The organism is Streptomyces sp. NPDC089799, from assembly GCF_040684755.1.
GTDB lineage: Bacteria > Actinomycetota > Actinomycetes > Streptomycetales > Streptomycetaceae > Streptomyces.
The window spans coordinates 1-57,089 of sequence record NZ_JBFBGR010000017.1; the positions used below are offsets into that span (position 1 = coordinate 1).

At 72.1% G+C, this 57,089-nt stretch carries 48 protein-coding genes, 5 tRNA genes and 2 pseudogenes (1 of these 55 running past the window's edge); 41 read left to right on the top strand and 14 right to left on the bottom strand.

Going from position 1 to position 57,089, the window contains the following annotated elements:
* The 4 genes and pseudogenes from AB0O36_RS19765 to AB0O36_RS19780 all read right to left on the bottom strand — a co-directional run.
* Window positions 1-140 (bottom strand): annotated as a pseudogene (locus AB0O36_RS19765) (ATP-binding protein); the annotation flags it as partial.
* Entirely contained in the window at window positions 121-516 is a 396-nt protein-coding gene (locus AB0O36_RS19770) for a DUF742 domain-containing protein (RefSeq protein ID WP_219668829.1), read from the bottom strand. The gene AB0O36_RS19770 and the pseudogene AB0O36_RS19765, both read right to left, overlap by 20 nt.
* 157 nt (window positions 517-673) lie before the next feature.
* Window positions 674-1,087, bottom strand: coding sequence for a roadblock/LC7 domain-containing protein (locus AB0O36_RS19775; RefSeq protein WP_365112203.1), 414 nt, complete (start codon window positions 1,085-1,087; stop codon window positions 674-676).
* Window positions 1,088-1,096: 9 nt separating this feature from the next.
* Window positions 1,097-4,921, bottom strand: coding sequence for a nitrate- and nitrite sensing domain-containing protein (locus tag AB0O36_RS19780; RefSeq protein ID WP_365111838.1), 3,825 nt, complete (start codon window positions 4,919-4,921; stop codon window positions 1,097-1,099).
* Between the two features lie 538 nt (window positions 4,922-5,459).
* On the opposite strand from AB0O36_RS19780, the gene AB0O36_RS19785 reads away from it, so the two are divergent.
* The 9 genes from AB0O36_RS19785 (at window position 5,460) to AB0O36_RS19825 (ending at window position 9,404) form a co-directional block, all read left to right on the top strand.
* Window positions 5,460-5,645 carry a hypothetical protein gene (locus AB0O36_RS19785; RefSeq protein ID WP_365111841.1) on the top strand — a complete coding sequence of 62 codons (186 nt, stop codon included), beginning with the start codon at window positions 5,460-5,462 and terminating at the stop codon, window positions 5,643-5,645.
* An 85-nt stretch (window positions 5,646-5,730) separates the two neighbouring features.
* Window positions 5,731-6,507, top strand: a complete 777-nt coding sequence (locus AB0O36_RS19790; protein WP_365111844.1) for a fumarylacetoacetate hydrolase family protein — start codon at window positions 5,731-5,733, stop codon at window positions 6,505-6,507.
* Entirely contained in the window at window positions 6,500-7,975 is a 1,476-nt protein-coding gene (gene gltX, locus AB0O36_RS19795) for a glutamate--tRNA ligase (RefSeq protein ID WP_365111847.1), read from the top strand. Before AB0O36_RS19790 ends, gltX begins: the two co-directional genes overlap by 8 nt.
* 94 nt (window positions 7,976-8,069) lie before the next feature.
* Window positions 8,070-8,798, top strand: coding sequence for an HAD family hydrolase (locus tag AB0O36_RS19800; protein WP_365111850.1), 729 nt, complete (start codon window positions 8,070-8,072; stop codon window positions 8,796-8,798).
* Window positions 8,799-8,891: 93 nt separating this feature from the next.
* Window positions 8,892-8,963 (top strand) — tRNA-Gln (locus AB0O36_RS19805).
* Between the two features lie 21 nt (window positions 8,964-8,984).
* A tRNA-Glu gene (locus AB0O36_RS19810) sits at window positions 8,985-9,057 on the top strand.
* A gap of 61 nt (window positions 9,058-9,118) precedes the next feature.
* Window positions 9,119-9,194: transfer RNA gene (locus AB0O36_RS19815), tRNA-Glu, on the top strand.
* Between the two features lie 18 nt (window positions 9,195-9,212).
* Window positions 9,213-9,284 (top strand) — tRNA-Gln (locus AB0O36_RS19820).
* Window positions 9,285-9,331: 47 nt separating this feature from the next.
* Window positions 9,332-9,404 (top strand) — tRNA-Glu (locus AB0O36_RS19825).
* 183 nt (window positions 9,405-9,587) lie between these two features.
* On the opposite strand, the gene ndgR is transcribed toward AB0O36_RS19825, so the two are convergent.
* Complete coding sequence (gene ndgR, locus AB0O36_RS19830) at window positions 9,588-10,304, bottom strand: IclR family transcriptional regulator NdgR (protein WP_114054338.1); 717 nt, start codon at window positions 10,302-10,304, stop codon at window positions 9,588-9,590.
* 141 nt (window positions 10,305-10,445) lie between these two features.
* On the opposite strand from ndgR, the gene leuC reads away from it, so the two are divergent.
* The 4 genes from leuC to AB0O36_RS19850 all read left to right on the top strand — a co-directional run bounded on the left by leuC (window position 10,446) and on the right by AB0O36_RS19850 (window position 13,670).
* Entirely contained in the window at window positions 10,446-11,879 is a 1,434-nt protein-coding gene (gene leuC, locus AB0O36_RS19835; protein ID WP_365111853.1) for a 3-isopropylmalate dehydratase large subunit, read from the top strand.
* A gap of 6 nt (window positions 11,880-11,885) precedes the next feature.
* Window positions 11,886-12,479, top strand: coding sequence for a 3-isopropylmalate dehydratase small subunit (gene leuD / locus AB0O36_RS19840; protein WP_365111856.1), 594 nt, complete (start codon window positions 11,886-11,888; stop codon window positions 12,477-12,479).
* 136 nt (window positions 12,480-12,615) lie between these two features.
* Complete coding sequence (locus tag AB0O36_RS19845) at window positions 12,616-12,843, top strand: hypothetical protein (protein WP_365111859.1); 228 nt, start codon at window positions 12,616-12,618, stop codon at window positions 12,841-12,843.
* A 155-nt stretch (window positions 12,844-12,998) separates the two neighbouring features.
* Complete coding sequence (locus tag AB0O36_RS19850; protein WP_365111862.1) at window positions 12,999-13,670, top strand: HU family DNA-binding protein; 672 nt, start codon at window positions 12,999-13,001, stop codon at window positions 13,668-13,670.
* Between the two features lie 324 nt (window positions 13,671-13,994).
* Here the strand turns inward: AB0O36_RS19850 and cofC are convergent.
* Window positions 13,995-14,609, bottom strand: a pseudogene (gene cofC, locus AB0O36_RS19855) (2-phospho-L-lactate guanylyltransferase); the annotation flags it as partial.
* 184 nt (window positions 14,610-14,793) lie between these two features.
* Between cofC and AB0O36_RS19860 the strand changes: the two are divergent.
* The 3 genes from AB0O36_RS19860 to AB0O36_RS19870 are packed head-to-tail and all read left to right on the top strand — an operon-like array spanning window position 14,794 to window position 17,792.
* Window positions 14,794-15,546 carry a lysophospholipid acyltransferase family protein gene (locus AB0O36_RS19860; protein ID WP_365111864.1) on the top strand — a complete coding sequence of 251 codons (753 nt, stop codon included), beginning with the start codon at window positions 14,794-14,796 and terminating at the stop codon, window positions 15,544-15,546.
* Complete coding sequence (locus AB0O36_RS19865) at window positions 15,543-16,595, top strand: NAD(P)H-dependent glycerol-3-phosphate dehydrogenase (RefSeq protein ID WP_365111867.1); 1,053 nt, start codon at window positions 15,543-15,545, stop codon at window positions 16,593-16,595. Before AB0O36_RS19860 ends, AB0O36_RS19865 begins: the two co-directional genes overlap by 4 nt.
* A gap of 39 nt (window positions 16,596-16,634) precedes the next feature.
* A complete protein-coding gene (locus AB0O36_RS19870) occupies window positions 16,635-17,792 on the top strand; it encodes a D-alanine--D-alanine ligase family protein (protein ID WP_365111870.1) in 1,158 nt (385 codons plus the stop codon).
* 112 nt (window positions 17,793-17,904) lie between these two features.
* Here the strand turns inward: AB0O36_RS19870 and AB0O36_RS19875 are convergent, their stop codons facing one another.
* The gene (locus AB0O36_RS19875) at window positions 17,905-18,396 is read right to left on the bottom strand and encodes a DUF3515 domain-containing protein (protein WP_365111873.1); all 492 of its coding nucleotides are present in this window, start codon (window positions 18,394-18,396) and stop codon (window positions 17,905-17,907) included.
* Between the two features lie 23 nt (window positions 18,397-18,419).
* Complete coding sequence (locus AB0O36_RS19880) at window positions 18,420-18,653, bottom strand: Lrp/AsnC ligand binding domain-containing protein (protein ID WP_365111876.1); 234 nt, start codon at window positions 18,651-18,653, stop codon at window positions 18,420-18,422.
* A 244-nt stretch (window positions 18,654-18,897) separates the two neighbouring features.
* On the opposite strand from AB0O36_RS19880, the gene AB0O36_RS19885 reads away from it, so the two are divergent.
* Both AB0O36_RS19885 and thiD read left to right on the top strand, forming a co-directional pair.
* Window positions 18,898-19,878 carry a thiamine-phosphate kinase gene (locus AB0O36_RS19885; protein ID WP_365111879.1) on the top strand — a complete coding sequence of 327 codons (981 nt, stop codon included), beginning with the start codon at window positions 18,898-18,900 and terminating at the stop codon, window positions 19,876-19,878.
* On the top strand, window positions 19,875-20,672 hold the full coding sequence (gene thiD / locus AB0O36_RS19890; RefSeq protein WP_365111882.1) for a bifunctional hydroxymethylpyrimidine kinase/phosphomethylpyrimidine kinase: 798 nt from the start codon (window positions 19,875-19,877) through the stop codon (window positions 20,670-20,672). The genes AB0O36_RS19885 and thiD overlap by 4 nt, the downstream gene beginning before the upstream one ends.
* Before the next feature lie 139 nt (window positions 20,673-20,811).
* Here thiD and rpmB read toward each other — a convergent pair whose 3' ends face one another.
* Window positions 20,812-20,997, bottom strand: a complete 186-nt coding sequence (rpmB, locus tag AB0O36_RS19895; protein WP_030195073.1) for a 50S ribosomal protein L28 — start codon at window positions 20,995-20,997, stop codon at window positions 20,812-20,814.
* Window positions 20,998-21,186: 189 nt separating this feature from the next.
* On the opposite strand from rpmB, the gene AB0O36_RS19900 reads away from it, so the two are divergent.
* From AB0O36_RS19900 to mutM, 9 genes are all read left to right on the top strand, one after another.
* Window positions 21,187-22,863: a DAK2 domain-containing protein gene (locus AB0O36_RS19900; protein WP_365111885.1), complete on the top strand. Its 1,677-nt coding sequence runs from the start codon at window positions 21,187-21,189 to the stop codon at window positions 22,861-22,863.
* A 227-nt stretch (window positions 22,864-23,090) separates the two neighbouring features.
* Window positions 23,091-26,342, top strand: coding sequence for a helicase-related protein (locus AB0O36_RS19905; RefSeq protein WP_365111888.1), 3,252 nt, complete (start codon window positions 23,091-23,093; stop codon window positions 26,340-26,342).
* Between the two features lie 74 nt (window positions 26,343-26,416).
* Window positions 26,417-26,995: a 16S rRNA (guanine(966)-N(2))-methyltransferase RsmD gene (gene rsmD, locus AB0O36_RS19910; RefSeq protein WP_365111891.1), complete on the top strand. Its 579-nt coding sequence runs from the start codon at window positions 26,417-26,419 to the stop codon at window positions 26,993-26,995.
* Window positions 26,996-27,009: 14 nt separating this feature from the next.
* On the top strand, window positions 27,010-27,489 hold the full coding sequence (gene coaD / locus AB0O36_RS19915) for a pantetheine-phosphate adenylyltransferase (protein ID WP_365112206.1): 480 nt from the start codon (window positions 27,010-27,012) through the stop codon (window positions 27,487-27,489).
* A 115-nt stretch (window positions 27,490-27,604) separates the two neighbouring features.
* Window positions 27,605-28,645, top strand: a complete 1,041-nt coding sequence (locus tag AB0O36_RS19920; RefSeq protein WP_365111894.1) for an ATP synthase F0 subunit B — start codon at window positions 27,605-27,607, stop codon at window positions 28,643-28,645.
* A 130-nt stretch (window positions 28,646-28,775) separates the two neighbouring features.
* The gene (locus AB0O36_RS19925) at window positions 28,776-29,429 is read left to right on the top strand and encodes a YceD family protein (protein WP_365112209.1); all 654 of its coding nucleotides are present in this window, start codon (window positions 28,776-28,778) and stop codon (window positions 29,427-29,429) included.
* Between the two features lie 2 nt (window positions 29,430-29,431).
* Complete coding sequence (rpmF, locus tag AB0O36_RS19930) at window positions 29,432-29,605, top strand: 50S ribosomal protein L32 (RefSeq protein WP_030676011.1); 174 nt, start codon at window positions 29,432-29,434, stop codon at window positions 29,603-29,605.
* Between the two features lie 19 nt (window positions 29,606-29,624).
* Window positions 29,625-30,458: a ribonuclease III gene (gene rnc, locus AB0O36_RS19935; RefSeq protein ID WP_365111897.1), complete on the top strand. Its 834-nt coding sequence runs from the start codon at window positions 29,625-29,627 to the stop codon at window positions 30,456-30,458.
* A gap of 284 nt (window positions 30,459-30,742) precedes the next feature.
* Window positions 30,743-31,642, top strand: a complete 900-nt coding sequence (mutM, locus tag AB0O36_RS19940) for a bifunctional DNA-formamidopyrimidine glycosylase/DNA-(apurinic or apyrimidinic site) lyase (protein WP_365111900.1) — start codon at window positions 30,743-30,745, stop codon at window positions 31,640-31,642.
* On the opposite strand, the gene AB0O36_RS19945 is transcribed toward mutM, so the two are convergent.
* Window positions 31,615-32,022: a helix-turn-helix domain-containing protein gene (locus tag AB0O36_RS19945; protein WP_365111903.1), complete on the bottom strand. Its 408-nt coding sequence runs from the start codon at window positions 32,020-32,022 to the stop codon at window positions 31,615-31,617. The genes mutM and AB0O36_RS19945 overlap by 28 nt on opposite strands.
* A gap of 130 nt (window positions 32,023-32,152) precedes the next feature.
* Between AB0O36_RS19945 and AB0O36_RS19950 the strand changes: the two genes are divergently transcribed.
* Both AB0O36_RS19950 and AB0O36_RS19955 read left to right on the top strand, forming a co-directional pair.
* Entirely contained in the window at window positions 32,153-32,749 is a 597-nt protein-coding gene (locus tag AB0O36_RS19950; RefSeq protein ID WP_365111905.1) for a flavodoxin family protein, read from the top strand.
* Window positions 32,750-32,918: 169 nt separating this feature from the next.
* Entirely contained in the window at window positions 32,919-33,134 is a 216-nt protein-coding gene (locus tag AB0O36_RS19955; RefSeq protein ID WP_365111908.1) for a hypothetical protein, read from the top strand.
* A 28-nt stretch (window positions 33,135-33,162) separates the two neighbouring features.
* On the opposite strand, the gene AB0O36_RS19960 is transcribed toward AB0O36_RS19955, so the two are convergent.
* Window positions 33,163-34,095: a CAP domain-containing protein gene (locus AB0O36_RS19960; protein ID WP_365111911.1), complete on the bottom strand. Its 933-nt coding sequence runs from the start codon at window positions 34,093-34,095 to the stop codon at window positions 33,163-33,165.
* Between the two features lie 124 nt (window positions 34,096-34,219).
* Here AB0O36_RS19960 and AB0O36_RS19965 point away from each other — a divergent pair, with 124 nt between their 5' ends.
* The 4 genes from AB0O36_RS19965 to AB0O36_RS19980 all read left to right on the top strand — a co-directional run bounded on the left by AB0O36_RS19965 (window position 34,220) and on the right by AB0O36_RS19980 (window position 40,747).
* Window positions 34,220-34,501, top strand: coding sequence for an acylphosphatase (locus AB0O36_RS19965; protein WP_365111912.1), 282 nt, complete (start codon window positions 34,220-34,222; stop codon window positions 34,499-34,501).
* A gap of 303 nt (window positions 34,502-34,804) precedes the next feature.
* Complete coding sequence (locus AB0O36_RS19970) at window positions 34,805-35,017, top strand: hypothetical protein (RefSeq protein WP_365111914.1); 213 nt, start codon at window positions 34,805-34,807, stop codon at window positions 35,015-35,017.
* A gap of 171 nt (window positions 35,018-35,188) precedes the next feature.
* On the top strand, window positions 35,189-39,127 hold the full coding sequence (locus tag AB0O36_RS19975; RefSeq protein WP_365111917.1) for an AAA family ATPase: 3,939 nt from the start codon (window positions 35,189-35,191) through the stop codon (window positions 39,125-39,127).
* 195 nt (window positions 39,128-39,322) lie between these two features.
* Window positions 39,323-40,747: a sugar porter family MFS transporter gene (locus AB0O36_RS19980; RefSeq protein ID WP_365111920.1), complete on the top strand. Its 1,425-nt coding sequence runs from the start codon at window positions 39,323-39,325 to the stop codon at window positions 40,745-40,747.
* A 54-nt stretch (window positions 40,748-40,801) separates the two neighbouring features.
* Here the strand turns inward: AB0O36_RS19980 and AB0O36_RS19985 are convergent, their stop codons facing one another.
* Window positions 40,802-41,782: an LLM class flavin-dependent oxidoreductase gene (locus AB0O36_RS19985; RefSeq protein ID WP_365111923.1), complete on the bottom strand. Its 981-nt coding sequence runs from the start codon at window positions 41,780-41,782 to the stop codon at window positions 40,802-40,804.
* 163 nt (window positions 41,783-41,945) lie between these two features.
* On the opposite strand from AB0O36_RS19985, the gene ftsY reads away from it, so the two are divergent.
* The gene (gene ftsY / locus AB0O36_RS19990) at window positions 41,946-43,169 is read left to right on the top strand and encodes a signal recognition particle-docking protein FtsY (RefSeq protein ID WP_365111925.1); all 1,224 of its coding nucleotides are present in this window, start codon (window positions 41,946-41,948) and stop codon (window positions 43,167-43,169) included.
* A 294-nt stretch (window positions 43,170-43,463) separates the two neighbouring features.
* Here ftsY and AB0O36_RS19995 read toward each other — a convergent pair whose 3' ends face one another.
* Window positions 43,464-44,132 (bottom strand): bifunctional DNA primase/polymerase, encoded by a 669-nt coding sequence (locus AB0O36_RS19995; protein WP_365111928.1) that lies wholly within the window; start codon window positions 44,130-44,132, stop codon window positions 43,464-43,466.
* A gap of 339 nt (window positions 44,133-44,471) precedes the next feature.
* Between AB0O36_RS19995 and AB0O36_RS20000 the strand changes: the two genes are divergently transcribed.
* From AB0O36_RS20000 to ftsH, 6 genes are all read left to right on the top strand, one after another.
* Window positions 44,472-45,956 (top strand): hypothetical protein, encoded by a 1,485-nt coding sequence (locus tag AB0O36_RS20000; RefSeq protein WP_365111931.1) that lies wholly within the window; start codon window positions 44,472-44,474, stop codon window positions 45,954-45,956.
* A 273-nt stretch (window positions 45,957-46,229) separates the two neighbouring features.
* Window positions 46,230-47,576 (top strand): ammonium transporter, encoded by a 1,347-nt coding sequence (locus AB0O36_RS20005; protein ID WP_365111934.1) that lies wholly within the window; start codon window positions 46,230-46,232, stop codon window positions 47,574-47,576.
* Complete coding sequence (locus AB0O36_RS20010; protein ID WP_365111936.1) at window positions 47,573-47,911, top strand: P-II family nitrogen regulator; 339 nt, start codon at window positions 47,573-47,575, stop codon at window positions 47,909-47,911. Before AB0O36_RS20005 ends, AB0O36_RS20010 begins: the two co-directional genes overlap by 4 nt.
* 19 nt (window positions 47,912-47,930) lie before the next feature.
* Window positions 47,931-50,420: a [protein-PII] uridylyltransferase gene (locus AB0O36_RS20015; RefSeq protein WP_365111939.1), complete on the top strand. Its 2,490-nt coding sequence runs from the start codon at window positions 47,931-47,933 to the stop codon at window positions 50,418-50,420.
* 519 nt (window positions 50,421-50,939) lie between these two features.
* Window positions 50,940-52,505, top strand: coding sequence for a signal recognition particle protein (ffh, locus tag AB0O36_RS20020; protein WP_365111942.1), 1,566 nt, complete (start codon window positions 50,940-50,942; stop codon window positions 52,503-52,505).
* 221 nt (window positions 52,506-52,726) lie between these two features.
* The gene (ftsH, locus tag AB0O36_RS20025; RefSeq protein ID WP_365111944.1) at window positions 52,727-54,655 is read left to right on the top strand and encodes an ATP-dependent zinc metalloprotease FtsH; all 1,929 of its coding nucleotides are present in this window, start codon (window positions 52,727-52,729) and stop codon (window positions 54,653-54,655) included.
* Between the two features lie 95 nt (window positions 54,656-54,750).
* Here ftsH and AB0O36_RS20030 read toward each other — a convergent pair whose 3' ends face one another.
* A complete protein-coding gene (locus AB0O36_RS20030; protein ID WP_365111947.1) occupies window positions 54,751-55,416 on the bottom strand; it encodes a methyltransferase type 11 in 666 nt (221 codons plus the stop codon).
* A 281-nt stretch (window positions 55,417-55,697) separates the two neighbouring features.
* On the opposite strand from AB0O36_RS20030, the gene proS reads away from it, so the two are divergent.
* Window positions 55,698-57,089: the 5' portion of a proline--tRNA ligase gene (proS, locus tag AB0O36_RS20035; protein ID WP_365111949.1), read on the top strand. 21 nt of this gene lie beyond the right edge of the window; the window shows 1,392 of its 1,413 coding nt (coding positions 1-1,392); the start codon lies at window positions 55,698-55,700; its stop codon lies off the right edge, out of view.

Consider the following 57,089-nt stretch of genomic DNA (forward strand, 5'->3'; position numbering starts at 1 on the left):
CGCAGGGGGTTGATCTCGGAGACCGCGCCGACGAACGTGGTCTTGCCCACGCCGAAGCCGCCCGCCACCACGATCTTCGCGGAGGTGGTGGAGCGGACCGCCCCACCGTGCGTACCTCCGTTAGAGCTTGCGAAGTCCACTGAGCACCCTCTCCAGCAGCGTCACGTCCGGCGTGCCGCCGGCCTCTCCATTGCCCGGCTGGTGGATGGCCACCATGCCTGCCTCGGCCAGGTCGGCGACCAGGATCCGGGCCACACCCAGCGGCATCGACAGCAGTGCCGACACCTCGGCGACCGACTTGACCTCGCGGCACAGCGTGCAGATGCGCTGGTGCTCGGGCAGCAGGCCGGACAGGTGCATCGGATCGGCCGTGGTGCTGACCAGGGCCTCGATGGCGAGCTGGTAGCGCGGCCTGGTCCGGCCGCCGGTCATCGCATAGGGGCGTACCAGCGGCTGGTCGCCTTCCGCGTACGACGAGTCGCCGTACGAATCGGAATAGGCGGGGGGCGGGGTCATGAATCCTCCGGGCTGCGACAGCAGTTGGTCAGCGTGCCGTCTGACGGTGGCCGGTGGGGGGACGGGATGACGGCCGGACGGTGGTACTGGGTCCCGGGGCCAGGGAAGGGACCCCGGTCTCCCGGCCGGCAGTACCGTCCGGCCGGGAGATGGGTGTTCAGCTGAGCAGGCTTCCCTGGAGCTCCGCGCGCAGGTCCGGGGTGAGGACGTTGCCGGCGCGGTCCACCAGGAGGGCCATCTCGTAGCCCACGAGGCCGATGTCGCACTCCGGGTGCGCGAGTACGGCCAGCGAGGAACCGTCGGAGATGGACATCAGGAACAGGAATCCCCGGTCCATCTCGACCACGGTCTGGTTGACGGAGCCGCCCTCGAAGATGCGAGAGGCTCCGGCGGTCAGGGAGGTCAGTCCGGAGGCCACGGCCGCGAGCTGGTCGGCCCGGTCGCGCGGGAATCCTTCGGACATGGCCAGCAGGAGACCGTCGGCGGAGACCACCACGGTGTGGGACACCCCGGGGGTGTTGTCCACGAAGTTGGTGATCAACCAGTTCAGGTTCTGTGCCGCCTGGCTCATCGAACTCAACTATCGCTCCTGCTGGTAAGTGGGGTCGATCTGGTAACTGCCGGTCTCCGGGCCGCCGGTGCCGGCCTGGCGGCCCTGCTGGATACCGCGTCGGAGGTTGGTCAGGCGGCCGCGCACGTCATCGGGCGCACGCGAGACCTGCGGGCCGGCCTGGGTGTCGTTGGCCTGCTGGGCGGTGCCCGCGACCAGGTTCGCACGCGGCACCCGGCGGGGCAGACCCGAGGTGGTCACTCCGCCGGCCGCGGGCTGACGCACCCGTTCGGCCTGTCGCATCAGCTCGTCGTTCGGGGACGACTTCCAGCTCACCTGCGGGGTGGGGCCCGTGGTGGCGGCCGGGGTCGGCTCCGGGGCGAGCTCCTGACCGCGCTGCGGGAGCGGCTGCTCCCTCAGCGGGGCCTGAGCGGTCTGCTGCGAACCCTGGGGCTGCTGGGGAACGCCCTGTCCCCGGTCGGGAGCCTGCGGCATGCCGCCGGCGCCGTCCTGCGGGTACCAGTTCGACTCCAGCGTGTCGAAGATCGGGCTGCGGGGCTCCGCCGCCGGGGGACCGCCGGCCGGCGGCAGGGCCTCCGGCTGCGGGGCCTGCGGGAGCCGCGGCGCCTCGGTGCGCGGTGCCGGCGGGGCCGCCTGGTGCTGCGGCATGCCCTGCCGGCCCTGGTCGCCGTACCCGCCGACCCCGGGGCCGCCGGGCCGCGCGAACTGGCCGGTGGCGGACGGGTCGACCGGACCGCGTACGTCGGGGCGCTCGAACTGGCCGGTGGACCCGTCCTGGGGCATGCCCCAGCCGCCGTTGTCCTGGGGGAGCGGAGCGTTGAAGTCCGGGCGGGGGAACTCCGCCGTGGAGCCGGGACCGGACAGCTCGTCGTGGCCGCGCGGTACGTCCGGGCCGCCGCGGTGGCCCTGGTCGGCCCCCCAGCTGGCCTGGTTGCCGGGCAGTTCGGCGCGCGGGGCACCGCCGCGGGCGGGCAGCTGCGGGCGCGGACCGCGCGACGGGGCCTGCGGGGCGGCCGGCGCCTGGGGGGCACCGGGACCCTGCGGACCACCGAGGCCCTGCGGACCACCGAAGCCCTGGGGAGCACCGGGACCCTGCGGGGCACCCGGGCCGCCGGCCGGCGGCTGCGGCCGCTCGAAGGCGTTGCCCTGCGGGAAGCCGGCCTGACCGGGGCCCTGCGGGGCCGCGGCCGGACGGCCCTGCGGACCGCCCGCGGCGCCACGGCCGGGCAGCGGGGAGTTCCCGCCGCCGAAGGCGTTCTGACCCTGTGCGGGACCCTGGCCGAGACCACCCTGGGGGTGCTGGCCCAGACCGCCCTGGGGGTTCTGGCCGAGACCACCCTGGGGGTTCTGGCCGAGACCGCCCTGCGGGTTCTGGCCGGCCGCACCGCGGCCCGCCGCCGAGGCGTGTCCGAAGGCACCCGCGAGACCGCCACCGCCCTGCGGCTGGCCGCCCTCGCGGCCGGGCAGCGCGGCACGCTGCGGACTACCGGACATCTGGCCGCGCTGCGGGGCGCCGCCCACCTGCTGGCGTCCGGGAGCGCCGGCCACCGGGGCACCGCCCTGCTGGCCGGCCGGGCCGCCCTGGCCGCCGGGCGCACCCGGAGTGCCCGGGCCGCCGGGCTTGCGCCCGCCCTGGGCGACGTCCACGGGGAGCATGACGAGGGCCGTCGTACCGCCGGAGTCGGAGGGACGCAGCTGGATGCGGATGCCGTGTCGCAGGGACAGGCGGCCGACCACGAACAGACCCATGCGGCGGGAGACCGAGACGTCCACGGTCGGCGGTGCGGCGAGCCGCTCGTTGATCGCGGCCAGGTCCTCGGGGGACAGGCCGATGCCGGTGTCGTGGATCTCGACCAGCACGCGGCCGTCGGGCAGTGCGTGACCGGTGACCTTGACCTTGGTCTGCGGGGAGGAGAACGAGGTCGCGTTCTCCAGCAGCTCGGCGAGGAGGTGCACGAGGTCGTTGACGACGCGGCCGGCGACCTCGGTGCCGGGCACCGAGGCGAGTTCGATGCGCTCGTACTGCTCCACCTCGGACGCGGCGGCGCGGAGGACGTCGACCAGGGGGACCGGGCGGGTCCACCGGCGGCCCGGCTCCTCGCCCGCGAGGACGAGGAGGTTTTCGCCGTTACGGCGCATGCGGGTCGCGAGGTGGTCGAGCTTGAAGAGGGAGGACAGCTGGTCCGGGTCGGCCTCGCGGGACTCCAGCTCGGAGATCAGCGAGAGCTGGCGCTGGATGAGACCCTGCGAACGGCGCGAGAGGTTGGTGAACATCGCGTTGACGTTGCCCCGGAGGAGGGCCTGCTCGGCGGCGAGGCGGACCGCCTCGCGGTGCACGTCGTCGAAGGCCGCGGCCACCTGGCCGATCTCGTCGCGGGAGTGCACACCGACCGACTCGACGTGGGTGTCCACGTCCTGCGGGTCGGACTCGGAGAGCTGCTTGACGAGCTCGGGCAGGCGTTCCTGGGCGACCTTGGTCGCGGTGTCCTGCAGCCGCCGCAGCGAGCGGATCATGGAGCGGGACACGACGAAGGCGCCGGCGAGCGAGACGCCGAGGACGAGGAGGATCAGCGCACCGTTGATGATGGCGTCGCGCTGCGACTCGTTCTTGAGTTCGCGGGCCTTCTGCTCCATGTCCCCGAGGAGCTGGAGCTCGATCCGCTTCATCGCCACGATCTTGTTGTCGTAGGCGTCGTACCAGTCCAGCCAGGTGCGGGGGGTCTCCTTGCCGAACTGGCCCGGGTTCTTCAGCACGCGGCCGGCGTAGCTGTCCGCGGAGGAGATCTCGGAGTTGCCGGAGCCCAGCGGGGCCAGCAGTTCCTCGGACTTGCCCTGGTAGACCAGTTCGAAGGTGACCTTGGCCTGGTCGTAGTTCCGGTACGCCGAGTAGGCGTAGAGCCGGTCGTTCTCCTCGAAGGTCTTCGGCTGGGTGGGGGTCGCGGGGAGGGCCGCCGCGATCATCGCGCGCTGGATGGACGCGTATTCCTTGGCGGAGGAGAACGCGGCCAGCGCACGGGTGCGCTTGATCATCTCAGGGCTGGAGGTCGCCTGCGCCATGTCCTGGGAGAGCGAGAGCAGCGAGACGATCAGGGCGTTGTACTGCGAGACGGTCTGCTGCGATCCGTGCACGTAGGCGTTCTGGCGGATCTCGTCGAGCGAGGCGATCTGCCGGCTGATCTGCGTGACGTTGCTGCGGATCGACTTGAGCGTCTCGTCCTTGTCCTCCTGGTCGTCGATGCTCTGCGTGGCATCGGCGAAGGACAGGGCGGCCGCGTTGGTGGAGTTCCTGACGGACTCGACCGTGGAGTCGGCCTTGCCGTTGCTCATCGGACCGGCCGACCGGTCGCGCTCCTCCTGGAGCGCGGAGGCCAGGTTGGTGGCCTGCCGGGTCAGCGTGGTCAGCAGCTGCATGTGCTCCAGCTGCTGGATCTCGTTGAGCGAGTCGTTGATTCGTACGGCACCCAGCGTGGTGGCCGCGACGACGGGCAGGGTCAGCAGCGACAGCAGTCGCGTACTGATGCGCCAGTTCTGGAGGGCGAGACGGGAACCGGGCCCACTGGGGGCCTTCGGTATCGCCTGGCCCAGCTCGACGGGCTCGGTCGTGGCGCCGGCCTGGGCGGCCTTGCGGCCCTTGCCCTTGGCGCTGTTCTTGGCGGCCTTGGCCTTGCCCTTGCCCTTGCCGGGCGGCTGAGCGGCTCCGGCCTGGCCGGCGGCGGCACCTTCGGCGCCCGGCCCGCGGTTCTGCGCGTGCTGGGGCGAGGAGCCACGGTCGGTCCCGCCGCGGGGCTCCTGCTCCGCCGCAGCGCTGCCATCCCTCTTGAAACGTCCCTGCACTAGCGTCGCAACCTCTGGACCAGGCGTCCCGCCGGGCGAGCGGAGGGACGGTGTCGAGTCGTGGGGCCCGTCGGGCCCCGTGGTGGTCGTCGTGACCGCGCGTCTTTCGTTGATTTTTCTTGATTCCCGCGCCGGTCCCGCGAATTCCAGCACAGTGGCGGATCTCCAACAAGGTGCGAGACCCCCACCGGAGAGTCGCTCACGAAACGTGACGCGGGCGCTACGGCGAGTGGAGGGCGTTTGGGAAGGAATCGGACTTCCGCGATCGAAACGCCGGGGGGCTCCGGGTGTCCCAGTCGAGATGATCAGCAGCGGAATGGAACATTCAGTGGCGCAATGTCCGTTTCCGTGGCCCCATGTGACCCGTCGGTATGTCCGTAATGCCGGGTGACTCGTGAGCAAACTCACATAGCCATGGCCATTACTTCCCCGTTCTCGCGGGGATTCAGATGTTTAGCCTTTCCCTTTACAGGGATGGCACATCCGACAATCGGCGCCCGCGCGGCGCCCCGCTCACCGACAGGGCCTGAAGACTCCGATGAAGACGACCATGATCTTCCGCAACATAGCCAACCCCCGCCGCACCACCCTGGCGCACCTGAAGGACGCCGAGGACCTGCAGGCGCTGGAGGTTCCGGAGCACTCGGTCGAGCTGCCGACCCAGACGGCCAACCCCCGCCGCACCGTCCTGATGGACGCGCCCGTCGCCGCCGCGCAGCCGTAAACGGCGCCGGTCAGGCCCCTCGGCCGCGTTAGCCTGGACCCGCAGACTCCAGCCAGCGGAAAAACAAGAGGGGCAGGCGCGACCCTTGCGCATCGCCAGATTCTCGATCGACGGAAATGTCGCCTTCGGCGCCGTTGAGGGCACCGCTCCCGACGAACTCGTCATCGACATCATCAAGGGCATCCCGTTCGCGGACTTCGAGCTCTCCGGCACGAAGGTCCCGCTGAGCAAGGTCCGGTTGCTGCCGCCGGTGCTCCCCAACAAGGTCGTGGCCATCGGCCGCAACTACGCGGAGCACGCGGCGGAGCTCGGCAACGAGGTACCCGACGCCCCGATCACCTTCTTCAAGCCCTCCACCTCGGTGGTGGGCCCGGGCGATCCCATCGCCTACCCCTCCTTCTCGCAGGAGCTCCACCACGAGGCGGAGCTGGCCGTGGTCATCGGCCGCATGTGCCGAGAGGTGCCGCGGGAGCGCGTCAAGGACGTGATCCTCGGCTACACCTGCGCCAACGACGTCACCGCGCGCGACGTCCAGCAGCGCGAGAAGCAGTGGGCCAGGGCCAAGGGCTTCGACAGCTCCTGCCCGCTCGGCCCCTGGATCGAGACCGAGCTCGACCCGTCCGACCTCGCCGTGCAGTGCACGGTCAACGGCGAACAGCGGCAGCTCGGCCGCACCAGCGAGATGGTCCGCTCCATCGAGGACCTCATCGTGCACATCACCGAGGCGATGACGCTGCTCCCCGGCGACGTCGTCCTCACGGGGACCCCGGCCGGAGTCGGACCCCTCAACGTCGGCGACGAGGTCGCCGTCACCATCGAAGGCATCGGCACTCTCACCAACAAGGTGATCAAGCGTGGCTAACGGCTCCGTCCGCGTACGTTTCTGTCCCTCTCCGACCGGCAACCCCCATGTGGGCCTGGTCCGCACCGCCCTGTTCAACTGGGCGTTCGCCCGCCACCACGGCGGCACCTTCGTCTTCCGCATCGAGGACACCGACGCGGCGCGCGACAGCGAGGAGTCGTACGACCAGCTCCTCGACTCCCTGCGCTGGCTCGGCTTCACCTGGGACGAGGGCCCCGAGGCCGGCGGCCCGCACGCCCCGTACCGCCAGTCCCAGCGGATGGACATCTACGCGGACGTCGCGAAGAAGCTCATCGACGGCGGCTACGCCTACCACTGCTACTGCACCGCCGAGGAGCTCGACGAGCGCCGCGAGCTCGCCCGCCGCGAGGGCCGCCCGTCCGGCTACGACGGCATGTGCCGCGTGGTCACCGAGGAGCAGAAGGCGGCCTACGAGGCCGAGGGCCGCACCTCGATCGTGCGCTTCCGGATGCCCGACGAGCCCATCACCTTCACCGACCTGGTCCGCGGCGAGCTCACCTTCACCCCGGAGAACGTGCCGGACTACGGCATCCTCCGGGCCAACGGCGCCCCGCTCTACACCCTGGTCAACCCGGTCGACGACGCGCTCATGGAGATCACCCACGTCCTGCGCGGCGAGGACCTGCTCTCCTCCACCCCCCGCCAGATCGCGCTCTACAAGGCGCTGATCGAGCTGGGCGTCGCCAAGGAGATCCCCTCCTTCGGCCACCTGCCGTACGTGATGGGCGAGGGCAACAAGAAGCTCTCCAAGCGCGACCCGCAGGCCTCGCTCAACATCTACCGCGAGCGCGGCTTCCTGCCCGAGGGCCTCCTCAACTACCTCTCCCTCCTCGGCTGGTCGTTCTCCGCCGACCAGGACCTCTTCACCATCGAGGAGATGGTGGCGAAGTTCGACATCGCGGACGTCAACGCCAACCCGGCCCGCTTCGACCTGAAGAAGTGCGAGGCCATCAACGCCGAGCACATCCGCCGGCTGGACCCGAAGGCCTTCGCGGACGCCTGCACCCCGTGGCTGCGCGCCCCGCACGCCCCCTGGGCGCCGGAGGACTTCGACCAGGCCGCCTGGGAGGCGATCGCCCCGCACGCGCAGACCCGCGTCACGGTCCTCTCGGACATCACGGCCAACGTGGACTTCCTGTTCCTCCCCGAGCCGGTCTCCGACGAGGCCTCCTGGGACAAGGCGATGAAGGGCGAGCCGGCGGCGCTGCTCACCACCGCCCGCGCCAACCTGGAGTCCGCCGACTGGTCGGACCCGGAGTCGCTCAAGCAGGCCGTGCTCACCGCCGGCGAGGCCCACGGACTCAAGCTCGGCAAGGCCCAGGCCCCGGTCCGGGTGGCCGTCACCGGCCGCACCGTCGGCCTGCCGCTCTTCGAGTCCCTGGAGATCCTGGGCAAGGACAAGACCCTGGCCCGCATCGACGCGGCCCTGGCGAAGCTCGCCGGCTGAGTCGTTCGTCACGTCCCGTGGGGGCGGTCGTCCGGAAGTGCGTTTTTCGCACTGCCCCGGACGGCCGCCCCCGCGGCGTTGTAGCGTCGGTCACATGCAGATCCGCGCCGTGCTCTGGGACATCGACGACACCCTCTTCGACTACACGGGCGCGGACACCGCCGGTCTGGCGCGGTGGCTCGCCGAACAGGGCCTCGACGGCCTCCACGGGACACCGGAACGGGCGCTGCGGACCTGGCGGGAGGCCACGGAGCGGCACTGGGAGCGCTTCTCCGGCGGGCAGGTGTCCTTCCGGGGGCAGCGCAGGGACCGCGTGCGGGACTTCCTGCAGCGGCCCGGACTGACCGACGAGGAAGCCGAGGTCTGGTTCGGCCGCTACCTGGAGCACTACGAGGCCGCCTGGGCGCTCTTCCCGGACGTGCTGCCGGTGCTGGACGCCCTCACGGACACCCACCGGCACGGGCTGCTGTCCAACTCCAGCGCCCCCGTCCAGGAACGCAAGATGCGCAGCCTGGGCCTGTGGGAGCGGTTCGAGGTGCTGGTGTGCGCCGCCGAACTGGGCGTGAGCAAGCCGGAGGCGGAGGCGTTCCTGGCCGGCTGCGCCGCGCTGGGGCTGGAACCCGCCGAAGTGGCGTACGTGGGGGACAACCGCGAGATCGACGCCCTCGGCGCCCGGGACGCCGGACTGGTCGCCGTATGGCTGGACCGGCGGGGCGACGGAGGCCCGGCACCCGAGGGCACGCACCGGATCGAAGGGCTCGCGGAGCTGCCCGGAGTGCTGGCCGGGCATACCCGTTTTGGAGCACGGTCAGGCATCCGGTAATGTTCTTTCTGCGCCGCCGGGAGCGGGCCGAAAGGCCGGAAACCACGGAGGCGCCACTCAGAACGAAACCCCCCACGGTGGGTTGAGTTTTGGTGGGGTATGGTGTAATTGGCAACACGGCTGATTCTGGTTCAGTTGTTCTAGGTTCGAGTCCTGGTACCCCAGCGCAGTGCGCATGCAGTGCTTGCCCCCGTTGTGTAGCGGCCTAGCACGCCGCCCTCTCAAGGCGGTAGCGCCGGTTCGAATCCGGTCGGGGGTACAGATCCTTCCCGCGAGGTCTCCTGGGTAGCTCCCGGACGTCTCGATGCAGGATCGCTAGGGCCCCCGTTGTGTAGCGGCCTAGCACGCCGCCCTCTCAAGGCGGTAGCGCCGGTTCGAATCCGGTCGGGGGTACCAACTGGTATAAGCCACCAGTGGCCTATGGTGTAATTGGCAGCACGACTGATTCTGGTTCAGTTAGTCTTGGTTCGAGTCCAGGTAGGCCAGCGCAAAGTGACACCATGCGACTACCGTCGCGTATAACTCAAGATCTTGCCCCCGTTGTGTAGCGGCCTAGCACGCCGCCCTCTCAAGGCGGTAGCGCCGGTTCGAATCCGGTCGGGGGTACGTGAGGAAAGGCCCTCCGCGATCATCGCGGAGGGCCTTTCGCATGCCCGGCGCCATGAGCCCGAGGGGGCGGCCCCGGCGCCGTGGACCCAAAAGAAAGCGGGCCCGGAGGCGCGTGGCAGGACGTGTGCGGCGTCGTACGCGCCCCCGGACCCGGGGGGTGTGCAAATAGGGTTGAGCAGGTCAGCCGGCCCGGCGCAGCGCCTCGGTGAGACGTGCGGCCGCGTCGATGACCGCCTGGGCGTGCATCCGGCCGGGGTGCCGGGTCAGCCGCTCGATCGGCCCGGAGACCGATACGGCGGCCACCACGCGGTTCGACGGCCCGCGCACCGGCGCCGAGACGGAAGCCACGCCCGGCTCCCGCTCGCCGATCGACTGGGCCCAGCCGCGGCGACGTACGCCGGAGAGGGCCGTCGCCGTGAAGCGCGCGCCCTGAAGACCCCGGTGCAGCCGCTCGGGCTCCTCCCAGGCCATCAGGATCTGCGCGGCCGAGCCGGCCTTCATCGGGAGCGTGGAGCCGACCGGCACCGTGTCCCGCAGACCGGACAGCCGCTCGGCGGCCGCCACGCAGATGCGCATGTCTCCCTGACGGCGGTAGAGCTGTGCGCTCTCCCCGGTCACGTCGCGGAGGTGGGTGAGTACCGGTCCCGCCGTGGCCAGCAGGCGGTCCTCGCCGGCCGCGGCGGCGAGCTCCGCCAGCCGCGGGCCGAGGATGAACCTGCCCTGCATGTCCCTCGCCACCATCCGGTGGTGTTCCAGTGCCACGGCAAGGCGATGTGCCGTGGGTCGTGCGAGCCCTGTCGCCGCGACCAGCCCGGCGAGGGTGGCCGGACCGGACTCCAGTGCGCTCAAAACCAGAGCTGCCTTGTCGAGAACGCCGACGCCGCTAGAGTTGTCCATGCAACGATATTCACGTCTCACACTGTGAAACGCAAGTTCAAATTTTCCAAGAACCCGCCAGTCTGTATGTACGGGCCCACGAACCACTGGGTTCTGGATCTCTAGGAGTGCCGGGACAACCAGCCGGCCGGAGGGAAAGCGATGGGTAGGACACTCGCGGAGAAGGTCTGGGACGACCACGTCGTCCGGCGCGCCGAGGGCGAGCCCGATCTCCTCTTCATCGATCTGCACCTGCTGCACGAGGTGACCAGCCCGCAGGCCTTCGAGGGGCTGCGCCAGGCCGGCCGCAAGGTCCGGCGCCTCGACCTCACCATCGCGACCGAGGACCACAACACCCCCACGATCGACATCGACAAGCCGATCGCGGACCCGGTCTCCCGGGCCCAGCTGGAGACCCTGCGCAGCAACTGCGCCGAGTTCGGTGTCCGCCTGCACTCGCTGGGCGACGTCGAGCAGGGCGTCGTCCACGTGGTGGGACCGCAGCTGGGACTGACCCAGCCCGGCACCACCGTGGTCTGCGGTGACTCCCACACCTCCACGCACGGCGCCTTCGGCGCGCTGGCCTTCGGCATCGGCACCAGCCAGGTCGAGCACGTGCTGGCCACCCAGACGCTGCCGATGGCCCGCCCCAAGACCATGGCGATCACGGTCACCGGCGAGCTGGCCGAGGGCGTCACCGCCAAGGACCTGATCCTGGCGATCATCGCCAGGATCGGCACCGGCGGCGGCCAGGGCTACGTCCTGGAGTACCGCGGCGAGGCCGTCGAGAAGCTCTCGATGGAAGCCCGGATGACCATCTGCAACATGTCGATCGAGGCCGGCGCCCGGGCGGGCATGATCGCCCCGGACCAGACCACCTTCGACTACCTGCAGGGCCGCGACCACGCCCCGGTCGGCGAGGACTGGGACGCCGCCGTCGCGTACTGGAAGACCCTGCGCACGGACGAGGACGCGGTCTTCGACGCCGAGGTCGTCATCGACGGCGCCGCGCTGACCCCGTTCGTCACCTGGGGCACCAACCCCGGCCAGGGCGCCCCGCTGTCGGCCAACGTCCCCGACCCGGCTTCGTACGAGGACCCTTCGGAGCGCCTCGCGGCCGAAAAGGCCCTGGAGTACATGGGGTTGGAGGCCGGCCAGCCGCTGCGCGACATCAAGGTCGACACCGTCTTCGTAGGTTCCTGCACCAACGGCCGGATCGAGGACCTGCGCGCCGTCGCCGGCATCATCAAGGGCCGCAAAGTCGCCGACGGCGTACGGATGCTGGTCGTCCCCGGCTCCGCCCGGGTCGGTCTGCAGGCCATCGACGAGGGCCTGGACCAGGTCTTCAAGGAGGCCGGCGCCGAATGGCGGCACGCGGGCTGTTCGATGTGCCTGGGCATGAACCCCGACCAGTTGGCTCCCGGTGAGCGCTCGGCGTCCACCTCCAACCGCAACTTCGAGGGCCGGCAGGGCAAGGGCGGACGCACCCACCTGGTCTCCCCGCAGGTGGCCGCGGCCACCGCGGTGCTGGGCCACCTGGCCTCGCCCGCCGACCTGACCGCATCCCCGGCCGTTCCCGCCCCCTCCGGAGTCTGATCACCCATGGAAGCCTTCACCACGCACACCGGCCGGGCCGTCCCGCTGCGCCGCAGCAACGTCGACACCGACCAGATCATCCCGGCCCACTGGCTCAAGAAGATCACCCGCGACGGTTTCGAGGACGGGCTCTTCGAGGCCTGGCGCAAGGACCCCGAGTTCGTCACCAACCGCCCGGAGCGCCAGGGCGCGACCGTGCTCGTGGCGGGCCCCGACTTCGGCACCGGCTCCTCCCGGGAACACGCCGTGTGGGCGCTGCAGAACTACGGTTTCAAGACCGTGATCTCCTCCCGGTTCGCCGACATCTTCCGCGGCAACTCCCTGAAGAACGGTCTGCTGACCGTCGTCCTGCCGCAGGAGACCGTCGACCGGCTCTGGGAGCTGACCGAGGCCGACCCGGCCGCCGAGATCACCGTCGACCTGGTCGCCCGCCAGGTCCGCGCGGCCGGAATCGAGGCCGAGTTCGAGCTGGACGACAACGCCCGCTGGCGTCTGCTGGAGGGTCTGGACGACATCTCCCTCACCCTTCAGAACGAAGAGGACATCGCCCGGTACGAAAGCGCGCGGCCGTCCTTCAAGCCCCGTACGATTCAGGCCTGATTCCGTCTGATCAGGGCTTATTCACCCTGAGGTGATCGAGTTACGCACACTGTGCCCCCCGCCTTCCGGCGGGGGGCACAGTCGTATGTTGAGGGCCCGTGAGGCGACAACTCGCCCCAGATGGCACAATCTGTGCATGGAACGCGACAGTCAACTCGAGCTCTACGAACTCGTCGCGGACCGGTTGAAAGAAGCACACACGAAGGTGCGCTCACTGCAAGTCCCGGAGGGCGTAAGGATGGCGCTGACCCGGAAGCTGTTGGTCGTCACGGCCGCGGCGAAGCACGATCTCGCCGATGCGGCAAGGCGCCTGGACAGGTTGATGAAGGACCTCGACGAGGGTCGATTCCCTGAAGGCGACTGATGCGAAGGAACTCCGCGACGGCGTACTCAACGCGTACAACCGTTGCGGCACTAGGGTGATTAGCCCGTTTCGTGTTTGATTTGCGGTATATATCCGCCTAACGTGCGAAATAGCTTGAACACATTCGTTCCGGCGATGTCTCCGAAGGGGAAGACGTGAACAAGGCGCAGCTCGTAGAAGCGATTGCCGACAAGCTCGGCGGCCGTCAGCAGGCCGCGGACGCTGTCGACGCGGTACTCGACGCGATGGTCCGCGCGGTGGTCGCGGGCGACCGCGTCTCGGTCACGGGCTTCGGCTCGTTCGAGAAGGTGGACCGTCCGGCCCGCTACGCCCGCAATCCGCAGACGGGTGAACGCGTCCGGGTCAAGAAGACCTCGGTGCCCCGCTTCCGCGCGGGCCAGGGCTTCAAGGACCTGGTCAGCGGCACCAAGAAGCTCCCCAAGGGCGACGAGGTGGCCGTGAAGAAGGCCCCGAAGGGCAGCCTGACCGGGGGTGCCTCCGCCACGGTCAAGAAGGCCGCGGCCAAGAAGACCACCGCGGCCAAGAAGGCCGCCGTGAAGAAGACGACGGCCGCCGCGAAGAAGACCACCACGGCGGCGAAGAAGACCACGACGGCGGCGGCGAAGAAGACCACCGTCAAGAAGGCCGCGGTCAAGAAGACCACGGCCGCCGCGAAGAAGGCGGCCCCGGCGAAGACCGCCGCGAAGAAGACCACCGCGAAGAAGACCGCGCCGGCCAAGAAGGCCGTGGCGAAGAAGGCGCCCGCCAAGAAGACGACGGCGCGCAAGACCACCACCGCGAAGAAGACCACCGCCCGCAAGAAGTAGAGCGGCAGCAGTCACACACGTCGGGCGGGTCTCCCTTCGGGGGAGACCCGCCCGCGGTGTCTTGCCTGCCGTGCGGTGTCCTGCGGCCGCTTCGGGCGGTGTACCTCAGAGCGTCTGCAGCGTGATGAGGGTGATGCGCAGGGCGCTGCCCTCACCCTCGGTCTCGATCCGCACCCGCTGCCCCGGCCGCAGCAGCCGCAGGCCGCCGGCGTCGAAGGCCGGCGCCTCGAAGGGCACCGGGGTGCCGTCGTCCAGCAGCACACTGCCGCTGCGGGTCTGCTCGTCGTACGTGAACGCGGTTGCCTGCATACCCGCACTGTATCGGGCCGTGTACGGACCGAGACCCAGGGCCGCCGCGGCCCGGAGATCCGACCCCGTGTCCACGTCCCGGCGCACGCTGTCGACCCCGCGGACGGCGATTTCCACCGCCCCCGACGCCGAATGCCGCAGCCGTGACGCCCCTCCGAACGCGGGCGCCAATTCCACACCCGGAGCCGCCGAAAGCAAGGTCGTTCCGATTCCTGCCGCATCCGCCAGAAATGCCCGGGCGAAATCCCCCGCCCTTTCGAGCACGCGTAGCAATTCCGACGGCCGCAGTGCGGGCAGGTCCGCGTTCATCGCGGCCACCGCCGCCTCCGCCCGGGCCGCCCGCACCGCCCGCGCCCCGTGGGCCAGCGCCGCGTTGAGCCCCGCCCCCGGAGCGTCCGGCACGATCCACGCCCCCAGGTGCGCCAGTTCCGCCCCGGCCAGCGGATCGTCCGTGACCACCACCACATCCCGTACGGCCCCGCAGGCCAAGGCCGCCGCCACGGTGTCCTGTGCGAACGCCAGCGCGAGTCCGGCACGGTCCGGACCGGCCGCCTCAGCCAGGCGGCTCTTGGCCACGGAGAGGGGCTTCAGCGGCACCACCAGGCTCCACACCGCAGTCACCCGCCCCATCGCCCCCACCCGCCATCCCCTCGCGCACCGGACCGTCATTGTCCCCCCGGCTCCGACGGCCCGTGGGCCCGGTGCGACGAGCGAGGCGTACGGTGTCCTCGACAGAGACCGGACCCGGGGCCACACTTGTCCGGCCCACCAGGTGTCCCCACCACCCAAACCGGTCCAAGAGGAAGGTGCACGAGTGTCCCGCCGCAGAATCGGCTTCTGGTACCGCCTGGCCGCGGTCATCGCCAAACCGCCGCTGGTAGTGCTGTTCAAGCGGGACTGGCGGGGAATGGAGCACATTCCGGCCGACGGAGGCTTTATCACCGCCGTCAATCACAACTCGTATCTGGACCCGCTGTCCTACGCGCACTACCAGTACAACACCGGCCGGGTTCCCCGCTTTCTCGCGAAGGCCGGACTCTTCAGGACGCCTTTCGTCGGCATGATGCTGCGCGGCACCGGCCAGATCCCCGTCTACCGCGAGACGACCAACGCCATGGACGCCTTCCGGGCCGCCGTGGACGCCATCGAGCGCGGCGAATGCGTGGCCATCTACCCCGAGGGCACCATCACCCGCGATCCCGACGTGTGGCCCATGGCCGGCAAGACCGGCGCCGCCCGGATCGCCCTGCTCACCAAGGCCCCTGTCATCCCGGTGGCCCAGTGGGGCGCCAACCTGGCGATGCCGCCGTACGCCAAGGAGAACAAGCTCAGCCTGTTCCCGCGGAAGACCCTCAAGGTGCTGGCCGGCCCGCCCGTGGACCTGTCCGCCTTCCACGACCGCGAGCCCACGCCCGAGGTGCTCAAAGAGGTCACCGAAGTCATCATGGCGGCCGTCACCCGGCTGCTGGAGGAACTGCGCGGCGAGCAGGCCCCCGAGCAGCCCTACGACCACCGCAGGGCCAGGGCGGAACAGCGGCGCAAGGCCGCGGGGGAGGGCACGAAGTGAACCGTACGACGGACCGGCCGCTGAAGGTCGGCGTCTTCGCCGCGGGCTCGTGGGGCACCGCCTTCGGCATGGTGATGGCCGACGCGGGCTGCGAGGTCACCCTCTGGCACCGCCGTCCGGAGCTCGTCGAGGCCATCAACACCACCCGCACCAACCCGGACTACCTGCCCGGCATCGAACTCCCCGGGAACCTGAGGGCCACCGGGGACGCCGCCGAGGCCGCCCGGGACGCCGACTTCACGGTGCTCTCCATCCCCTCGCAGACCCTCCGCGGCAACCTCGCGGAATGGGCGCCGCTGCTGGCCCCCGACACCGTGCTCGTCTCCCTGATGAAGGGCATCGAACTCGGCACCGCCAAGCGGATGAGCGAGGTCATCGAAGAGGTGATGGTGAGCAAGTCCCCGCACGGGGCCGCGCCCGAGGAGGTCAGGCGGCGGGTGGCCGTGGTCACCGGCCCCAACCTGGCCCGCGAGATCGCCCAGCGGCAGCCCGCGGCCTCCGTGGTCGCCTGCCCGGACGAGTCCGTGGCCCGACGCCTCCAGGCCGCCTGCCACACCCCGTACTTCCGCCCGTACACCAACACCGACGTGGTCGGCTGCGAGCTCGGCGGCGCCGTGAAGAACGTCATCGGCCTGGCCGTCGGCATCGCCGACGGCATGGGCCTCGGCGACAACACCAAGGGCTCCCTGATCACCCGCGGACTCGCCGAAACGACCCGGCTGGGCCTGGCGATGGGGGCCGAGCCGCTGACCTTCTCCGGCCTGGCCGGACTCGGTGACCTGGTCGCGACCTGCTCCTCGCCGCTGTCCCGGAACCACACCTTCGGCACCAACCTGGGCCGCGGCATGAGCCTGGAGGAGACCATCGCGGTCACCAAACAGACCGCCGAAGGCGTCAAGTCCTGCCAGTCGGTGGCCGATCTGGCCCGCCGGCACGGGGTCGACATGCCCATCACCGACACGGTCGTGGACATCGTCCACCACGGCAAGCCGCCGCTGGTCGCACTGAAGGACCTGATGGGACGCAGCGCCAAACCGGAACGGAGCTGACACCTTTCCGGACGTCTGAGCGGGTACTCTCGTGGCGATATGAGCAGCGAGAACCTCCCCCAGACCCCTGAGCAGCAGGGCCGCAAGCCCCGTGTGGCCGTCGTCTTCGGCGGCCGCAGCTCGGAACACGCCATCTCGGTCGTCACGGCGGGCGCCGTGCTCAGGTCCATCGACCGGTCCAAGTACGAGGTGCTGCCGATCGGCATCACCGTCGACGGCCGCTGGGCGCTGACCGCCGACGTGCCGGCCCGGATGGCCATCACCGACGGCAAGCTCCCCAGCGTGGGCGAGCTCGCCGAGTCCGAGGACGGCGCCGTCCTCCTCCCCGTGGACCCGGCCAGCCGAGAGGTCCTCTACACCGAACCCGGCGCCGTGCCCAAGGCCCTGGGCGAGGTCGACGTGGTCTTCCCGGTCCTGCACGGCCCGTACGGCGAGGACGGCACCCTCCAGGGCCTCCTGGAGCTCTCCGGCACCCCGTACGTCGGCTCGGGCGTGCTCGCCTCGGCCGTCGGCCAGGACAAGGAGTACATGAAGCGGGTGTTCACCTCGTTCGGGCTGGCCGTCGGCCCGCACCTGACCATCCGCCCCCGCGAGTGGGCGCAGGACGAGACCGCCGCCCGCGAACGCATCCTGGACTTCGCCGCCGAGCACGGCTGGCCGCTGTTCATCAAGCCCGCCCGGGCCGGCTCCTCCATCGGCATCACCAAGGTCGACGACGTCTCCGGCCTGGCCGCGGCCGTCAAGGAGGCCCAGCGCCACGACCCGAAGATCATCGTGGAGGCGCTGCTGCGCGGCCGCGAGATCGAGGTCGGCGTCCTCGAATTCGAGGACGGGCCGCGGGCCAGCGTCCCGGCCGAGATCCCGCCGGTCTCCAGCCACGACTTCTACGACTTCGAGGCGAAGTACATCGACTCGGCGTCCGGGATCGTGCCCGCGCCGCTCACCCCGGAGCAGACCGCCGAGGTCCAGCGGCTCGCCGTGGAGGCGTACGAGGCGGCCTCCTGCGAGGGCCTGGTGCGTGCCGACTTCTTCCTCACCGAGGACGGCACCTTCGTCATCAACGAGATCAACACCATGCCCGGCTTCACGCCGATCTCCATGTACCCGCGGATGTGGCAGGAGTCCGGGATCGAGTACCCGGAGCTGGTCGACCTGCTGCTGCAGGCCGCCCTGCGCCGGTCCACGGGCCTGCGCTAGCAGCGGCCGGCCGTACGCGGCCCGGTCGTACGCGTCACCGAACCGCCCGCCGGGTCGCTCCCGGCGGGCGGTTCGGCGCGCGGGGCACCGGGTCGGTACGACGCGATCCGGGTCAGTACGAGGCGATCCCCTCGGGCACCGTCTCGGCGACGGCGGCCGAAAGGCCGACGAGCATCCCGGCGTCCTTGGCGTGCGCCTCGTCCACCACGACCTCGGTGTACGCCTTGCGGAGCCCGGTGGTGAACCGGAACCCGCCGCCGTCCAGCTTCTCCATCAGCCAGCCGACGCCGTTCACCGTGATGCCGTCCTGTTCCGGATCCAGCATCTTCCCGGGCCGGGGGATCCCGCACCGCAGTACGATCGCCGAGCCGCCCCACGAGGCGGTCAGCTCGGACCCGGGATCCGTCCCGGTCCGCTCCAGACCGGCCACCGTGTCCGGGAGCTCCCTGTGCAGCGCGGCACAGAGCCCCGAGACCTCGGCGGGCGGCGAGGGCGGGGGCGCCACCCGGGCGACGGAGTCGCCCGGCGCGCAGCCCGCGAGGGCGAGGGCGCCGATCAGGGCGGGCAGGGCCAGCAGACCGACCGGCCGGCGGTGGAGGGACATCACCGGCCAAGAGTAGACGGGGGCTACAGATGCACCACCGGGCAGGTCAGAGTGCGGGTGATCCCCTCCACCTGCTGGACCTTGGCGACCACCATGCGGCCGAGTTCGTCCACGGTGTCCGCCTGGGCGCGCACGATCACGTCGTACGGCCCGGTCACGTCCTCGGCCTGGATCACCCCCGGGATCTCGGAGATGGACTCGGCGACGATCGACGCCTTGCCCACCTCGGTCTGAATGAGGATGTACGCCTGTACCACGGAACCTCCAGGGCGGCCACGAGGAGCATTTCCCCTACCCTCGGGGTGGGCCCGGTCATTCGGGTGGGCCCGGGGGAGAAGGGACGCCACGGTACCGCGTCGCCGAGGGCCACGGGGAGACCCGGGGACCAGGCGCCGCGCGCTGCGGGGCGTACGGAGAGCAGAAGTTGACGTATCTGTTGACGGTACCCAGAGCTGTGACGGCGCGCGACCGCAAGCGGACTGGGCCAGAAGGAGCACAGCGATGAAGGGCACTGTGGGCGAACTGGGAGAGTTCGGGCTCATCAAGGAGCTCACCTCCCGGCTCACCACCACCTCGGCCGTACGGCTCGGGCCCGGCGACGACGCCGCCGTGGTGTCCGCCCCCGACCGGCGGGTCGTGGCCAGCACGGACATCCTGCTCGAAGGCAGGCACTTCCGCCGTGACTGGTCCACCGCGTACGACGTCGGCCGCAAGGCCGCCGCCCAGAACCTGGCCGACATCGCCGCCATGGGCGCCGTCCCGACCGCGCTGCTGCTCGGCCTGGTGGTGCCCGCCGAGCTGCCGGTCACCTGGCCCACGGAACTCATGGACGGGCTGCGCGACGAATGTCAGGTCGCGGGCGCGGCCGTGGTCGGCGGCGACATCGTCCGCGGCGACACCATCACCGTGGCCATCACCGCCCTCGGCGACCTGCGCAACCACGAACCGGTCACCCGGTCCGGCGCACAGCCCGGCGACGTGGTCGCGGTGACCGGCTGGCTCGGCTGGTCCGCGGCCGGCTTCGCGGTGCTCTCCCGGGGCTTCCGCTCCCCGCGGGCCTTCGTCGAGGCGCACCGCCGCCCCGAGCCGCCGTACCACGCGGGCCCCGCGGCCGCCGGACTCGGTGCCACCGCCATGACGGACGTCAGCGACGGCCTGGTCGCCGACCTCGGGCACATCGCCGAGGCCAGCAAGGTCCGGATCGACCTGCGCTCCGCCGCCATCGACGTTCCGACCCAGATGTACGACATCGGCCAGGCCGTCGGGGTCGATCCGCTCCAGTGGGTGCTCAGCGGCGGCGAGGACCACGCCATCGTGGCCACCTTCCCGCCGGACGTGAAGCTGCCCGCCCGCTGGAAGGTGATCGGCGAGGTCCTGAACCCCTCGGCCCAGCCCCAGGTGACCGTCGACGGGGCACCCTGGACCAGCACCGGTGGCTGGGACCACTTCGGCGGCGAATCCACAGAGGAGCCCCTGCGATGACTGCTGCCCCACCGCTCTGCCTGACCGTCGCCGGATCGGATTCCGGCGGCGGGGCGGGCATCCAGGCCGACCTGAAGGCCATGCAGGCCCTGGGCGTACACGGGATGAGCGTGCTGACCGCCGTGACCGCCCAGAACTCGCTCGGTGTGCACGGGGTGTGGGAACTGCCCGAGGAGGCCGTCACGGCCCAGTACCGGGCCGTGACGGACGACATCGGCGTGCACGCCGTCAAGACCGGCATGCTGGCTTCCGCGCCGCTGGTGGAGACCGTGGCCGGACTGCTGGCCGGTACGGACGCCCCTGCCGTGGTGGATCCGGTCGGCGTCTCCAAGCACGGGGACCCGCTGCTGGCCGCCTCCGCGCTGGACGCCGTACGGAAGCTGCTGCTGCCGGAGGCCACCGTCGCCACCCCGAACCTGGACGAGGTCGCCCAGCTCACCGGGGTGACCGTGGAGACCGAGGACGACATGCGGCGGGCCGCGGAGGCGGTCCTCGGGTTCGGCCCCGAGTGGGCGCTGATCAAGGGCGGGCACCTGGCGGTCGGCCCGGAGGCGGTGGACCTGCTGACGGACGGCACCTCGGAGCTGTGGCTGCGCGCCCCCCGGCACGACAACCGGCACACCCACGGCACCGGCTGCACCCTGGCGAGCGCGATCGCGGCGGGGCTGGCCAAGGGCCAGGACGTGCCGCAGGCCGTCATGGAGGCGAAGGAGTACGTCACCGGGGCGATCCGGGCCGGCTTCGCGCTCGGCGGCGGCATCGGGCCGGTGGACCACGCCTGGCAGTGGCGCTGACGGAGACAACGGGGGAGGGGGCCCGCCACTCACGGCGGGCCCCCTCCCCTTTCCGCTTCAGCGGACGGCAAAAAGCCGGCCCACCCAGAGGTGGACCGGCTTCTCGGGCAACCGGAAGGGCTGCGCTACGACGGGAGCGTCAGCGCGAGACCTTGCCGGCCTTGATGCACGAGGTGCAGGCGTTGAGGCGCTTCGGCGTCCCACCGACCACGGCACGCACACGCTGGATGTTCGGGTTCCAGCGACGGGGCGTACGGCGGTGCGAGTGCGAGATGTTGTTGCCGAAGCCCGGCCCCTTGCCGCAAACGTCGCAGTTGGCAGCCACAGGTCACTCCAAAGACTTCAGATGCACTTACAGTGAAATCCGGCGCACCGGAATCAGAGATCTGAAGTGGTTTGCCGGGGGGATGGCCCGATTTTCATCGGGCAACCGGAGCAGCATACAACGACTGCTTCCGTCCAAGAAATCTACCATGGTCCGGGCAGCTCCCACCCCGCCCCCCGTTACTCTGCGGTGAACCCCAGCCCGCAGGAGGAGGAACGCCCGGTGCCGCACGAGTCGCAGATCCTCGACGCCGAAGCGGTGCGCACCTGGAGCTCGCTGGCCCTGGCCTCGCTGGGCCGGGCCCGCGAGGAGATCGACGCGATCAACGTCTACCCGGTCGCCGACGCGGACACCGGCACCAACCTCTACCTGACCGCCGAAGCCGCCGCCCACGAGGTCGAGCAGGCGTGCGCCCACGTCGCCGAGGGCACCGCCCCGCTCTCCCTGGGCGAGGCGGTACGGGCCTACGCGCGCGGCGCCCTCATAGGCGCCCGCGGCAACTCCGGCACGATCCTGGCCCAGCTGCTCCGCGGCATCGCCGACGTGCTCGCCGCCCCCGGGGAGACCGGCCCGGAGGCCGAGGGGGAGCGGCTGGCCAGGGCCCTGGCCCGGTCCGCGGAGTCCGCCTACCGGGCGGTGGCCCACCCCGTCGAGGGCACCATGCTCACCGTGGCCGCCGCGGCCGCCCGGGCCGCCGGGGCCGTCACCGGACCACCCGCCGCCGTGGCCCGGGCCGCCTACGAGGGGGCCGCCGCAGCCCTCGAACAGACCCCCGGCCAGCTGGCCGTGCTGGGGCGGGCCGGTGTCGTCGACGCGGGCGGCTGCGGCCTGGTCGCCGTACTGGGCGCGCTCTGGCAGACCCTCTCCGGGCACGAGCCCGCCGCCGCACCGGTGCCCGGCCGGCACGTGCCCGTACCGCAGCACGAGGAGCCCTGCGACGGGGACGGACCGGGCGGCCCCGCGTACGAGGTGATCTACCTCCTGGAAGCCTCCGACGAGGCCGTCGCCGGGCTGCGCGGGCGGCTCGACCCCCTCGGCGACTCGCTCGTGGTGGTCGGCGGCGACGGCCTGTGGAACGTCCACGTCCACGTCGACGACCCCGGCGCCGCCGTCGAGGCCGGAGTGGTCGCCGGACGGCCCCACCGGATCCGCATCACCCACTTCGGCGACGAACGCCGCCGGGCCGCGGCCGCCGCGGAGCGCGACCGGCGGGCCGTGGTGGCGGTGTGCCCCGGCGAGGGACTCGCGGAGCTGTGCGGGGAGGCGGGCGCCACCACCGTCCTCGGCCGGCCCGCCGAGCCGACCGCGGTCGAGGATCTGGTCGACGCGATCCGGCGGGCGCACGCCCGCGAGGTGGTGCTGCTGCCGAACGACGCCGACCTGCGCGGTGCCGCGGCCGCCGCGGCCGAGCGGGTGCGCACCGACGGGGTGCGGGTGGCGGTCATCCCGACCCGGTCGGCGATCCAGGGCCTGGCCGCCCTCGCCGTGCACGACCCCGACGGCAGCTTCGACGAGGACGTGGTGGCGATGACCTCCGCGGCCGGAGCCACCCGCTACGCCGAACTGGCCTACGCCGAGCGCCGGTCCTTCACCTCCGCGGGCATCTGCCAGGCCGGCGACGTCCTCGGCCTGATCGACGGCGACGTCGCCGTCATCGGCGCCGCCCTTCCGGACACCGCCGAGGCGGTCCTGGCCCGCATGCTGGGCTCGGGCGGCGAACTGGTCACCCTGGTCCTCGGCCCCGAAGTCCCGCCCGCCCTCGCCACCCGCCTGGAGACCTACGTCCGCGACAGCTACCTGGCGGTCGAAACGGTCGTCTACCACGGCGGCCGCCATTCCGCTCCGCTCCTGATCGGCGTCGAATAGCGGGCCTCCGGCGCCCGGAGGACCGCACGGGGCCGGAGCGAAGCCCCAGCCGGGGGCACGGGGGCACGGGGGCACGGGGGCACGGAGTCATGGGGGCGGAGCCCCCGCATCGGGGTCCGGGGGCTCCGCCCCCGGTTTCGGGAAGGGGGCGGGGCGGGGAAGAGCCCCGCGCGGCGGCACGGGCATCCCGCCCGCCCCCGCACCCGCTGTCAGCGCAATGGTGTGCAATGGGACACGTGCCCGGACTGGAAGAACCGCTCAAGAAGACCCTCGGCCCCGCCACCGGCAAGGTGCTCGCCGAGCAGCTCGGCCTGCACACGGTCGGCGACCTGCTGCACCACTACCCCCGCCGTTACGCGGAGCGCGGCGAGCTCACCGCCCTCGCCGAACTCGCCGACCAGCTCGACGAGCACGTCACGGTGGTCGCACAGGTCGCCGACGCACGGATCCTCACCTTCAACGGCGGCCGCGGCAGACGCCTCGAAGTCACCATCACCGACGGCGCCGGCCGCCTCCAGCTGGTCTTCTTCGGCTCCGGCGTGCACAAACCGCACAAGGACCTGCTGCCCGGCACCCGCGCGATGTTCGCCGGCAAGGTCGGCATGTTCAACCGGAAGCTCCAGCTCTCCCACCCCGCCTACGAACTCCTCGGCGGCGAGGGATCCGACCGCGAGGCCGTGGACGCCTTCGCCGGCCGCCTCATCCCGATCTACCCGGCCTGCGCGAAGCTGGAGACCTGGAAGATCTCCAAGGCCGTCGACGCCGTCCTGCCGCACACCGCGGAGGCCGTCGACCCGCTGCCGCCCGCCCTCCGCGACGGCCGCGGCATGCTCCCGCTCCCCGAGGCCCTGCAGAAGATCCACCGGCCGCGCAACAAGGCCGACGTGGCCGCCGCCCGCGACCGCCTCAAATGGGACGAGGCGTTCGTCCTCCAGGTCGCACTGGCCCGCCGCCGGTACGCCGACACCCAGCTCCCCGCCGTGGCCCGCCGCCCCGCCCCCGGCGGCCTGCTCGACGCCTTCGACGCCAAACTGCCCTTCACCCTCACCGAGGGCCAGCAGAAGGTCTCGAAGGAGATCTTCGACGACCTCGCCACCGAACACCCCATGCACCGCCTCCTCCAGGGCGAGGTCGGATCGGGCAAGGCTCAGCCGTTGGATTCGCTGGTGCTGACGCCGTCCGGCTACAGGGCGATGGGAGACCTCGCGGTCGGAGACGAGGTCGTGGTGCCGACGGGCGAGGTCGCGGTCATCGACGGGGTCTTCCCCCAAGGAACGCGCGACGTGTGGCGCATCCTGCTCTCCGACGGGAGCTCGGTCGAGTGCGACGACGAGCACCTGTGGATCGTGGACACGAGCTGTGGGTGGCACAGGGGACAGAAACCCAAGGTGATGACCACCCGCGAGGTCAGGACGGACCTGGTCAAGGCCGACGGATCTTCCAAGTGGTACCTGCCCGTTGCCGCTCCGGTGGATCTCGATGATCTCGGCCCCCGGCCCCTCGACCCCTACCTGCTGGGCGTCCTCATCGGGGACGGGTCGTTCCGGCACAACCTGCGGCTGTCGACCGCGGATGCCGAGATCCGTGCCGCGGTCGCAGAAGCAGTGGCACCTGATTGTGTGCTCACCGCCGTTCCGGGATCCACCTGTGACCACACGATCCAGCTCAGCGGGCCGCGCGACGGAGGCCGGAGGAACCCGGTGATCCAAGCGCTCCGGGACATGGGGCTCTGGGGGGCGACCTCGCACGACAGGTTCGTCCCGGAGCCCTACAAGAACACCTCGGTCAAGGAGCGCTTGGCGCTTCTCCAGGGCCTCATGGACACCGACGGCACAGTCGACAGGAACGGCTTGAGCGTTTCGCTCTGCAGCGTGTCCGAGCGCCTGGCAGAGGACGTGGCATGGCTCGTACGCTCGCTGGGTGGCAGGGCCCGCGTTCTGCCCGAGCGGGCGGCATTCAACGTCTCCGTGGCGCTGCCGGACGAATTCGTCCCGTTCCGCCTGCCCCGCAAGGCAATGCGGATGCGGACGAGGCCGAAGTGCAACACCTTCCGCCGGGCAGTCCGTGCCGTGGAACACGTCGGGGTGAAGCCGGTCCAGTGCATCAGCGTTGCGCACCCCAGCCGCGCCTACGTCACCGACAACTTCACGGTGACCCACAACACGATGGTGGCGCTGCGGGCCATGCTCGCCGTGGTCGACTCCGGCGGGCAGGCCGCCATGCTCGCGCCCACCGAGGTGCTCGCCCAGCAGCACCACCGGTCCGTCACCGAGATGATGGGCGAACTCGCCGAGGGCGGGATGCTCGGCGGGTCCGACCAGGGCACCAAGGTGGTGCTGCTGACCGGCTCCATGGGGATGCCGGCCCGCCGCCAGGCGCTGCTCGACCTGGTCACCGGCGAGGCCGGGATCGTCATCGGGACGCACGCGCTGATCGAGGACAAGGTGCAGTTCCACGACCTCGGCCTGGTCGTCGTCGACGAACAGCACCGCTTCGGAGTGGAACAGCGCGACGCGCTCCGCTCCAAGGGGAAGCAGCCGCCGCACCTGCTGGTGATGACCGCCACCCCGATCCCGCGCACGGTCGCGATGACCGTCTTCGGCGACCTGGAGACCTCGGTCCTGGACCAGCTGCCCGCCGGCCGTTCCCCCATCGCCACCCACGTGGTCCCCGCCAAGGACAAGCCGCACTTCCTCACCCGGGCCTGGGAGCGGGTCCGCGAGGAGGTCGGCAAGGGCCACCAGGCGTACGTGGTGTGCCCCAGGATCGGGGACGACGAGGACGAGCCGAAGAAGAAGGCGGCCGGATCCAAGGGGTCCGCGAAGCCCTCCGCGGAGCCCACCGCGGAGGACCTCGCCGAGAAGCGGCCGCCGCTGGCCGTCCTGGACATCGCCGAGCAGCTGCGCACCGGACCGCTCGCCGGACTGGCCGTCGAGGTGCTGCACGGCCGGATGGACCCCGCCGACAAGGACGAGGTGATGCGCCGGTTCGCGGCCGGCGAGGTCCAGGTGCTGGTCGCCACCACCGTCATCGAGGTCGGGGTGAACGTGCCCAACTCCACCGTGATGGTGATCATGGACGCGGACCGGTTCGGCGTCTCCCAGCTGCACCAGCTCCGCGGCCGCGTCGGCCGTGGCTCCGCCCCCGGCCTCTGCCTGCTGGTCAGCGAGATGCCCGAGGCCAGCCAGGCCCGGGCCCGGCTCGCCGCCGTCGCCGCCACCCTCGACGGCTTCGAGCTCTCCCGGATCGACCTGGAACAGCGCCGCGAGGGCGACGTCCTCGGCCAGGCCCAGTCCGGCGTCCGGTCCTCGCTGCGGATGCTCGCCGTCATCGAGGACGAGGAGGTCATCGCCCAGGCCCGCGAGGAGGCCGCGCGGGTGGTCGCCGCCGACCCGGACCTGGAGGCCCTGCCCGGCCTGCGGACCGCCCTCGACGCACTTCTCGACACCGAGCGGGAGCAGTACCTGGAGAAGGGCTGACAATGGGGGGTGGCCGCCCCGCCAGGCGGCGGCCCCGCCCCCGCACACGACCTCCCGCACCCCGAAGGAACCAGATGACCCGCGTGATCGCCGGCACGGCCGGCGGGCGACGGCTGGCCGTGCCCCCCGGCAACGGCACCCGGCCGACCTCCGACCGGGCGCGCGAGGGCCTGTTCTCCACCTGGGAGTCCCTGCACGGGGTGGAGGGCGCCAGAGTCCTCGACCTGTACGGCGGCTCCGGCGCCGTCGGCCTGGAGGCCCTCTCCCGCGGTGCCGCGCACACCCTGCTGGTCGAGGCCGACGCCCGGGCCGCGAAGACCATCCGGGACAACATCCGCGTACTCGGCCTGCCCGGGGCCGAGTTCCGCGCCGGCAAGGCCGAGCAGGTCGCCGCCGGCCCGCCGCCGGGGGAGCCGTACGACATCGTCTTCCTGGACCCGCCGTACGCCGTGACGGGCCAGGAGCTCGGCGAGATCCTGCTCACACTCCGCGCCAATGGCTGGCTCACACCGGACGCGCTCGTCACCGTGGAGCGCAGCACTCGAAGCGGCGCCTTCCCCTGGCCGGACGGGTTCGAGCCGCTCCGCTCCCGGCGGTACGGCGAAGGCACCCTCTGGTACGGTCGCGCCGCTCTCACCAGCGAAGACTCATGAACGAGGGAGTTCAGTTGCGCCGCGCCGTCTGTCCGGGATCCTTCGACCCGATCACCAACGGACACCTCGACATCATCGGACGCGCCTCCAAGCTCTACGACGTCGTCCACGTCGCCGTGATGATCAACCAGTCCAAGAAGGGGCTGTTCACCGTCGAGGAGCGGATCGAGCTGATCCGCGAGGCGGTGGCCGCCTACGGCAACGTCGAGGTCGAGGCCTTCCACGGACTGCTCGTCGACTTCTGCAAGCAGCGCGACATCCCCGCCATCGTCAAGGGGCTGCGCGCGGTCAGCGACTTCGACTACGAGCTCCAGATGGCCCAGATGAACAACGGGCTCACGGGCGTCGAGACCCTCTTCGTGCCCACCAACCCCACCTACAGCTTCCTGTCGTCCTCGCTGGTCAAGGAGGTCGCTGCCTGGGGCGGCGACGTCTCCCACCTGCTGCCGCCGCACGTCCACGCGGCCCTCGTCCAGAGGCTCGGCGAACGCTGACCCGGACCCGGCGCCTCCGGTGCCGGGCCGACGGGGCTCCTGCGGCCCCCGGGTGGCCGTACAGTCGTCCCGTCCGTCTCGGGAACCACCCGGGGCCGAGAGAGTGCGAGCCCGTATGGACGTGCAGAAGAAGCTCGACGAGATCGTCGCGGCGGTCGAGAGCGCCCGGTCCATGCCCATGTCCGCCTCCTGCGTGCTGAACCGCTCCGAGCTGCTCGGCCTGCTGGACGAGGTCCGACAGGCGCTGCCCGGCTCGCTCGCCCAGGCCCGGGAGCTGATCGGCGGCCGGGAACAGCTCGTCGAGGAGGCCCGCCAGGAGGCCGAGCGGATCATCGAGTCCGCGCACGCCCAGCGCGGATCGTTGGTCTCCGACACCGAGGTGGCCCGGCGCTCGCAGGCCGAGGCGGACCGGATCCTGGCCGACGCCCGCCGGGAGGCGCAGGAGATCCGCGCCGAGGCCGACGACTACGTGGACAGCAAGCTCGCCAACTTCGAGGTCGTGCTCACCAAGACCATCGGCTCGGTCGACCGGGGGCGGGAGAAGCTGCTGGCCGGCGAGGCCACGGACGACGGCCACGGCTCGGCGGAGGCCTACATCTCGGCCAAGCTCGCCGCCTTCGAGACGGTGCTGGCGGGGACCCTGGAGGCGGTGGGCCGGGGCCGGCAGAAGCTCCAGGGCCGGGTGGCCGTGGACGACCTGGGCGCGCACATGGCCGCCCGGGACGCGGCGGGCGTGCCGCAGGCCCGGACCGCCGCCGACGCGGACTTCCTGGCCGCGCTGGCCGAGCCGGACCCGGAACCCGCCCCGCAGGCCGCCGTACCGGCGCAGCCGGAGCCGCTCTACGACTCCTACGCGTACCAGCAGGCGCAGCCGCAGCAAGCGCCGCAGCAGCACCCGGACGCCTATGGCTACCAGGACCCGTACGCTGCCTACGGGCAGCCCCAGGCCGACCCCTACGGCGCGTACCAGCAGCACCCGCAGCACCAGCAGGCCGACCCGTACGCGGCGTACCGGCAGCAGCAGCACCAGGTGCACGAGCAGCACCAGGCGCACCAGCAGCACCAGGCCCGGCAGCCCGCGCTCGACGAGACCAGCTTCTTCGACACGGGCATGATCGACCTGGACCGGCTGCGCCAGTACGAGCAGGGCCGTTAGCGGCGGCTCCGGACCGGATTGGGCTATCGGCGGACCGCCGGGTATCCTGACTGTTCGGTCGCGCATATGCGCCGCCATCTCGCGCGCCCAAAAGCGCGCGGACACGATCTTTCCGAAAGCAGGAACGGCCCTGAACACCCGCCTCGACCACCGCAACCCGCTCGTGTTCGACACGCATGAGCTGGGTCGGCGTCCTGGCGCCCTGCAGCGGCTGTCCCGCGAGATCCCCGCTCCGGCCGACCTCGGCCTGGAAGGGGTCATCGCGGTGCCGGAAGGCGCTTCGGTAGAGCTCGACCTCCGCCTGGAGTCGGTCATGGAAGGGGTGCTTGTCACAGGCACCGCCCGTGCAACCGCCCTGGGGGAGTGCGTAAGGTGTCTGGAGGCCGTGGAGCGAGAGCTCGACACGGACTTCCAGGAGATGTTCTCGTACCCTGACGCCGACGACCGGGGCCGCCACAAGGCGGAGCCGGGCGACGACGCCGAGGACGACGAGGGCATGCTTTTCCTCGAGGACGGCCTGTTCGACCTCGAACCCTTGCTGCGGGATGCGGTGGTGCTCGCACTGCCGCTGCAGCCGGTGTGCCGGGAGGGCTGTCTCGGACTGTGCCCCGATTGCGGGCTCAGCCTGAATGACGACCCGGACCACCACCACGACGCCGTCGACATCCGTTGGGCGGCACTGCAGGGACTCGTCGTGACCGATCAGGACGACGAGAAGGACAACATGAGCGGCGCGGCTTCTGACGCAGACGTCCGGGGCGCCGCCGAGAAGCAGGAGAAGTAGCCGTGGCTGTTCCGAAGCGGAAGATGTCGCGCAGCAACACGCGCCACCGCCGGTCGCAGTGGAAGGCTGCGGTCACCCCCCTGGTTTCGTGTGAGCGTTGCCAGGAGCCGAAGCAGCAGCACATCGCGTGCCCGAGCTGCGGCACCTACAACAAGCGCCAGGTCCTCGAGGTCTGAGCGGCTGGTGAGAGGCGCAATGTCTGAGCTTGCCGGCGAAAAAAAGCAGGCGGACAGCAACAACGCGGCCTCGTCCCACACGCTTCTGGAAGGGCGGCTCGGGTACAAGCTCGAGTCCGCCCTTCTGGTGCGTGCGCTGACCCACCGTTCGTACGCGTACGAGAACGGCGGTCTGCCCACCAACGAGCGGCTGGAGTTCCTCGGGGACTCGGTGCTCGGCCTGGTGGTCACGGACACGCTGTACCGGACCCACCCCGACCTGCCCGAAGGCCAGCTGGCCAAGCTGCGGGCCGCGGTGGTCAATTCGCGTGCGCTGGCGGAGGTCGGTCGCGGCCTCGAACTCGGCTCCTTCATCCGGCTCGGCCGTGGTGAAGAGGGCACGGGTGGCCGGGACAAGGCGTCCATCCTCGCCGACACCCTGGAAGCGGTGATCGGTGCGGTCTACCTCGACCAGGGCCTCGATGCGGCCTCGGAGCTGGTACACCGGCTCTTCGACCCGCTGATCGAGAAGTCCTCCAACCTCGGTGCCGGCCTGGACTGGAAGACCAGTCTCCAGGAACTCACCGCGGCCGAAGGCCTTGGCGTGCCGGAATACCTGGTCTCCGAGACCGGTCCGGACCACGAGAAGGTCTTCACTGCTGCAGCCCGCGTCGGTGGTGTCTCGTACGGCACCGGCACCGGCCGCAGCAAGAAGGAAGCGGAACAGCAGGCGGCGGAGTCCGCGTGGCGCGCGATCCGCGCGGCCGCGGACGAACGTGCCGCAGCGGCCAAGGCCGCCGCCGAGGCTTCGGCCTCCGGCTCCGGCAAGGATGGTGGGACGCCGACCCCCACCGACTCGACCGCCGGCGCCTGACGCCCGCCCCTCCTTCGGCTTTCCCCTCCGCCCGCCCGGGACCCCCGAGGCGGGCGGAGCCATGTCCGCCTCGCGAGGGCGCGGCGCCTTGGGCTGCGCCCGGCGTTGGGCGAGCGGGGTGCGGATCGTCGGCGGGGGTTCCGGTGTGCCCACCCGTTTCGCCCTGCGGAACGCCTGCCCACACCGGAGCCGACCAGGGGCGCGGGGAACTGCCCCACCGGCCCCACCGGCCCGCAGGGCACAGGTACGCTCGATCACAGGACCCCCTCCGGAGGAGAGACACCGTGCCCGAGCTGCCCGAGGTCGAAGTCGTCCGCCGCGGCCTCGCACGCTGGATCGCCGGCCGGACGATCGCGGACGTCGAGGTCCTGCACCCCCGCGCCGTACGCCGCCACCCGGCCGGCGGCGAAGACTTCGCGGCCCGCCTCACCGGCCGCACCATCGGTGTGCCGCAGCGCCGGGGCAAGTACCTGTGGCTCCCCCTGGAAGGCACCGCGCCCGCCCAGCCCGCGCCCGCCCACCCGGAGGAGCTCGGCCAGGCCCTCCTCGGTCACCTCGGCATGAGCGGTCAGCTCCTCGTCCAGCCCGCCGACGCCCCGGACGAAAAGCACCTCCGCATCCGGCTCCGCTTCGACGACGCCACCGGCACCGAGCTCCGCTTCGTCGACCAGCGCACCTTCGGCGGGCTGTCCCTGCACGACACCACCCCCGAGGGCCTGCCGGACGTCATCGCGCACATCGCCCGCGACCCCCTCGACCCGCTCTTCGACGAAGCCGCCTACCACCGCGCGCTGCGCGCCAAGCGGACCACCCTCAAGCGCGCCCTGCTCGACCAGTCGCTGATCAGCGGGGTCGGCAACATCTACGCCGACGAGGCCCTCTGGCGGGCGGGGCTGCACTACGAGCGCCCCACCGCCACACTCACCCGCCCCCGCAGCACGGAACTCCTCGGCCACGTCCGGGACGTGATGAACGCCGCCCTCGCCGTCGGCGGCACCAGCTTCGACAGCCTCTACGTCAACGTCAACGGCGAATCCGGCTACTTCGACCGTTCGCTCGACGCCTACGGCCGCGAGGACGAGCCCTGCCGACGCTGCGGCACCCCGATGCGCCGCCGCCCGTGGATGAACCGGTCGAGCTACTTCTGCCCGCGCTGTCAGCGCCCGCCGCGCGCCTCGTCGTAGCGGTCACGCGCCTCCAGTACCTGCGGGGTGCTGCCCTCCAGGAACCGGATCAGGTCCATCAGCCGCTCCGCCGCGCCCCGGCCGAGCTCCGTGAGCTCGTAGTCCACCCGCGGAGGGTTGGTCGGCTGTGCCTCCCGGTGCACCAGCCCGTCCCGCTCCAGCGCGTGGAGCGTCTGCGACAGCATCTTCTCGCTCACCCCGTCCACACGCCGGCGCAGCTCGTTGAACCGGCACGCCCCGTCGTGGAGGGCGGTCAGGGTCAGGCTGCCCCATCGTCCCGTGACGTGCTCCAGCGTCTCCCGGGAGGGACAGGCGCGCGCGAACACGTCGTAGGCGAGGCCCTCGGCGCAGACGTTCTCCGTGCAGGCGGTGGTCTCCATGCGCATAAGCGTACTCCCGGGTAGTGCTAACCGGAAGCTTGCGCTTCCGAAAAGTTAGTGCTTTCCTTTCTTCATCGCACCACACCGGAGCCGCCCCGCGGCCCGGTACCACTGTTGAGGGAGAACCGTCATGTCCGCGAACACCCCCGTCGTCGCGATCGCCTACCACTCCGGCTACGGCCACACGGCGGTCGTCGCCGAGGCCGTGCGCGACGGAGCGATCGAGGCCGGCGCCACGGTTCACCTGGTGAAGGTGGACGAGATCGACGACGCGCAGTGGGAGCTGCTGGACGCGGCCGACGCGATCATCTTCGGCTCGCCGACGTACATGGGCACCGCCTCCGGCGCCTTCCACGTCTTCGCCGAGGCCACCTCGAAGCGCTGGTTCGGCGACGCCTGGCTGGACAAGCTGGCGGCCGGCTTCACCAACTCCGCCTCCAAGAGCGGCGACAAGCTGCACACCCTGCAGTACTTCCAGACCCTCGCCGCCCAGCACGGCATGCACTGGGTGAACCTGGGCCTCAAGCCGGGCTGGAACGCGTCCACCGCCTCCGAGAACGACATCAACCGCCTCGGCTTCTTCTCCGGCGCCGCCGCGCAGAGCAACTCCGACCAGGGTGTCGAGGGCGTCCACAAGGCCGACCTCGAAACCGCCGCCCACCTGGGCCGCCGCGTGGTCGAGACCACCCGGATCTTCAACGCGGGCCGCGCCGCGGTCGCCGTCTGACCCACCCCGCGCCACCCGCGGCACCGCGAGACCCCCGGTCCGGCGGCACCCGCGGCAGCGGCGGCACCGGTACAACGCCGACGCCCCGCGACTTCCGAGTCGCGGGGCGTCGGTGCGTTTCCCCCGGTGCCGTCTGTTGCCGGGGGCGCGGCCTCCCTACCCTCGGCCCATGGATGCCTCCTGGACGGCCCTCATCGCTGCCGGCGCGGCCGTGCTGGCCAGCGCCACCACGGGATGGTTCACCTCTCAGGCCGCCCGGACGCAGGCGCGCCTGAACGGCGAGACGCAGATCCGGCAGCTCCGGCACGCCCAAGTCGAGCACAGGTACCAGCAGCGCCGCGACGCCTTCGTACGGAAGGCGCGGGAAGCGCTCGGGCCCACCTGACGGCCGACGTCCGTTCGGAAGGGGTGTCTCAGAAGCCGAAGTCCTGGGTCCACCAGGGGCCGCCGGGAGCGTCGTACATGCCGACGCCCAGGGTGCGGTACTCGCAGTTGAGGATGTTCGCGCGGTGGCCGGGGCTGTTCATCCAGCCCTTCATCACGGACGCGGCGTCGCCCTGGCCGCGGGCTATGTTCTCCGCCGCCAGGCCCGAGAGGCCGGCCCGGGTGGCGCGGTCCCAGGGGGTCCGGCCGTCGGGGTCGGTGTGGTCGAAGAAGCCGCGGACGGCCATGTCCTTGCTGAACGCGCCCGCCAGGGCGGCCAGCGGCGGGTTCGCGCGGACCGCGGGGCAGCCGACCGCCGCGCGCTCCTGGTTCACCAGGTTCAGGACGGCCGTCTCCTCGGCGGAGAGGCCGGTGGACGGGACGGGCGGCACGGGCGCCACGGGCTGCGGGGCCGCCTTCGACGGGGTCGCGGCGGGCCGTGGGGTGCTCTTCCGCAGCAGGCTTTTCGTCGGGTCCGGTGCCGGCACCCGGGTCCGGGCCGGCGCCTCGGGGGAGGGCTTCGCGGAAGGGGTCGGGTCCGCCGTGGGGGAGGCCGGAGCCGAAGCCGACGGGGACGCCGATGCCGATGCCGATGCCGACGCCGAGGCGGAAGCGGAAGCCGATGCCGGAGCGGGGGACGCCGGCGGGGTCGTGCGGGCCGGGGCGCGGCCCGGCAGGGCGGCCAGGCCGCCCTGCTGCTGGAGGTCGCCGGCCCGGGCGGGGCTCCGGTCCGGGGTCGCCCCGCTCTGCCGCCCGGCGCCGCTCTCCTGGCCGACGTACGGGAAGGCGCTGCCGACCGGCACCACGCCGGTGGTCACGGCCGCCGTCCCCAGGGCGACGGCCGCGGAGACGCCGAGGAGGCCGGTGCGTACGGCGGTGCCGCGCTTGCTGCGCGGCGGCGCAGGCAGTCGGTGACGTCCCATCGACGGAACCTTCCAAGATCGTCCCTTACGCACCCAAATGGGTGAGTGCATTGGTCGGCGACTGTACGCCATGCCCCGGACGGCCGATGCGGACGATCAGCGGGGGCCCGGTTAGCGTTCGTGCATGAACGAAGACGTCCGGCTGACCGCGTGGGTACGCGGCCGTGTACAGGGAGTGGGCTTCCGCTGGTTCACCAGGGCCAATGCGCTGGAGATCGGCGGGCTGACCGGTTTCGCCCTCAATCTCGACGACGGCCGGGTGCAGGTGGTGGCCGAGGGTCAACGTGAGAATTGCCACCGGCTGCTCGACTGGCTGTGCTCTTCCGACACGCCGGGGCGGGTCGATGGGGTGACGGAGATCTGGGGAGAGCCTCGCGGCCGCTACGAGGATTTCGCGATTCGCTGATCATGGACTGATCTGCACAGACGTTGCCCGGCGCGGTGATCCGTGGAAGGCTCGGAAGAGAGGACGATCTCCGGGCCCGGGTCGCGGGCCGTGGCAGAGCCGGGATGCCCGCCGATACGGGGCGTGATCGTGTTGACCGTCAAACTTTTTGGTGAGACGCTGGAAGCCCCGCGCACCTGAGCTGTTTGGCAGTGTTGGCAGTAGTAGCGCAGTGACTGACAGGCACTGCCGGACACCGCGGGTGCGATTCCCTCACGACCCACACCGCTTCGGTCGGTCACTCAGTGTGGAGGACCATCCATCATGGCAAAGGCGCTTCTCGGTTACGTCGGCGGTTCCGACCCGCGACTCCTCGCCGAGATGCGACGGCTTCAGCAGCGCGTCCAGGACCTCGAGTCCGAGCTCGTACGGATTCAGTCCGAGAACGACGCGCTGACGGCCGCCGCGCAGCACGGAGACTCGCTGCTGGACAGCATCGACCTCGACGTACCCAAGGCGGAGCCTGCGCTCACCTGATCCGCGCTCTCGTCGCTCAGTATCCAGCCCCGGCATGATCTGCAAGGGACGCTCCGGCGTCCCTTCTTTCTTTGGCGGCCCGGGTAACGGGGCCGGCGCATTCTTTTTGAGGTCTGTTGTGCCCTGCACCTTCCTGGGTGAAACCGCACGCGAAAGGTAGAGTCCGGCGGCGTGCACCTCAAGGCCCTGACCCTGCGCGGATTCAAATCCTTCGCCTCCGCCACCACCTTGCGTTTTGAACCCGGGATCACCTGTGTGGTGGGTCCCAACGGCTCGGGAAAGTCCAATGTGGTGGACGCGCTCTCCTGGGTCATGGGCGAACAGGGCGCGAAATCGCTGCGCGGCGGGAAGATGGAGGACGTCATCTTCGCCGGCACGACCGGGCGGCCCCCGCTCGGCCGCGCCGAGGTGTCGCTGACCATCGACAATTCCGACGGCGCCCTGCCGATCGAGTACGCCGAGGTCACCATCACGCGGATCATGTTCCGCAACGGCGGCAGCGAATACCAGATCAACGGCGACACCTGCCGGCTGCTGGACATCCAGGAACTGCTTTCCGACTCCGGCATCGGCCGGGAGATGCACGTGATCGTGGGTCAGGGCCAGCTGGATTCCGTACTGCACGCGGATCCGATGGGGCGCCGGGCCTTCATCGAGGAGGCGGCGGGCGTCCTCAAACACCGCAAGCGCAAGGAGAAGGCGCTGCGGAAACTGGACGCGATGCAGGCCAACCTCGCCCGGGTGCACGATCTGACGGAGGAACTGCGGCGGCAGCTCAAGCCGCTGGGCCGGCAGGCGGCGGTGGCCCGCCGGGCCGCCGTCATCCAGGCCGATCTGCGGGACGCGCGGCTGCGGCTGCTCGCCGACGACCTGGTCGCCCAGCGGACCGCGCTCGCCGCGGAGATCGCGGACGAGGCGGCGCTGAAGGAACGCAAGGAGAGCGCGGAGGCCGAACTCGGACACGCGCTGCGCAGGGAAGCGGAACTGGAGGCGGCCGTACGGTCGCTGGCGCCGCGGCTGACCCGGGCCCAGCAGACCTGGTACGAGCTGTCGCAGCTGGCGGAACGGGTCCGCGGCACGGTGTCGCTGGCGGACGCCCGGGTCAGGAGCGCCACGGCGCCGGTGGAGGAGGAACGGACCGGCCGGGACCCGGAGGAGCTGGAGCGGGAGGCGGCCCGGATCCGCGAGCAGGAAGCGGAACTGACGGCCGCTCTGGAGGCGGCCAGCCGCGCCCTGGAGGACACCGTCGCGCACCGGGCCGAGCTGGAACGGGCCCTGGCGGAGGAGGAACGCCGGCTGCGGGACGCGGCCCGGGCGATCGCCGACCGGCGGGAAGGGCTGGCCCGGCTCACCGGCCGGCTGGGCGCGGCGCGCTCGCGGGCGGGCGCGGCGCAGGCCGAGATCGACCGCCTGGTGGTGGCGCGCGACGAGGCGGAAGCGCGGGCGGTGGCGGCGCGCGAGGAGTACGAGGAGCTGGCCGCGGAGGTCGGGGCCGCCGACTCCGACACGGGCGGGGCGGCCGCCGGGTACGAGGCGGCTCGGGCGGAACTGGCGGCGGCGGAGTCCGCGCTCGGCGAGGCGCGGGACGCGCTGGCGGCGGCGGAACGTTCCCGTGCGGCGGTGTCGGCACGGCACGAGGCGCTGGCGCTGGGGCTGCGGCGGAAGGACGGAACGGGGGCGCTGCTGGCGGCGCGGGAGCAACTGGCCGGACTGCTCGGGCCGGCGGCGGAACGCCTCACGGTGGCGGCGGGGTACGAGGTCCCGGTCGCGGCGGCGCTGGGGGCGGCGGCGGACGCGGTGGCGGTGGGCTCGACGACGGCTGCGGCGGCGGCACTGCGGCACCTGCGGGTGGCGGATGCGGGGCGGGCGACGCTGCTGATCGCCCCGGCGGGGGTGCCGGCGCAGCACGCGGTGGCCCCGCAGACGGTGCCGGCCGGAGATCCGGCCCTGCGGGCAGGTCCGGCGGGTCCTGTGGGCCCGGGCACGGTGCCCGGTCCGGCGGTGCCGGGAGCTGCGGAGCGTGGCGCGGGCTCGGTCGGTGTGCTGCCTGGGCCGGTGGGCCCGGGTGCGGCCCCGGGCGGGCAGGCCGCCTCGGCCGGGTCCGCCGCGTCGGGCATCGGCCCGCAGCCGGGTCCGGCGGAGCCGGCCGCGACCGCCGCCGCGGGGGCTGCGGCCCAGCCGGACGCCCCCCACCCCGCCCTTTCCCGGAACCGGGGCCCTGCCCCGGCCCCCGCCGCCCAAGGTGTGGAGCCGGGCTCCGTCCTCATCCCTGCCGGAGGGCCGGGCTCCGCCCCCGTCGGGGACGTCGGCTGGACCGTTGCCGCTTCGCTCGTCGGGGGGGATGCCGGGCTGTGTCGGGCCGTGGCGTGGGTGTTGCGGGACTTCGTCGTCGTACGCGGGCTGGACGAGGCCGAGGCCGTGGTGCGGGAGCGGCCCGAGCTGGTGGCCGTGACGCAGGAGGGGGACGTGCTGGGGGCGCACCTCGCGCACGGCGGGTCGGCCGGGGCGCCCAGTCTCATCGAGGTGCAGGCGGCCGTGGACGAGGCCGCCGAGGAGCTCGCCGGGCTCGACGTGCGCTGCGCCGGGCTGGCCGGCGTACGGGCCGCCGCCGAGCAGCGCCGCAAGCAGGCCGCCGTACGCGTGGAGGAGCTCGGGGAGCGCCGGCGGGAGGAGGAGCGCGCCCGGGCCGGTGTCGCCCAGCAGCTCGGCCGGCTCGCCGGCCAGGCCAAGGGGGCGGCCGGCGAGGCCGAGCGCAGTGCCGCCGCCGCGGCCAAGGCCGGGGAGGCCCTGGAGCGGGCCCTCGCCGAGGTCGAGGAGTGCGCCGAACGGCTCGCCGTGGCCGAGGAGATGCCGGTCGAGGAGGAGCCGGACACCTCCGGCCGCGACCGGCTCGCCGCGGACGGCGCCAACGCCCGGCAGACCGAGATGGAGGCCCGGCTCCAGCTGCGCACCCACGAGGAACGGGTCAAGGGCCTCGCCGGCCGGGCCGACGGGCTCGACCGGGCCGCCCGGGCCGAGCGCGAGGCCCGGGCCCGGGCCGAGCACCGCCGGGCCCGCCGCCGTCACGAGGCCGAGGTCGCCGCCGCCGTCGCCGACGGCGCCCGCCAGCTCCTCGCGCACATCGAGGTCTCGCTCGGCCGTGCCGACGCCGAGAAGGCGGACGCCGAACACGCCAAGGGCGTGCGCGAGCAGGAGCTCGCCGCCGCCCGCGACCGCGGCCGCGAGGTCAAGGGCGAGCTGGACAAGCTGACCGACTCCGTCCACCGCGGCGAGGTCCTCGGTGCCGAGAAGCGGCTGCGGATCGAGGCCCTGGAGGCCCGTTCCCTGGAGGAGCTGGGGGTCGAGCCCGCCGCGCTGGTCGCCGAGTACGGCCCCGACCAGCCGGTCCCGCCGTCCCTCCCGGCGGAGGGCGAGGAGCTGCCGGAGGACCCGGACCACCCCCGCAACCGCCCCGGCCCCTTCGTCCGCGACCGGCAGGAGAAGCGGCTCAAGGCGGCCGAACGGGCCTATCAGCAGCTCGGCAAGGTGAATCCGCTCGCCCTGGAGGAGTTCGCGGCGCTGGAAGAGCGGCACAAGTTCCTGAGCGAGCAGCTGGACGACCTCCGCAAGACCCGTGCCGACCTCCTGCAGGTCGTGAAGGAGGTGGACGAGCGGGTCGAGCAGGTCTTCACCGAGGCGTACCGGGACACGGCCCGGCAGTTCGAAGGGGTCTTCTCGCGGCTGTTCCCCGGCGGCGAGGGCCGGCTGGTCCTGACCGATCCGGACAACATGCTCACCACCGGCGTGGACGTCGAGGCCCGCCCGCCCGGCAAGAAGGTCAAGCGGCTGTCGCTGCTCTCGGGCGGCGAGCGCTCCCTGACCGCGGTGGCCCTGCTGGTCTCGATCTTCAAGGCCCGGCCCAGCCCGTTCTACGTGATGGACGAGGTCGAGGCCGCGCTCGACGACACCAACCTGCAGCGGCTGATCCGCATCATGCGGGAGCTCCAGGAGAGTTCCCAGCTGATCGTGATCACGCACCAGAAGCGGACGATGGAGGTCGCCGACGCGCTCTACGGCGTCTCCATGCAGGGCGACGGAGTCTCCAAGGTGATCAGCCAGCGCCTCCGCTGAGACTCTTTTGTTCAAGAAATAAACCATGTCTGTCGCAGGTCGTGCCTCCTCCTGCGTCCTTTGCTGGTTGCATCCAGGGGTTGACTTCAGAAAATGAACACATAGGCTCGCTCCGCTGTCTCCCGACTTCAGGTGGTGCCGGATCTTGAACTGTGCGCCACTAGGAGAACGGACAAAACCCCCACGGAGCACACCTTGACCAGCACAGAGAAGCCGACCCCGGGCGGACGCGCACCGCGCCCCGACCACCTCGGGCACGTCATCTTCATCGCCGCGGCCGCCGCCATGGGCGGCTTTCTCTTCGGCTACGACAGCTCCGTGATCAACGGCGCCGTCGTGGCGATCCGGGAGCGCTTCGACATCGGCTCCGAGGCGCTCGCCCAGGTGATCGCGGCCGCCCTGATCGGCTGTGCCATCGGCGCCGCCACCGCCGGCCGCATCGCCGACCGGATCGGCCGCATCCGCTGCATGCAGATCGCCTCGGTGCTCTTCACCGCCAGCGCCATCGGCTCGGCGCTCCCCTTCGCCCTCTGGGACCTCGCCATGTGGCGGGTCATCGGCGGCTTCGCCATCGGCATGGCGTCCGTCATCGGCCCCGCCTACATCGCCGAGGTCTCCCCGCCCGCCTACCGCGGCCGGCTCGCCTCCTTCCAGCAGGCGGCCATCGTCACCGGCATCGCCGTCTCCCAGCTGGTCAACTGGGGCATCCTCAACCTCGCCGGCGGAGAACAGCGCGGTGAGATCGGCGGCCTGGAGGCCTGGCAGTGGATGCTGGGCGTGATGGCGATCCCCGCCATCGTCTACGGGCTCCTCTCCTTCGCCATCCCCGAGTCCCCGCGCTACCTGATCTCGGCCGGACGTACCGAGGAGGCCAGGGTGGTCCTCAAGGACGTCGAGGGCTCCGGCATCGACGTGGACGCCCGGGTCCACGAGATCGACCTCGCGATGCGCTCCGAGCACAAGTCCACCTTCAAGGACCTGCGCGGCAACAGCTTCGGCCTGCTGCCCATCGTCTGGGTCGGCATCGGCCTCTCGGTCTTCCAGCAGCTCGTCGGCATCAACGTGATCTTCTACTACAGCTCCTCGCTGTGGCAGTCCGTCGGCGTCGACCCGACCAGCTCGTTCCTCTACTCCTTCACCACCTCGATCATCAACATCATCGGCACGGTGATCGCGATGCTCTTCGTGGACCGGCTCGGCCGCAAGCCGCTCGCCCTCATCGGCTCGGCCGGCATGGCCGTCTCCCTCGGGACCTGCGCCTGGGCCTTCTCGTACAAGCAGGAGATCGGCGGCCAGATCTCCATGCCCGAGCTCCAGGGCACCGTCGCCCTGGTCGCCGCCCACGCCTTCGTGCTCTTCTTCGCCCTCTCCTGGGGCGTGGTCGTCTGGGTGCTGCTCGGCGAGATGTTCCCCAACCGCATCCGGGCCGCGGCCCTCGGCGTGGCCGCCGCGGCCCAGTGGATCGCCAACTGGCTGATCACCGTCACGTTCCCGACGCTGTCCGACTGGAACCTGTCCGGGGCGTACATCATCTACACGATCTTCGCCGTGCTCTCGATCCCCTTCGTCATCAAATGGGTGCCGGAGACCAAGGGCAAGGCGTTGGAGGAGATGGGGTAACAACTCCCCGCCACCACCCCGCTCCTCCCCGCTGCCCCGGCCCGGACCCCTGGTTCAGAGCCGGGGCAGCACCTTTTCGCACAGCAGCTGCAGGCTGCGCCGGCCCTCGTCCAGCGGCATGCCCCCGCACAGCGGGTGCAGGACGAGGTTCCCCGCCTCGCCCGCGCCCCGCGCGTACGCCACCGCCTGCTCCGGGGTGAGGATCCGGTAGACCCCCTCGGCCCGCAGCTCCTCCACGGTGGTCGCGCCGGAGCGCACCGCCGAACGGATGTCCTTGGACTGCCAGGACGCGTACATGCCCGCCTCGTGCAGGAAGTGCCGGCCGTACTGCGCCCAGGCCCGGTCCGGGTCCTCCGCGATGTGCAGCAGCGGGGTCTCGGCGGCGGGCATCATGCAGAAGCCCTCCGTCCCGTGCTCGGCCAGCTGCTCCTGGTAGTACGCCTCCAGTTCCGGCAGGTGCGCGCTCGGGAAGAAGGGCAGGCCCAGCCGGGCCGCCCGCCGGGCCGCCGCCCGCGAGCTGCCGCCCACCAGGAGCAGCGGGTGCGGTTGGGTGAACGGCCGCGGGGTGACCTTCACCGTCCGGCCGCGGAAGGTGAACGGCTCCCCGGTCCACGCCTTCAGCAGGGTCTCCAGCAGCTCGTCCTGGAGCCGGCCGCGCCGCCCCCACTCCACGCCGTGCTGCTCGTACTCCTCGGGCCGGTAGCCGATGCCCGCCACGGTCACCAGCCGCCCGCCGCCGATCAGGTCCAGTACGGCGATGTCCTCGGCCACCTTCAGCGGGTCGTGCAGCGGGCCGATGATCGCCGACACGGTGACCGCGATCCGGCGGGTGGCGCCGAGGACCGCGCCGGCGAAGGTGAAGGGGGAGGGCAGCCAGTTGTTGTCGGTGCCGTGGTGTTCCTCGGTCTGGACCGTGTCGACCCCGTGCTCGTCGGCGTACCGGGCCATCTCCACCGCCGCCTGGTAGCGGGCGGCCAGGGTCTCGGGGGTGCCGTCGGGGTCGATCAGGTTGAAGCGGGCCACGGTGATGGGCATGGAAGGTCCCTCCGCCGGATGTGGGTGGCGGGAGGGGACGTTAGCTGATGCTGCGTCAGCTTTACAGGGATCCGGCGGGCCCGCGCGTCCGCACATCCGGCCCGGCGGGCCTCACCAGCAGAAACGGGGCCGGGGGCGGGCGGTCGCGCATACTGAAGCGGTTATGGACATCGTCATCCTTGCTGTAGTCATCGCCCTGGTCGCGGTCGGTGCTGTCGTCAGCGGGCTCGTGGTCGGCAGCCGCAGGAAGAAGCAGCTGCCGCCCCAGGCCCCGCCGAGCACGCCGACCATCACTGCCCCGCCCGCCGAACCCCAGGTCGGGGAAGACTCCGTCGAAACGGCGGAAGAACCGCGCCGCACGATCGAGGAGGTCGGGCTCCCGGAGGCGGAGGCGGCGGCTCCCGCTCCGGAGGTCCTGGAGCCCGAGGCGCCCGCCGCTCCCGAGATCGAGGTGCCCGAGCCCACCGCCGGCCGGCTGGTCCGGCTGCGCGCCCGGCTCGCCCGGTCCCAGAACTCCCTCGGCAAGGGACTGCTCACCCTGCTCTCCCGGGAACACCTGGACGAGGACACCTGGGAGGAGATCGAGGAGACCCTGCTCATCGCCGACGTCGGCGTGAAGCCCACGCAGGAACTCGTCGACCGGCTCCGCGAGCGGGTCAAGGTGCTCGGCACCCGCACCCCGGACGAGCTGCGCGGCCTGCTGCGCGAGGAGCTGATCGCCCTGATCGGTCCGGACATGGACCGCGTGGTGAAGACGGAGAGCGGCCTCGACACGCCGGGCGTCGTCATGGTCGTCGGGGTCAACGGCACCGGCAAGACCACCACCACCGGCAAGCTGGCCCGGGTCCTGGTCGCCGACGGCCGCAGCGTGGTGCTGGGCGCCGCGGACACCTTCCGCGCCGCCGCCGCCGACCAGCTGCAGACCTGGGGCGAGCGGGTCGGCGCGCGCACGGTGCGCGGCCCCGAGGGCGGCGACCCGGCGTCGATCGCCTTCGACGCGGTCAAGGAGGGCATCGCCGAGGGCGCGGACGTCGTCCTGATCGACACCGCCGGCCGGCTGCACACCAAGACCGGCCTGATGGACGAGCTGGGCAAGGTCAAGCGGGTCGTGGAGAAGCACGGGCCGCTGGACGAGGTGCTGCTGGTCCTCGACGCCACCACCGGCCAGAACGGCCTGATGCAGGCCCGCGTCTTCGCCGAGGTCGTGGACATCACCGGCATCGTGCTGACCAAGCTCGACGGCACCGCCAAGGGCGGCATCGTGGTCGCGGTCCAGCGCGAGCTGGGCGTGCCGGTCAAGCTGGTCGGCCTCGGCGAGGGCCCGGACGACCTGGCCCCCTTCGAACCGGCCGCGTTCGTCGACGCCCTCATCGGCGACCCCGCCTGAGGCCACCCGCCCCCGAAGCCCCCGCGCCCACCCCGGCCGGGGGCTTCGCCGTACCCCCCCCGCCCTGCGGCACGCCTGCCCACACGGCGCGGCGTACGGCCGCCAAGCTCCGTACGGCCGGGCACCGGCCGGCACCGAAACGGCCGCGTGAGCAGCGTCTGCCCCACACGGCGCGGCGTAGCGCAGCCAAGCCCCGGACGGCCGGGCAACGGCCGGCACCCGCACGGCGGGCAGGCGTGCCGCCACCCAGCCCCGCGCCGGCGGAGCGCAGGGGCCCCGCCCCGCCGGGAGGTGCTAGCGCTGGAAGCGGTGGCAGATGTACGCCAGCGTCCCCAGCAGCAGCCGCGCCTGCGGAGGCCGGCCGGCCGTGTCGAGGGTGGGCGGGCGGAGCCAGCCGACCGGGCCGAGGCCCGCGTGGTCCGACGGCGGAGCCGTCAGGTGGCTGCCGGCCCCCAGCGCCCGCAGGTCGAGCCCGGCATCGTCCCAGCCCATCCGGTACAGCAGCTGCGGAAGCTCCGCCGCCGCCCCCGGGGCCACGAAGAACTGCGCCCGCCCGTCCGGCGTCACGGTCACCGGCCCCAGCGGGAGCCCCATCCGCTCCAGCCGGACCAGCGCCCGCCGGCCGGCCTCCTCGGCGACGTCGATCAGGTCGAAGGCACGGCCCACCGGCAGCAGCACGGCCGCGCCGGGGTAGTCCGCCCAGGCCTCGATCGCCTCGTCCAGCGTCGCCCCCGCCCGGACCGGCGGCGCGCACGGCAGCGGATGCGCTCCCGGCGCCGCACACCGGAGGTCACCGCACGAACAGTCCCGGCCCGGTCCGGCGGCGCGGGCTCCGGGAACCGCGTCCCAGCCCCACAGCCCCGTGTACTCGGCCACCACCGTGCACTCCGGGATCCGCCCGCGGCGCCGGGCGCCGGTCCGGAACTCCTTGGTCCCCCGGCTGCCGCCGATCGTGAAGCCCATGCCCATGCCCCCTCCAACGGGTCCGGCCTGCCGGTGGTTACGCGCTTCGCCGCCCGCCCCCGTCGGCCACGCCCTGCCACCGGGTCCGGTTCTGTGTCCAGTGAATCGCGCCCGACGGGTGGCGAGTTCATTCGAAGGGGTGGCGAATGGTGGCGATTCCGCAAACAGCCTCGCCGAAGGGGTGATCGTAGGATTACTTTCGGTGCACGAACCCCGGCGTCGACCCCGAGCGTGGTTATGCCGCAGGCAAACCGTGAAGGAATCGTGAAGGTCCCTGGAGGGCCTGACGCACGGGGCCAGGGTTTCGTAGGGAGAAGCAGAGCGGATGGGGGCGTTCCAGTGGGCGGCAACGGCGCAAGCGGAACGGACGCGGATTCTGCTGCCCGGAACGAGCAACTGACCTCGTGGTTCGTCCGCAGCGGCTGGTCCAAGGGCGAACTCGCCCGCCAGGTCAACCGCCGCGCCCGGCAGATGGGCGCCCACCACATCAGCACGGACACCTCCCGGGTCCGCCGCTGGCTCGACGGCGAACAGCCCCGCGAGCCCGTCCCGCGCATCCTCTCCGAGCTGTTCTCCGAACGCTTCGGCACCGTGGTCGCCATCGAGCAGCTCGGTCTGCGCACCGCCCACCAGACCCCCTCCGTCTCCGGCGTCGACCTGCCCTGGGCCGGCCCGCAGACCGTGGAACTGCTGGGCGAGTTCTCCCGCAGCGACCTGATGCTCGCCCGCCGGGGGTTCCTCGGGACCTCGCTCGCGCTCTCCGCCGGCCCCGCCCTCATCGAGCCCATGCAGCGCTGGCTCGTCCCCGTCCCGGCCGGCGACCCCGGACCGCGCGAGGCGGCCCTCCCCGGGCCGCGCGCCCCCCGGCTCTCCGACCCGGAACTGGACCTCCTCGAAGCGACCACCGTGATGTTCCGCCAGTGGGACGCCCAGTGCGGCGGCGGACTGCGCCGGAAGGCGGTGGTCGGCCAGCTCCACGAGGTCACCGACCTGCTCCAGGAGAACCACCCCGGGCCGGTCATGAAGAGACTCTTCAAGGTCGCCGCCGAGCTGGCCGAGCTCGCCGGCTGGATGAGCTACGACATTGGCCTCCACCCCACCGCGCAGAAGTACTTCGTGCTCGCCCTGCACGCCGCGAAGGAAGCCGGCGACAAGCCGCTCGGCTCGTACATCCTCTCCGGCATGAGCCGCCAGATGATCCACCTCGGCCGCCCCGAGGACGCCCTGGAGCTCATCCACCTCGCCCAGTACGGCAGCCGCGACTGCGCCGGACCCCGCACCCAGGCCATGCTGTATGCGATGGAGGCCCGCGCCTACGCCAACATGGGCCAGCCCAGCCGCTGCAAGCGGGCCGTCCGGATGGCCGAGGACACCTTCGGCGACGTCGGCTTCGGCGGCGAGCCCGAGCCCGAGCCCGACTGGATCCGCTTCTTCTCCGAGGCCGAGCTCAACGGGGAGAACGCCCACTCCTACCGCGACCTGGCCTACGTCGCCGGCCGCAGCCCCACCTACGCCTCCCTGGCCGAACCCGTCATGGAACGCGCCGTGGAGCTCTTCGCCAAGGACGAGGAGCACCAGCGCTCCTACGCCCTCAACCTCATCGGCATGGCCACCGTCCACCTCCTCCAGCGCGAGCCGGAACAGGCCACCGTCCTCGTCGACCAGGCGCTGGACGTGGCGAAAAAGGTGCGGTCCGAACGGGTGAACACCCGACTCCGGAAGACCGTGGACACCGCCGCCCGTGAATACGGCGACATCGCCGAGGTGGTCCGGCTCACCGACCACCTGGCCGCCCGCCTGCCGGAATCGGCCGAGGCGGTCTGAAGACCCCGGCCGCGGCCGGTACCCCGTACAGCAGATCGGGCTCCCCCCATCGCCAGGTCAGTCACCGGGTACCGCCGCGGCCGGCCGCGTTCACCCCGACGTAACAGCCCCGACCTCTTCGTCACCGTCGCGAAACACGGAAGCGGCGCCGCCGGAAACCGGCCTGCGCGAATCTCATGGCTCATAACCGGCCATCCCCGCCGGGAGCACGCCGCCGCTCAGGTTTCCACACGGTCGCCCGCACGCGAACGTACCGACGACGAGGAGACGCCGATGGCACCAGCCATCACGACCCTTGCCGCAGACGCCCCGACGCTGTCTGCCGCGAACACCGGGTTCATGCTCATCTGCTCCGCCCTGGTCATGCTGATGACCCCGGGACTCGCCTTCTTCTACGGGGGCATGGTCCGCGTCAAGAGCAGCCTCAACATGCTGATGATGAGCTTCATCAGCCTCGGGATCGTCACGATCCTGTGGGTGCTCTACGGATTCAGCCTCGCGTTCGGCACCGACAAGGGCTCGGTCATCGGCTGGTCCGCCGACTACCTCGGCCTCAGCGGCCTCGGCCTCACCCAGCTCTGGGACGGCTACACCATCCCGGTCTACGTCTTCGCCGTCTTCCAGCTGATGTTCGCGGTCATCACCCCGGCCCTGATCAGCGGCGCCCTCGCGGACCGCGTGAAGTTCTCCGCCTGGGCGCTCTTCACCGCCCTCTGGGTCACCGCCGTCTACTTCCCCGTCGCGCACTGGGTGTGGGGCTCCGGCGGCTGGCTGTTCGAGATGGGCGTCATCGACTTCGCCGGCGGCACCGCCGTCCACATCAACGCCGGCGCCGCCGCCCTCGGCGTGATCCTCGTCATCGGCAAGCGCGTCGGCTTCAAGAAGGACCCGATGCGCCCGCACAGCCTCCCGCTGGTCATGCTCGGCGCCGGCCTGCTGTGGTTCGGCTGGTTCGGCTTCAACGCCGGCTCCTGGCTCGGCAACGACGACGGCATCGGCGCCGTGATGTTCCTCAACACGCAGGTCGCCACCGCCGCCGCCATGCTGTCCTGGCTGGCCTGGGAGAAGTTCCGGCACGGCGCCTGCACCACCCTCGGCGCGGCCTCCGGCGCCGTCGCCGGCCTGGTCGCCATCACCCCCTCGGGCGGGTCCTGCTCCCCGCTCGGCGCGATCGCCATCGGCGCCATCGCCGGTCTGCTCTGCGCCATGGCCGTCGGCCTCAAGTACAAGTTCGGCTACGACGACTCCCTCGACGTGGTGGGCGTCCACCTGGTCGGCGGGATCGTCGGCTCCCTGCTCGTCGGCTTCTTCGCCACCGGCGGGGTCCAGTCCGACGCGGCCGGCCTCTTCTACGGCGGTGGCCTGGAACAGCTCGGCAAGCAGGCGATCGGAGTCTTCTCCGTCCTGGCGTACTCTCTCGTCGCATCCGCGCTGCTCGCCTTCGTCCTGCACAAGACGATCGGCATGCGGGTCAGCGAGGACGTCGAGGTCGCCGGCATCGACCAGGTCGAACACGCCGAGACCGCCTACGACTTCAGCGGCGCCGGCGGCGGCACCCCCGCACGGGCCACCGCCGCCACCGCCACCGCCGTCACGGACTCGAAGAAGGTCGACGCATGAAGCTCATCACCGCGATCGTCAAGCCCCACAAGCTCGACGAGATCAAGGACGCCCTGCAGCGGTTCGGCGTCGAGGGGCTCACGGTCTCCGAGGCCAGCGGCTACGGCCGGCAGCGCGGCCACACCGAGGTCTACCGCGGTGCCGAGTACCGGATCGACCTGGTCCCCAAGGTCCGCATCGAGGTGCTGGTCGACGACGACGCGGCCCAGGACGTGATGGACGTGGTGATCACGGCCGCCCGTACCGGCAAGATCGGCGACGGCAAGGTGTGGAGCGTGCCCGTGGACAGCGTCGTACGGGTCCGCACCGGCGAGCGCGGCGCGGACGCCCTCTAGAGACACCGGGAGCCGAGCGGTGACGAGCGCCGAGGACACCACGAAGGACCCGTCCGGCCGGGGCGGACCGGACTCCGATTCCGGCCCCGGCCCCGGTCCGGGCCCGGGTCCCGGTACCGGCGGCTACGCCGAGGCCCGGCTGCGACTCCTCTCCGAGGAGGCGCGGCCCGGGCCCTCCCGGCGTTCCGCGCTGGCCGCCCTGACCGACGGCTGGCTGGCCGGGCTGTTCGCCACGGCAGCCCGGGAGAGCGGCGTACCGGGCGCCGCCCTGGTCGCCGTAGGAGGCTACGGACGGTCCGAACTCTCCCCGCGCAGCGATCTCGACCTGCTGCTGCTCCACGACGGCAAGGCCGGGGCGGCGGCGCTGGCCCGGCTCGCCGACCGGCTCTGGTACCCCGTCTGGGACCTCGGCCTGTCCCTGGACCACTCCGTACGGACCCCCGCCGAGGCCCGCAAGGCCGCCGCGGAGGACCTCAAGGTGCAGCTCGGCCTGCTGGACGCGCGGCCGGTCGCCGGCGACCTCGGACTGGTCACGGGCACCCGCAGCGCCGTCCTGGCGGACTGGCGCAACCACGCCGTCCGGCGGCTGCCCGAGCTGCACGCGCTGTGCCGGGACCGGGCCGCGCACTCCGGGGAACTGCGCTTCCTGCTCGAACCCGACCTCAAGGAGGCCAGGGGAGGGCTGCGGGACGTCACCGCACTCCGCGCCGTCGCCGCGTCCTGGCTGGCGGACGCCCCGCGCGAGGGCCTCGCCGAAGCCCGGCGGCGGCTGCTCGACACCCGCGACGCCCTCCACCTGGTCACCGGCCGGGCCACGGACCGGCTCAGCCTCCAGGAACAGGACCAGGTCGCGGCCCGGCTGGGCCTGCCCGGCGGCGACGCACTGCTCCGCGAGGTGTACGAGGCCGCGCGGGTGGTCTCGTACGCCGGCGACGTCACCTGGCGCGAGGTCGGCCGGGTGCTGCGGGCCCGGGCGGCCCGCCCCCGGCTCCGCGGACTGTTCGGCTCCGGGAAGGGCGGCCCCGCGGAACGCGCCCCGCTCGCCGAGGGCGTCGTGGAACAGGACGGCGAGGCCGTGCTCGCCCTGGCCGCCCGCCCCGACCGGGACCCGGTGCTGCCGCTCCGGCTGGGCGCGGCCGCCGCGCAGGCCGGACTGCCGGTCTCGCCGCACGCCGTACGACGGCTCGCCGGGCAGGCGCGTCCGCTGCCGGTGCCCTGGCCGGCCGAGGCAAGGGAACAGCTGGTGACCCTGCTGGGCGCGGGGGAGCCGACGATCGCCGTCTGGGAGGCACTGGAGGCGGAGGGGCTGATCAGCCGCCTGCTGCCGGACTGGGAGCGGGTCCGCTGCCGGCCGCAGCGCAACCCCGTGCACACCTGGACGGTGGACCGGCACCTGATCGAGACGGCGGTCCGCGCCTCCGCCATGACCCGCCGGGTCGGCCGACCGGACCTGCTGCTGACGGCCGCCCTGCTGCACGACATCGGCAAGGGCTGGCCCGGCGACCACTCGGAGGTGGGCGAGACCATCGCCCGGGACATGGCCGTACGGATCGGCTTCGGCCCGGCCGACGCGGAGGTCCTGGCCACCCTGGTCCGCCACCACCTGCTGCTGATCGACACCGCCACCCGGCGCGACCTGGACGATCCGGCGACGGTCCGGGCGGTCGCCGAGGCCGTCGGCACGGCCGGCACGCTGGAGCTGCTGCACGCGCTGACCGAAGCCGACGCGCTGGCCACCGGGCCCGCGGCATGGTCGGCCTGGCGGGCCGGACTGGTCGCGGACCTGGTGCGGCGGGCGGCGTCGGTGCTCGACGGCGGGCCCGCCGCCGGCCTGCCCGTGGGCCTGGCCGCCGCACCGGGCATCGAGCAGGAACGGCTGGCGATGGAGGCGCTGCGCACCGGGGAGCCGGTGCTGACCCTGCTGGCCCGGGAGGAGGAGGACGCCGCCGTCGGGGTGGAACTGGTGGTCGCCGTCCCCGACCAGGACGGCATCCTGCCGGCCGTGGCGGGGGTGCTGGCCCTGCACCGGCTGACCGTCCGCACCGCCGACCTGCGGCAGCTGGATCTGCCGGGGCCGGCGGGGGAGGTGCTGGTACTGCGCTGGCGGGTGGCCGCGGAGTACGGCGCGCTGCCGGAGGCCGCCCGGCTGCGGGCGGACCTGGTCCGCGCGCTGGACGGCTCGCTGGACGTGCCGTCCCGGCTGGCCGACCGCGAGGCGGCGTACCCGCGGCGGCGGGGCGTGGTCCCGCCGCCGCCCCGGGTGACGGTGATCCCGGAGGTCTCCTCCGCGGCCACCGTCCTGGAGGTCCGCGCCCCCGACGCGGTCGGCCTGCTGCACCGCATCGGGCGGGCCCTGGAGGACTCGGGCGTCCGCGTCCGCAGCGCGCACGTCTCGACGCTGGGCGCGAACGCGGTGGACGCGCTGTACGTCACCACCCCCGAGGGCAAACCCCTCGACCCCGACCGGGCCATCGCCTTGGCGGCCGCCCTCCGGTCCGCCCTTTCCTGACCGCTGCGCGGTGCGATGTCCCCTCCCCGCCCCTTCCCGAAACCGGGGTCTGCGGCCCCGGAGGCCGCTTCACGGGCGCTGCCGGGGGCGCGGGGAACTGCGCGACCGGTCCCCACCGGCCCGCAGGCGAAGGGCGGGGTCCGGGGCGGAGCCCCGGTTTCGGGATGGGGGTCCCCCCGGACGACGTCTGGGGGAGGGCGGGGAGGGGCAATGGCCCATGCGCGGAAGCGCGACCCAGCGGCCGGCGCCCCCGCACGGCCCGGCCTGCCGGCAGCGCCCCGGCACGGGCCGGCCGGCCCGAGTGCACCGGCACGGGCTGGCCTGGCGGCAGTGCACCGGCACGGCCCGGCCCGCCGGCAGTGCACCCGCACGGCCCGGCCCCCCCGGCAACACACCCGCAACGGCCCGGAGCGGGCCGGGGCCGTGGAACCCGTACCGCACCGCGGGGTCGGGCCGGGCGCACGGACCGATACCCTGGAGGGCGACCGCACGCCCCCGACCCGAGGAATCGCGACCACCGTGTTCGATACGCTTTCCGACCGCCTCAGCGCGACCTTCAAGTCCCTCAGGGGCAAGGGCCGCCTTTCCGAGCAGGACATCGACGCCGCGGCCCGGGAAATCCGTATCGCCCTCCTCGAGGCCGACGTCGCCCTCCCGGTCGTCCGCTCCTTCATCGCGAACGTCAAGGAGCGCGCCCGCGGTGCCGAGGTCTCCAAGGCGCTCAACCCGGCCCAGCAGGTCCTGAAGATCGTCAACGAGGAGCTCGTCTCCATCCTCGGTGGCGAGACCCGCCGGCTGCGGTTCGCCAAGACCGCGCCCACCGTGATCATGCTGGCCGGTCTGCAGGGTGCCGGTAAGACCACCCTCGCCGGAAAGCTCGGCCACTGGCTCAAGGGCCAGGGCCACACCCCGCTGCTCGTCGCCTGCGACCTCCAGCGCCCCAACGCCGTCAACCAGCTGAGCATCGTCGCCGAGCGCGCCGCCGTCGGCTTCTACGGCCCGCAGCCGGGCAACGGTGTCGGCGACCCGGTCCAGGTCGCCAAGGACTCCATCGAGTACGCCCGCACCAAGCAGTACGACATCGTCATCGTCGACACCGCCGGCCGCCTCGGCATCGACCAGGAGCTGATGCAGCAGGCCGCGGACATCCGCGACGCCGTCAGCCCCGACGAGATCCTCTTCGTCGTCGACGCCATGATCGGTCAGGACGCGGTCAACACCGCCGAGGCGTTCCGCGACGGCGTCGGCTTCGACGGCGTGGTGCTCTCCAAGCTCGACGGCGACGCCCGCGGTGGTGCCGCGCTCTCCATCGCGCACGTCACCGGCAAGCAGATCATGTTCGCCTCGAACGGCGAGAAGCTCGACGACTTCGACGCCTTCCACCCCGACCGCATGGCGGGCCGGATCCTCGACATGGGTGACATGCTCACCCTCATCGAGCAGGCCGAGAAGACCTTCTCGCAGGCCGAGGCCGAGAAGATGGCGGCCAAGCTCGCCAAGGGCCCCAAGGAGTTCACGCTCGACGACTTCCTGGCCCAGATGGAGCAGGTCCGGAAGATGGGCTCCATCTCCAAGCTGCTCGGGATGCTCCCCGGCATGGGCCAGATCAAGGAGCAGATCAACAACATCGACGAGCGTGACGTCGACCGCACGGCCGCCGTCATCAAGTCGATGACCCCGGCCGAGCGCCAGGACCCGACGATCATCAACGGCTCCCGCCGCGCCCGTATCGCCAAGGGCTCCGGTGTCGAGGTCAGCGCCGTGAAGAACCTCGTCGAGCGGTTCTTCGAGGCCCGCAAGATGATGTCCCGCATGGCGCAGGGCGGCGGCATGCCCGGCATGCCCGGCATCCCGGGCATGGGCGGCGGCCCCGGCCGGCAGAAGAAGCAGGTCAAGCAGGCCAAGGGCAAGCGCAAGAGCGGCAACCCGATGAAGCGGAAGGCCGACGAGGCCGCCGCCGCGGCGCGCCGCGAGCAGGGCCCGGCCGGTGTCGAGCCGGGCGCGGGCAGCCCGTTCGGCCTGCCCGCAGGCCAGCCCGGCCAGGACTTCGAGCTCCCCGACGAGTTCAAGAAGTTCATGCAGTGACCTCCGCGCGGGCCGTGCGTGACCCCGCGCGGGTCATGGCGTGAGCCCCGCGCGGGCGTGACGCCGTAGGCATGACGCCGCAAGGGCCGTGCCGTCCTCCGTACGGGGGACGGCACGGCCCTTCCCGTAGGCCCGGCTCTGCCCGCCCGGCTGGCGCGCGGACGGGCGGGTGTCCGGATTATCGCCTAATGTCGGCCGGAGGACGGACGAAGGAGGCGCCGGTGCCCAGCCCGACCCCCGTACCCCCGCGCGACCGGGCGGACACGCCCTGGCGGTCCGAGGGCGCCCCTCCGGCCCCGCAGCCGAGGAAGAAGATGCCCGGCGGCTGGCGCGGCCTGGTCCTGGCCGCACTGATCGTCTACCTGCTCACCAACCTGGTGCTCTCCTTCTTCAACGAGGTCGACGAACCGACCGTCTCGTACACCGAGTTCACCAAGCAGGTCCAGGCCGGCAACGTCTCCAGGATCTACTCCAAGGGCGACGCCATCCAGGGCCAGCTCAAGAACGAGCAGCAGCTCCCCGGCGGCAAGGGCGACTACAAGAAGTTCGTGACCCAGCGGCCCGCGTTCGCCGACGACGACCTGTGGGCCGACCTCACCGCCAAGGGCGTCACCGTCACCGCCAAGCCCGTGGTCGAGCAGCGCAGCTTCCTCGCCAACCTGCTGCTCTCGCTCGCCCCCATGCTGCTGCTCGTCGGCCTGTGGCTGCTGTTCGCCCGCCGGATGCGCGGGGCCATGGGCGCGGGCCTCGGCGGCATCGGCCGCAAGGCACCGCCCAAACCGGTCGCACTGGAGGGCGGCCCGCGCACCACCTTCGACGACGTGGCCGGCATCGACGAGGTCGAGAGCGAGCTCAGCGAGGTCGTCGACTTCCTCAAGAACCCCCAGGCGTACCGCCGGCTGGGCGCCAGGATGCCCGGCGGCGTGCTGCTGGCCGGACCGCCCGGCACCGGAAAGACCCTGCTGGCCCGCGCCGTGGCGGGCGAGGCGGGCGTGCCCTTCTTCTCCGCCTCCGCGTCCGAGTTCATCGAGATGATCGTCGGCGTCGGCGCCTCCCGGGTCCGGGAGCTGTTCGCCGAGGCCCGCAAGGTCGCCCCCGCGATCATCTTCATCGACGAGATCGACACCATCGGGCGGGCCAGGGGAGCGGGCGGCGGGATCGGCGGCCACGACGAGCGCGAACAGACCCTCAACCAGATCCTCACCGAGATGGACGGCTTCTCCGGCTCCGAAGGCGTGGTGGTGATCGCCGCGACCAACCGCAAGGACGTGCTCGACCCCGCGCTCACCCGTCCGGGCCGGTTCGACCGGATGGTCACCGTCTCCCCGCCCGACCGCGCCGGCCGCGAGGCCATCCTGCGCATCCACACCCGCGAGATCCCGCTGGACCCGGGCGTGGACCTGGCCCGGGTCGCCCGTACGACCCCCGGCATGACCGGCGCCGAACTGGCCAACCTGGCCAACGAGGCGGCCCTGCTCGCGGTCCGGCGGAACCAGGACGCCGTCACCCGCGCCGACCTGTCCGACGCCCTGGAGAAGGTCCAGCTCGGAGCGAAACGGCCGCTGGTGATGCCGGAGGACGAGCGCCGCCGCACCGCCTACCACGAGAGCGGCCACGCCCTGCTGGGCATGCTCCAGCCGGGCGCCGACCCCGTCCGCAAGATCACCATCGTGCCGCGCGGCCGGGCCCTCGGCGTCACCCTCTCCACCCCCGACTCGGACCGCTACGCCTACACCGAGCCCTATCTGCGCGGCCGGATCATCGGCGCGCTCGGCGGCATGGCGGCCGAGCACGTGGTCTACGGGATCATCACCACCGGCGCGGAGAACGACCTGGAGCAGGTCACCAACCTGGCCCGCGGCATGGTCGGCCGCTGGGGCATGAGCGAGCGCGTCGGCCGGCTCACCGCCATCCCGTCCGACGCGCAGTCCCCGTACGGGCTCACCGCCGCGCCCGCCACCCTGGACGCGGTGGACGCGGAGATGCGGCGCATCGTCGACGAGTGCTACGAGAACGCCTGCCGGCTGCTGCGCGAGCACCGGGACAAGCTCGACGCGCTCGCGGAGGCGCTGCTCGCCAACGAGACCTTGGAGGAGGACGAGGCGTACGCGACGGCCGGCATCACCCGGCCCGCCAAGCCGGCCCTCTGAAGGCCCGCCGTCCGCGGCCGGTCCCGCCAGACCGGTCCCGCCGGTCCCGCCGGTCCCGCCGGTCCGGCCGGGTGAACCGGATCCGGCGGGTCCCGCTACTCCGTCCGGGCGATCACGTACCGGAAGATGTTCGGCAGCCAGACCGAGCCGTCCGCCCGCTCGAACGGGTGCAGCTCCTCGGCCAGTTCCTTCTCCGCCTGCGCGGGGTCGGAGACCTCGTACAGGCCGGTCGACAGCAGCCCCCGGACCGCGCTCTCCAGGTCCGCGTACCCGAACGGGCAGAACACCCGGCCCGAGCCGTCCGGCCGCAGCCCCGCACCGGCCGCCAGACCGTCCAGGTCGGCCGCCGCCGGCGCGCCCGGCACCGTACAGCGCTCCGCCGGGCCCCAGTCCGCCAGCACCACCGCACCGCCCCGCCGGACCCCGGCCAGCGCGGTCGCCAGGGCCGCAGGCTCCGGGGCGAAGGCGGTCAGGACGTCGTACGGCCTGGCGACCGGTTCCGGTGCCGCGGACAGCACCTCCAGCACCCGCTCCCGGGCCAGGGCGCGCAGCGCGGGCCGCGGCTCCACCCCGGTCACCCGGGCACCCCGGCCGGCCGCCAGCAGCAGGCTCAGCCCGGCCCCGCAGTCCAGGCCGAGCACCCGGTCCCCCGGCCCGACCTCCAGTCGGTCGTACACCGCCTCGTACAGCGGTACCAGCATCCGTTCCTGGATCTCCGCCCAGTCCCGGGCGACGAGCGTCGCCGTCGGCGTAGGTGTCATCGAAGAAGCGCTCCTGATTCCTCTCGCCCCCTGGCCCCCGTTGCCAGAGAACTCCCACTTCGCCCCCGCGTCCAGAGGAACGTCAGCGCGGATTGCGCCGGATCGTGCGGTGCCCGCGCCGGAACGTGCCGGGGCCGCGCCGGATCACGCACCGCTCACACCCGGTTCGCACCCGGTTCGCACCCGGTTCACGCCGGGATCGCGGTCGGATCACGCCGGGACCACGTCCGGATCACGGGCCGATTCACGCTCGGCACTCCGGGCGCCGTACCATTCGCGCCATGGCAAAGGCTCCCGTTCTCACCCCCCAGGCGGAGGACTTCCCCCGCTGGTACCAGGATCTGATCAACAAGGCCGAACTGGCCGACAACGGCCCAGTGCGCGGCACGATGGTCATCCGACCGTACGGCTACGGGCTGTGGGAGCGGATGCAGCAGGAGATGGACGCCCGCATCAAGGAATCGGGCGCCCAGAACGCGTACTTCCCGATGTTCATCCCGCAGTCGTACCTGACGAAGGAAGCCGAGCACGTCGAGGGCTTCGCCCCCGAGCTCGCGGTCGTCACCCACGGCGGCGGCAAGGAGCTCGAGGAGCCGGTCGTCGTCCGCCCCACCTCCGAGACGATCATCAACGACTACTTCTCGAAGTGGGTGCAGAGCTACCGCGACCTGCCCCTGCTGATCAACCAGTGGGCCAACGTGGTGCGCTGGGAAATGCGCCCCCGCGTCTTCCTCCGTACGAGTGAGTTCCTCTGGCAGGAGGGCCACACCGCCCACGCCACCTACGAGGACGCCCGCGACTACGCCGCGCACATCCACCGGAACGTGTACGGCGACTTCATGACCAACGTGCTCGGCATCGACGTCGTGCTCGGCCGCAAGACCCCCAAGGAGCGCTTCGCCGGCGCCATCAACACCCTCACCCTCGAGGGCATGATGGGTGACGGCAAGGCCCTGCAGATGGGCACCAGCCACGAGCTCGGCCAGAACTTCGCCAAGGCGTTCAACACCTCCTACCTGTCCAAGGAGGGCAAGCAGGAGCTGGTCTGGCAGACCTCCTGGGGCGTCTCCACCCGCATGGTCGGCGGCCTGATCATGTCCCACGGCGACGACAACGGCCTGCGGGTCCCGCCGCGCCTGGCGCACGTCCAGGTCGTCGTCATGGCGATCAAGGGCGACGAGGCCGTGGCCAAGGTGCGCGAGCTGGGCGACCGCCTGAAGGCCGTCGGCCTGCGGGTGCAGGTCGACGACCGCGTCGACGTCCCCTTCGGCCGCCGCGCCGTGGACTGGGAGCTCAAGGGCGTTCCGGTGCGCATCGAGATCGGCCCCCGCGACCTGGAGGCCGGCACCGCGATGCTGGCCCGCCGGATCCCGGGCGGCAAGGAGCCGGTGCAGATCGAAGCCCTCGCGGACCTGCTGCCCAAGGTGCTGGACGAGGACCAGGCGCAGCTGCTGCGCGAGTCCCGCGAGCGCCGGGAGTCCCGTACGACCGACGTGGCCACCCTCGAGGAGGCCGCCGAGGCCGCGGTCGCCGGCGGCTGGGCGCGGATCCCGTGGGCGGACCTGGGCCCGGAGGGCGAGGCCAAGCTCGGCGAGCAGGCCGTGACCGTGCGGTGCCTGGTCGCCGAGGACGGCTCGGTGCCGGAGTCGGACGACGCCCCGGGCACGCTGGCC

Bases quoted from the DNA above. Each gene is read 5' to 3' on its own strand.
- AB0O36_RS19770 (WP_219668829.1), bottom strand. From the start codon at position 516: ATGACCCCGCCCCCCGCCTATTCCGATTCGTACGGCGACTCGTCGTAC.
- AB0O36_RS19775 (WP_365112203.1), bottom strand. From the start codon at position 1,087: ATGAGCCAGGCGGCACAGAACCTGAACTGGTTGATCACCAACTTCGTG.
- AB0O36_RS19785 (WP_365111841.1), top strand. From the start codon at position 5,460: ATGAAGACGACCATGATCTTCCGCAACATAGCCAACCCCCGCCGCACC.
- AB0O36_RS19800 (WP_365111850.1), top strand. From the start codon at position 8,070: ATGCAGATCCGCGCCGTGCTCTGGGACATCGACGACACCCTCTTCGAC.
- ndgR (WP_114054338.1), bottom strand. From the start codon at position 10,304: ATGGACAACTCTAGCGGCGTCGGCGTTCTCGACAAGGCAGCTCTGGTT.
- leuC (WP_365111853.1), top strand. From the start codon at position 10,446: ATGGGTAGGACACTCGCGGAGAAGGTCTGGGACGACCACGTCGTCCGG.
- leuD (WP_365111856.1), top strand. From the start codon at position 11,886: ATGGAAGCCTTCACCACGCACACCGGCCGGGCCGTCCCGCTGCGCCGC.
- AB0O36_RS19845 (WP_365111859.1), top strand. From the start codon at position 12,616: ATGGAACGCGACAGTCAACTCGAGCTCTACGAACTCGTCGCGGACCGG.
- AB0O36_RS19870 (WP_365111870.1), top strand. From the start codon at position 16,635: ATGAGCAGCGAGAACCTCCCCCAGACCCCTGAGCAGCAGGGCCGCAAG.
- AB0O36_RS19875 (WP_365111873.1), bottom strand. From the start codon at position 18,396: ATGTCCCTCCACCGCCGGCCGGTCGGTCTGCTGGCCCTGCCCGCCCTG.
- AB0O36_RS19885 (WP_365111879.1), top strand. From the start codon at position 18,898: ATGAAGGGCACTGTGGGCGAACTGGGAGAGTTCGGGCTCATCAAGGAG.
- thiD (WP_365111882.1), top strand. From the start codon at position 19,875: ATGACTGCTGCCCCACCGCTCTGCCTGACCGTCGCCGGATCGGATTCC.
- AB0O36_RS19905 (WP_365111888.1), top strand. From the start codon at position 23,091: ATGGGACACGTGCCCGGACTGGAAGAACCGCTCAAGAAGACCCTCGGC.
- rsmD (WP_365111891.1), top strand. From the start codon at position 26,417: ATGACCCGCGTGATCGCCGGCACGGCCGGCGGGCGACGGCTGGCCGTG.
- AB0O36_RS19920 (WP_365111894.1), top strand. From the start codon at position 27,605: ATGGACGTGCAGAAGAAGCTCGACGAGATCGTCGCGGCGGTCGAGAGC.
- rnc (WP_365111897.1), top strand. From the start codon at position 29,625: ATGTCTGAGCTTGCCGGCGAAAAAAAGCAGGCGGACAGCAACAACGCG.
- AB0O36_RS19945 (WP_365111903.1), bottom strand. From the start codon at position 32,022: ATGGAGACCACCGCCTGCACGGAGAACGTCTGCGCCGAGGGCCTCGCC.
- AB0O36_RS19950 (WP_365111905.1), top strand. From the start codon at position 32,153: ATGTCCGCGAACACCCCCGTCGTCGCGATCGCCTACCACTCCGGCTAC.
- AB0O36_RS19955 (WP_365111908.1), top strand. From the start codon at position 32,919: ATGGATGCCTCCTGGACGGCCCTCATCGCTGCCGGCGCGGCCGTGCTG.
- AB0O36_RS19960 (WP_365111911.1), bottom strand. From the start codon at position 34,095: ATGGGACGTCACCGACTGCCTGCGCCGCCGCGCAGCAAGCGCGGCACC.
- AB0O36_RS19965 (WP_365111912.1), top strand. From the start codon at position 34,220: ATGAACGAAGACGTCCGGCTGACCGCGTGGGTACGCGGCCGTGTACAG.
- AB0O36_RS19970 (WP_365111914.1), top strand. From the start codon at position 34,805: ATGGCAAAGGCGCTTCTCGGTTACGTCGGCGGTTCCGACCCGCGACTC.
- AB0O36_RS19985 (WP_365111923.1), bottom strand. From the start codon at position 41,782: ATGCCCATCACCGTGGCCCGCTTCAACCTGATCGACCCCGACGGCACC.
- ftsY (WP_365111925.1), top strand. From the start codon at position 41,946: ATGGACATCGTCATCCTTGCTGTAGTCATCGCCCTGGTCGCGGTCGGT.
- AB0O36_RS19995 (WP_365111928.1), bottom strand. From the start codon at position 44,132: ATGGGCTTCACGATCGGCGGCAGCCGGGGGACCAAGGAGTTCCGGACC.
- AB0O36_RS20005 (WP_365111934.1), top strand. From the start codon at position 46,230: ATGGCACCAGCCATCACGACCCTTGCCGCAGACGCCCCGACGCTGTCT.
- AB0O36_RS20010 (WP_365111936.1), top strand. From the start codon at position 47,573: ATGAAGCTCATCACCGCGATCGTCAAGCCCCACAAGCTCGACGAGATC.
- AB0O36_RS20030 (WP_365111947.1), bottom strand. From the start codon at position 55,416: ATGACACCTACGCCGACGGCGACGCTCGTCGCCCGGGACTGGGCGGAG.